Origin of the sequence: Roseovarius atlanticus, assembly GCF_001441615.1 — a bacterium.
In the GTDB taxonomy this organism is placed as follows: Bacteria; Pseudomonadota; Alphaproteobacteria; order Rhodobacterales; family Rhodobacteraceae; genus Roseovarius; species Roseovarius atlanticus.
Genome location: NZ_LAXJ01000006.1, coordinates 54,661 through 111,408, shown reverse-complemented (window position 1 = coordinate 111,408; position 56,748 = coordinate 54,661). Strand labels below are relative to the sequence as shown.

Annotated in this window: 52 protein-coding genes (2 of these 52 cut by a window edge); 23 read left to right on the top strand and 29 right to left on the bottom strand. The window is 65.1% G+C overall.

The annotated features are described in order from the left end of the window. Together lpdA and XM53_RS07345 are read left to right on the top strand one after the other, a co-directional pair. A protein-coding gene (gene lpdA / locus XM53_RS07350) for a dihydrolipoyl dehydrogenase (protein ID WP_057791832.1) crosses the window boundary here: on the top strand, positions 1–604 show its final stretch. Its footprint begins 785 nt before the window's first position; only the last 604 of its 1,389 coding nucleotides appear in the window; its start codon lies off the left edge, out of view; its stop codon occupies positions 602–604. Position 605: 1 nt separating this feature from the next. After that, positions 606–1,211, top strand: a complete 606-nt coding sequence (locus tag XM53_RS07345) for a DUF6892 domain-containing protein (RefSeq protein ID WP_057791830.1) — start codon at positions 606–608, stop codon at positions 1,209–1,211. A 198-nt stretch (positions 1,212–1,409) separates the two neighbouring features. Here the strand turns inward: XM53_RS07345 and XM53_RS07340 are convergent, their stop codons facing one another. The 4 genes from XM53_RS07340 to XM53_RS07325 are packed head-to-tail and all read right to left on the bottom strand — an operon-like array spanning position 1,410 to position 4,315. Further along, positions 1,410–2,012 carry a pyridoxamine 5'-phosphate oxidase family protein gene (locus XM53_RS07340; protein WP_057791828.1) on the bottom strand — a complete coding sequence of 201 codons (603 nt, stop codon included), beginning with the start codon at positions 2,010–2,012 and terminating at the stop codon, positions 1,410–1,412. Further along, a complete protein-coding gene (locus XM53_RS07335; RefSeq protein ID WP_057791827.1) occupies positions 1,999–2,739 on the bottom strand; it encodes a lysophospholipid acyltransferase family protein in 741 nt (246 codons plus the stop codon). The genes XM53_RS07340 and XM53_RS07335 overlap by 14 nt, the downstream gene beginning before the upstream one ends. Beyond that, positions 2,736–3,605 (bottom strand): cell division protein FtsX, encoded by an 870-nt coding sequence (locus XM53_RS07330; RefSeq protein ID WP_057791854.1) that lies wholly within the window; start codon positions 3,603–3,605, stop codon positions 2,736–2,738. Before XM53_RS07330 ends, XM53_RS07335 begins: the two co-directional genes overlap by 4 nt. Positions 3,606–3,637: 32 nt before the next feature. Then, entirely contained in the window at positions 3,638–4,315 is a 678-nt protein-coding gene (locus XM53_RS07325) for a cell division ATP-binding protein FtsE (RefSeq protein WP_057791852.1), read from the bottom strand. A gap of 132 nt (positions 4,316–4,447) precedes the next feature. On the opposite strand from XM53_RS07325, the gene XM53_RS07320 reads away from it, so the two are divergent. Further along, the gene (locus tag XM53_RS07320; protein ID WP_328586661.1) at positions 4,448–5,419 is read left to right on the top strand and encodes a zinc-ribbon domain-containing protein; all 972 of its coding nucleotides are present in this window, start codon (positions 4,448–4,450) and stop codon (positions 5,417–5,419) included. A 48-nt stretch (positions 5,420–5,467) separates the two neighbouring features. Here the strand turns inward: XM53_RS07320 and XM53_RS07315 are convergent, their stop codons facing one another. From XM53_RS07315 to argH, 5 genes are read right to left on the bottom strand one after another with little or no spacing between them, the layout of a single operon-like run. Next, on the bottom strand, positions 5,468–8,113 hold the full coding sequence (locus XM53_RS07315; RefSeq protein ID WP_057791823.1) for a TIGR02302 family protein: 2,646 nt from the start codon (positions 8,111–8,113) through the stop codon (positions 5,468–5,470). 37 nt (positions 8,114–8,150) lie between these two features. After that, the gene (gene lysA / locus XM53_RS07310; protein ID WP_057791821.1) at positions 8,151–9,416 is read right to left on the bottom strand and encodes a diaminopimelate decarboxylase; all 1,266 of its coding nucleotides are present in this window, start codon (positions 9,414–9,416) and stop codon (positions 8,151–8,153) included. Between the two features lie 42 nt (positions 9,417–9,458). Then, complete coding sequence (locus XM53_RS07305; RefSeq protein WP_057791819.1) at positions 9,459–9,764, bottom strand: DUF2834 domain-containing protein; 306 nt, start codon at positions 9,762–9,764, stop codon at positions 9,459–9,461. Next, on the bottom strand, positions 9,761–9,994 hold the full coding sequence (locus XM53_RS07300) for a hypothetical protein (RefSeq protein ID WP_057791817.1): 234 nt from the start codon (positions 9,992–9,994) through the stop codon (positions 9,761–9,763). Before XM53_RS07300 ends, XM53_RS07305 begins: the two co-directional genes overlap by 4 nt. Continuing rightward, a complete protein-coding gene (gene argH, locus XM53_RS07295) occupies positions 9,991–11,382 on the bottom strand; it encodes an argininosuccinate lyase (RefSeq protein ID WP_057791815.1) in 1,392 nt (463 codons plus the stop codon). The genes XM53_RS07300 and argH overlap by 4 nt, the downstream gene beginning before the upstream one ends. Positions 11,383–11,404: 22 nt before the next feature. Between argH and XM53_RS07290 the strand changes: the two genes are divergently transcribed. The 11 genes from XM53_RS07290 (at position 11,405) to XM53_RS07240 (ending at position 22,037) form a co-directional block, all read left to right on the top strand. Next, a complete protein-coding gene (locus XM53_RS07290; protein WP_057791813.1) occupies positions 11,405–11,965 on the top strand; it encodes a TlpA family protein disulfide reductase in 561 nt (186 codons plus the stop codon). 45 nt (positions 11,966–12,010) lie between these two features. Next, a complete protein-coding gene (gene ttcA / locus XM53_RS07285) occupies positions 12,011–12,907 on the top strand; it encodes a tRNA 2-thiocytidine(32) synthetase TtcA (RefSeq protein WP_057791811.1) in 897 nt (298 codons plus the stop codon). 61 nt (positions 12,908–12,968) lie between these two features. Then, positions 12,969–14,474: a putative bifunctional diguanylate cyclase/phosphodiesterase gene (locus tag XM53_RS07280; RefSeq protein WP_057791809.1), complete on the top strand. Its 1,506-nt coding sequence runs from the start codon at positions 12,969–12,971 to the stop codon at positions 14,472–14,474. A gap of 202 nt (positions 14,475–14,676) precedes the next feature. Beyond that, the gene (gene yidC, locus XM53_RS07275; RefSeq protein WP_057791807.1) at positions 14,677–16,515 is read left to right on the top strand and encodes a membrane protein insertase YidC; all 1,839 of its coding nucleotides are present in this window, start codon (positions 14,677–14,679) and stop codon (positions 16,513–16,515) included. Further along, the gene (locus XM53_RS07270) at positions 16,515–17,258 is read left to right on the top strand and encodes an MOSC domain-containing protein (protein WP_057791806.1); all 744 of its coding nucleotides are present in this window, start codon (positions 16,515–16,517) and stop codon (positions 17,256–17,258) included. The genes yidC and XM53_RS07270 overlap by 1 nt, the downstream gene beginning before the upstream one ends. Continuing rightward, positions 17,258–17,908 (top strand): ribosome biogenesis GTP-binding protein YihA/YsxC, encoded by a 651-nt coding sequence (gene yihA / locus XM53_RS07265; RefSeq protein WP_057791804.1) that lies wholly within the window; start codon positions 17,258–17,260, stop codon positions 17,906–17,908. The genes XM53_RS07270 and yihA overlap by 1 nt, the downstream gene beginning before the upstream one ends. 145 nt (positions 17,909–18,053) lie before the next feature. Beyond that, positions 18,054–18,917 carry an acetylglutamate kinase gene (argB, locus tag XM53_RS07260; protein WP_057791802.1) on the top strand — a complete coding sequence of 288 codons (864 nt, stop codon included), beginning with the start codon at positions 18,054–18,056 and terminating at the stop codon, positions 18,915–18,917. Positions 18,918–18,992: 75 nt separating this feature from the next. Then, a complete protein-coding gene (locus XM53_RS07255; RefSeq protein ID WP_057791800.1) occupies positions 18,993–19,787 on the top strand; it encodes a sterol desaturase family protein in 795 nt (264 codons plus the stop codon). Next, complete coding sequence (locus XM53_RS07250) at positions 19,787–20,422, top strand: ferredoxin (RefSeq protein WP_408006053.1); 636 nt, start codon at positions 19,787–19,789, stop codon at positions 20,420–20,422. Before XM53_RS07255 ends, XM53_RS07250 begins: the two co-directional genes overlap by 1 nt. Then, entirely contained in the window at positions 20,419–20,913 is a 495-nt protein-coding gene (locus XM53_RS07245) for a SixA phosphatase family protein (protein WP_057791796.1), read from the top strand. Before XM53_RS07250 ends, XM53_RS07245 begins: the two co-directional genes overlap by 4 nt. Then, positions 20,910–22,037 (top strand): acetoin utilization protein AcuC, encoded by a 1,128-nt coding sequence (locus XM53_RS07240; protein WP_236544436.1) that lies wholly within the window; start codon positions 20,910–20,912, stop codon positions 22,035–22,037. Before XM53_RS07245 ends, XM53_RS07240 begins: the two co-directional genes overlap by 4 nt. Before the next feature lie 18 nt (positions 22,038–22,055). Here the strand turns inward: XM53_RS07240 and XM53_RS07235 are convergent, their stop codons facing one another. The 8 genes from XM53_RS07235 to crcB form a co-directional block, all read right to left on the bottom strand. After that, positions 22,056–22,823, bottom strand: coding sequence for an amino acid ABC transporter ATP-binding protein (locus XM53_RS07235; protein WP_057791794.1), 768 nt, complete (start codon positions 22,821–22,823; stop codon positions 22,056–22,058). A gap of 14 nt (positions 22,824–22,837) precedes the next feature. Further along, the gene (locus XM53_RS07230; protein WP_057791792.1) at positions 22,838–24,130 is read right to left on the bottom strand and encodes an amino acid ABC transporter permease; all 1,293 of its coding nucleotides are present in this window, start codon (positions 24,128–24,130) and stop codon (positions 22,838–22,840) included. Position 24,131: 1 nt separating this feature from the next. Continuing rightward, positions 24,132–25,346 carry an amino acid ABC transporter permease gene (locus tag XM53_RS07225; RefSeq protein ID WP_057791790.1) on the bottom strand — a complete coding sequence of 405 codons (1,215 nt, stop codon included), beginning with the start codon at positions 25,344–25,346 and terminating at the stop codon, positions 24,132–24,134. A 117-nt stretch (positions 25,347–25,463) separates the two neighbouring features. Beyond that, on the bottom strand, positions 25,464–26,483 hold the full coding sequence (locus XM53_RS07220; protein WP_057791788.1) for an amino acid ABC transporter substrate-binding protein: 1,020 nt from the start codon (positions 26,481–26,483) through the stop codon (positions 25,464–25,466). 204 nt (positions 26,484–26,687) lie between these two features. Next, complete coding sequence (locus tag XM53_RS07215) at positions 26,688–27,401, bottom strand: ATP12 family chaperone protein (RefSeq protein WP_057791848.1); 714 nt, start codon at positions 27,399–27,401, stop codon at positions 26,688–26,690. Continuing rightward, the gene (locus tag XM53_RS07210) at positions 27,398–28,078 is read right to left on the bottom strand and encodes an HAD-IA family hydrolase (RefSeq protein WP_057791787.1); all 681 of its coding nucleotides are present in this window, start codon (positions 28,076–28,078) and stop codon (positions 27,398–27,400) included. Before XM53_RS07210 ends, XM53_RS07215 begins: the two co-directional genes overlap by 4 nt. Next, entirely contained in the window at positions 28,075–29,130 is a 1,056-nt protein-coding gene (locus XM53_RS07205; RefSeq protein WP_057791785.1) for an RluA family pseudouridine synthase, read from the bottom strand. Before XM53_RS07205 ends, XM53_RS07210 begins: the two co-directional genes overlap by 4 nt. Then, positions 29,127–29,504 carry a fluoride efflux transporter CrcB gene (gene crcB, locus XM53_RS07200; RefSeq protein WP_057791784.1) on the bottom strand — a complete coding sequence of 126 codons (378 nt, stop codon included), beginning with the start codon at positions 29,502–29,504 and terminating at the stop codon, positions 29,127–29,129. Before crcB ends, XM53_RS07205 begins: the two co-directional genes overlap by 4 nt. A gap of 108 nt (positions 29,505–29,612) precedes the next feature. Between crcB and XM53_RS07195 the strand changes: the two genes are divergently transcribed. Both XM53_RS07195 and XM53_RS07190 read left to right on the top strand, forming a co-directional pair. Beyond that, positions 29,613–30,848, top strand: coding sequence for a glycerate kinase type-2 family protein (locus XM53_RS07195; RefSeq protein ID WP_057791781.1), 1,236 nt, complete (start codon positions 29,613–29,615; stop codon positions 30,846–30,848). Then, on the top strand, positions 30,845–31,999 hold the full coding sequence (locus XM53_RS07190) for an amidohydrolase (RefSeq protein WP_057791779.1): 1,155 nt from the start codon (positions 30,845–30,847) through the stop codon (positions 31,997–31,999). The genes XM53_RS07195 and XM53_RS07190 overlap by 4 nt, the downstream gene beginning before the upstream one ends. Position 32,000: 1 nt before the next feature. Here the strand turns inward: XM53_RS07190 and XM53_RS07185 are convergent, their stop codons facing one another. Further along, the gene (locus XM53_RS07185) at positions 32,001–33,347 is read right to left on the bottom strand and encodes a UDP-glucose dehydrogenase family protein (RefSeq protein ID WP_057791777.1); all 1,347 of its coding nucleotides are present in this window, start codon (positions 33,345–33,347) and stop codon (positions 32,001–32,003) included. Between the two features lie 206 nt (positions 33,348–33,553). On the opposite strand from XM53_RS07185, the gene glmM reads away from it, so the two are divergent. Then, positions 33,554–34,897 carry a phosphoglucosamine mutase gene (gene glmM, locus XM53_RS07180; RefSeq protein ID WP_057791775.1) on the top strand — a complete coding sequence of 448 codons (1,344 nt, stop codon included), beginning with the start codon at positions 33,554–33,556 and terminating at the stop codon, positions 34,895–34,897. 207 nt (positions 34,898–35,104) lie between these two features. Here glmM and XM53_RS07175 read toward each other — a convergent pair whose 3' ends face one another. Then, positions 35,105–36,838: a hydantoinase B/oxoprolinase family protein gene (locus XM53_RS07175; RefSeq protein ID WP_057791773.1), complete on the bottom strand. Its 1,734-nt coding sequence runs from the start codon at positions 36,836–36,838 to the stop codon at positions 35,105–35,107. Next, positions 36,835–38,892 (bottom strand): hydantoinase/oxoprolinase family protein, encoded by a 2,058-nt coding sequence (locus tag XM53_RS07170; RefSeq protein WP_057791771.1) that lies wholly within the window; start codon positions 38,890–38,892, stop codon positions 36,835–36,837. Before XM53_RS07170 ends, XM53_RS07175 begins: the two co-directional genes overlap by 4 nt. 175 nt (positions 38,893–39,067) lie before the next feature. Between XM53_RS07170 and mscL the strand changes: the two genes are divergently transcribed. Both mscL and XM53_RS07160 read left to right on the top strand, forming a co-directional pair. Further along, positions 39,068–39,499 carry a large conductance mechanosensitive channel protein MscL gene (gene mscL, locus XM53_RS07165; RefSeq protein ID WP_057791769.1) on the top strand — a complete coding sequence of 144 codons (432 nt, stop codon included), beginning with the start codon at positions 39,068–39,070 and terminating at the stop codon, positions 39,497–39,499. Between the two features lie 161 nt (positions 39,500–39,660). Then, positions 39,661–41,445 carry an SLC13 family permease gene (locus tag XM53_RS07160; protein ID WP_057791767.1) on the top strand — a complete coding sequence of 595 codons (1,785 nt, stop codon included), beginning with the start codon at positions 39,661–39,663 and terminating at the stop codon, positions 41,443–41,445. 7 nt (positions 41,446–41,452) lie between these two features. On the opposite strand, the gene XM53_RS07155 is transcribed toward XM53_RS07160, so the two are convergent. From XM53_RS07155 to XM53_RS07130, 6 genes are all read right to left on the bottom strand, one after another. Further along, the gene (locus XM53_RS07155) at positions 41,453–43,546 is read right to left on the bottom strand and encodes a dipeptide ABC transporter ATP-binding protein (RefSeq protein WP_057791765.1); all 2,094 of its coding nucleotides are present in this window, start codon (positions 43,544–43,546) and stop codon (positions 41,453–41,455) included. Positions 43,547–43,549: 3 nt separating this feature from the next. Further along, positions 43,550–44,737, bottom strand: coding sequence for an ABC transporter permease (locus XM53_RS07150; RefSeq protein WP_057791763.1), 1,188 nt, complete (start codon positions 44,735–44,737; stop codon positions 43,550–43,552). A gap of 16 nt (positions 44,738–44,753) precedes the next feature. Next, a complete protein-coding gene (locus XM53_RS07145) occupies positions 44,754–45,800 on the bottom strand; it encodes an ABC transporter permease (RefSeq protein ID WP_057791761.1) in 1,047 nt (348 codons plus the stop codon). Positions 45,801–45,920: 120 nt separating this feature from the next. Continuing rightward, positions 45,921–46,607 (bottom strand): DNA helicase, encoded by a 687-nt coding sequence (locus XM53_RS07140; RefSeq protein ID WP_057791759.1) that lies wholly within the window; start codon positions 46,605–46,607, stop codon positions 45,921–45,923. A gap of 170 nt (positions 46,608–46,777) precedes the next feature. After that, entirely contained in the window at positions 46,778–48,094 is a 1,317-nt protein-coding gene (locus tag XM53_RS07135) for an NAD(P)/FAD-dependent oxidoreductase (RefSeq protein WP_057791757.1), read from the bottom strand. Positions 48,095–48,098: 4 nt separating this feature from the next. Further along, positions 48,099–48,452, bottom strand: coding sequence for an AraC family ligand binding domain-containing protein (locus XM53_RS07130; RefSeq protein WP_236544435.1), 354 nt, complete (start codon positions 48,450–48,452; stop codon positions 48,099–48,101). A gap of 72 nt (positions 48,453–48,524) precedes the next feature. Here XM53_RS07130 and XM53_RS07125 point away from each other — a divergent pair, with 72 nt between their 5' ends. Next, the gene (locus XM53_RS07125; RefSeq protein ID WP_160321373.1) at positions 48,525–49,166 is read left to right on the top strand and encodes a TetR/AcrR family transcriptional regulator; all 642 of its coding nucleotides are present in this window, start codon (positions 48,525–48,527) and stop codon (positions 49,164–49,166) included. Beyond that, positions 49,163–50,704: a trimethylamine methyltransferase family protein gene (locus XM53_RS07120; RefSeq protein WP_057791753.1), complete on the top strand. Its 1,542-nt coding sequence runs from the start codon at positions 49,163–49,165 to the stop codon at positions 50,702–50,704. The genes XM53_RS07125 and XM53_RS07120 overlap by 4 nt, the downstream gene beginning before the upstream one ends. A gap of 129 nt (positions 50,705–50,833) precedes the next feature. Here the strand turns inward: XM53_RS07120 and ald are convergent, their stop codons facing one another. Next, positions 50,834–51,952 (bottom strand): alanine dehydrogenase, encoded by a 1,119-nt coding sequence (gene ald, locus XM53_RS07115; RefSeq protein WP_057791751.1) that lies wholly within the window; start codon positions 51,950–51,952, stop codon positions 50,834–50,836. A gap of 135 nt (positions 51,953–52,087) precedes the next feature. Between ald and XM53_RS07110 the strand changes: the two genes are divergently transcribed. Together XM53_RS07110 and XM53_RS07105 are read left to right on the top strand one after the other, a co-directional pair. Then, complete coding sequence (locus tag XM53_RS07110) at positions 52,088–52,546, top strand: Lrp/AsnC family transcriptional regulator (RefSeq protein ID WP_057791749.1); 459 nt, start codon at positions 52,088–52,090, stop codon at positions 52,544–52,546. Positions 52,547–52,628: 82 nt separating this feature from the next. Then, positions 52,629–53,630 carry a Hint domain-containing protein gene (locus XM53_RS07105; protein WP_057791747.1) on the top strand — a complete coding sequence of 334 codons (1,002 nt, stop codon included), beginning with the start codon at positions 52,629–52,631 and terminating at the stop codon, positions 53,628–53,630. 257 nt (positions 53,631–53,887) lie between these two features. Here XM53_RS07105 and pnp read toward each other — a convergent pair whose 3' ends face one another. Together pnp and XM53_RS07095 are read right to left on the bottom strand one after the other, a co-directional pair. Beyond that, a complete protein-coding gene (gene pnp, locus XM53_RS07100) occupies positions 53,888–56,023 on the bottom strand; it encodes a polyribonucleotide nucleotidyltransferase (protein WP_057791745.1) in 2,136 nt (711 codons plus the stop codon). Between the two features lie 199 nt (positions 56,024–56,222). Beyond that, positions 56,223–56,748, bottom strand: the final stretch of a protein-coding gene (locus XM53_RS07095) for a cation:proton antiporter (protein ID WP_057791744.1). It continues 716 nt past the right edge of the window; 526 of the gene's 1,242 nt are visible here — the last part of the coding sequence; its start codon lies off the right edge, out of view; it ends in the stop codon at positions 56,223–56,225.

Here is a 56,748-nt window from a genome sequence, read left to right as displayed (position 1 = left end):
GGTGCTGGTCGCCACCGGCCGCAAACCGTTCACCGATGGGCTGGGGCTGGAGTCCTTGGGCGTCGAGATGACCGAGCGCGGCCAGATCAAGACCGACGACCACTGGCAGACCAACGTCAAGGGCGTCTACGCCATCGGCGACTGTATCTCCGGCCCGATGCTGGCCCACAAGGCCGAGGACGAAGGCATGGCCGCCGCGGCCGTCATCGCGGGCCAGCACGGGCACGTGAATTACGGCGTCATCCCCAGCGTGATCTACACCCATCCCGAGGTCGCCGCCGTCGGCAAGACCGAGGAGCAGTTGAAGGAAGAAGGCCGCGCCTACAAGGCCGGCAAGTTCTCCTTCATGGGCAATGGCCGGGCCAAGGCGAACTTCGCCTCAGACGGCTTCGTCAAGATCCTCGCCGACAAGGAAACCGACCGCATCCTGGGCGCGCATATCATCGGACCCATGGCGGGCGATCTCATCCACGAGATCTGCGTCGCCATGGAATTCGGCGCGGCGGCCGAGGACGTGGCCCTGACCTGCCACGCCCACCCGACTTATTCCGAAGCGGTGCGCGAAGCGGCCCTGGCCTGCGGCGATGGGCCGATCCACAGCTGACATGCGCGATTGGGTTCCCGTCCCAGATCTGCAAAAGGACCATGCGCCTTTTGCAGATCCCAATTTCAAGCTCACTGTGATCGACGCGCTGATGGCGAACGGCACGTTCGATCTGGGTGACGAGGCCGCGTTTCAGGATCGGCTCAGCAAGGGCCAATACGATTACGAACGCGACGGCTACACCCTGAACCGCTCGTTCCTCAGCTACTTCCGCCAGTACCCTCTGACCTCCGCGCATCTCGCCGCGGTCGAGGAACTCTGGTTCGACGGCGGCCTGGATATCTACGGCTGGATCTTCCCTTTCTGGGGCGGCGAGACCGAGGACTTCGACATCGCCAGCGTCGCCGACCTGTCGCTTCTGCCCAATCTGCGGGTGTTCGGATTTTCCGCGATGCACCACGCCAACGACCTGACCGCCTATCTCCGCGCCCCCAGGCTCGAAGTGCTGGAGCTAGGGTTAATCGGCAGCCCATGGCGCAATTGGCACGCACTTCTGCAACTGCCCAACCTTCAAGAGTTCCGGTACTTCACCTCGAACCACGCGCCAGAGGCGGACGCAGTCTTGGCCGAGTTGCGCAGGCGGGGCGTGGCGATCAACGAATACTAAGCCTGACCGCGCCACCTTAGACTCACCCGTCCCGGACCTGTTCCGGGACCTCGTAGGGTGGGTGAAAACCCACGCGCGCCCATTCCGATCACACGGCGCTTTAACCTTTGCCGCTCCGAATAAACACCGACGCGATGCCACCCGGATACCGACGCGATACCGACGTGGGTTTTCGCCCGTTAACCTTTCGCGCAAAACCTACCACATGGTCTTCGCTGCCCGGGCGCTCCAAGCGGCGTCATATTCCGCGCCGCCCTCGTCCCCGTCCGAGGCCTCGGCCAGCAACTCGCCCACTGTCGGCAGCCCGTCACTGTCGTCCCGGCTCCACAACCCGGCCCGGATCGTAGCCCGGGCGCATTGGCTGTAGATCTCGGAAATCGCGATCACGATCACCGTCGCCGGATGCTTGCCCGCCTGCTCGAACCGGGCGCGCAGCCCTTCGTCGTTGGTCAGCTTTGCAGCGCCGTTCACCCGCACCACCGTGTTCGATCCCGGCACCATGAACATGCAGGAAACACGCCCGTCCGACACGATATTCCTCAGCGAATCCAGACGGTTGTTGCCACGCCAATCGGGCATGGCCAATGTATGCTCGTCCAGTTCCAACACAACCGGGCCGTCATCCCCGCGCGGGCTACCATCGGTGCCGTCCGGCCCCACCGTGCTCAGCACGCAATAGCGTGACGCCATGATCCACTGCCGGTAAAGCGGCGTCAGCCGATGCACCACCTTGCGCGTACTGGCCGCGCCGGGCGTGCCGTAAAGCGCTTCCAGCGCCTTGATATCGTTAATGAACTCCATCCGGATCAAACCCCGCTTCGCGCATCAGGCGGTTGGAATTGGTCTCGATCGTGTCTTCCAGCCGCGCCATGAACTCTTCCTTCGGCAGCCCCGCCTCGATCGCCGGCAGAAACTCCACCACCCCCGTCCCGGGATGCCGCATGATGCCTTTGCGCGGCCAGACCAGACCGACATTCGTTGCCACCGGGATGCATTCCTGCGCCATCTCTTCATAGAGGATCGACGACCCCACCTTGTAGGGCGCCTTGACCCCCGGTGCGATCCGCGTGCCCTGCGGATAGATGATCAGCTGCCCGGGCCGCAGACGCCCACGGCCCACATCCGCGATCATCTTCTTGATCGCCTGGCTGCGCTTGCCCCGGTCCACGGGCACACAGCCCAGTTTCATGGCGTATTGGCCGATGATCGGGGCGTACATCAACTCGCGTTTCATGATGAACTTGCCCGACGGGACACTGGCAAAGATCAGGATAATATCCAGGAAAGACTGGTGCTTGGCGACGATCAGGCATTCGTGGCGCGGCGGCGTGCCGCGCACTTCGGTCCGGACCCCGACCATCCAGCGGGCGGTCCAGCGCACCCAGGCGCACCACGCCTTGCACGCCGCATTCGCGCCCCGCGACGAGACCAGCGCCCAAGGCAGGAACACGATCCCGATGGGCAGCATCATGAAATAGATCTGGCCCACGAACACCGCCGATCTGACCCATTGCAACGCGTATCTCATGGCGTATCCTTCAATGTCTTGCGCGCCGCCGCCTGTGTCGCCGCAAAGGCGACGGTCGCGGCCAGGGGCGGGATCACCAACAGCCACAGCCACTGCCAGCCGTGAAAACCGAGTCCCGTCAGAAACCCGCCATCCTCCTGCGCGGCGGGCAACAGGAACACCGCCACTCCGGCCGCCACCGTGCCCACGGCCCCCCCGGTCAGCGCGCGCAACGTGAACCGCCGAACAAAAGCCTGCGCGATATAGCTGTCGCGCGCGCCCACAAGGCGCAGCACGCCGATCACCTGCGTGTTCGCCGCCAGCGCCGCGTTGGCGGCCAGCGTGATCATTGCCGCCGTCGCCGCCCCGATCAGCAGGATCGAGATATAGCCCAGCATCCGCAGGCGCGTCGCGGCACTGACCAGCGGGCGGCGCCACCGGGTATGGTCATCCAGGATCGCCCCCGGCACCTCGGCCGACAGCCGCAGGCGCAGCCCGCCCGCGTCGAACCCCTCGCCTTCCTCGACGACCTCGATCAGTTGCGGGATCGGCAGGGTATCCACCGGCAGGTCGGGGCCGAACCATGGCTCCAGCAAGGCGCGCTGTTCGTCGGGGTCCAGCGCCCGGGCCGAGGCGACGCCCTTGGTTGTCTCGAGGATCTTCAGCGTGGCCGCGGTCTGCGCCGCTATCTGGCCCTCGGGCGCGGATATCCTGATGGTCGAGGACCGCGCCAGCTCCGACCCCCAGCGATCAGCCAGCCGCCCCGTCGCCATCGACAAGGCCAGCGCGAACACCGCCAGAAACGCCATCGCGCCCGCGCTGAACACCGTCAGCGAGGCCGTGAATCCTGTGGGCGGCACCACCCGGTCGGCCTGTGCATCGCCCATGACGAACTCGGTCACGCGGTTGAAATCCAGTTTCACAGGTCCGCCCCCGCAAGTTGCAGCCGCCGGTTCGAGATCCGCAGCACCCTAGCCTGAACATGGCTCTTCGCGGCCCGGATCAGGGCAAGGTCATGGGTCGCGACCATGATCGTCTTGCCCATGCGGTTCAGTTCGATCAATAGGCGCAGCAGGCGTTGCGACATCTCCCAATCGACGTTGCCCGTGGGTTCGTCGGCCAGAACCGCGTCAGGCGACATGATGATGGCTCGCGCCAGCGCCGCCCGCTGGCGTTCCCCGCCCGACAGTTCCGGCGGCAGCGCATCGGCCCGCGCCTTGAGCCCCACCCAGCCGATCAGCTCCTTCAGGTTCGCGGATTCGCCCAGAAGGTCACGCCCCGACACCATCAGCGGCAACGAGATATTGTCGGCGACAGTCAAGTGATCCAGAAACTGGCAATCCTGATGCACCACCCCGATCCGCCGCCTTGCATCCGCGATGTCGTCCCGCTCCATCGTGCGCACATCCGTGTCGAACAGCCGGACCTCGCCGGCCGTGGGCATCAACGCCCCGTAACACAGCTTCAGCAGCGTGGTCTTGCCCGACCCCGACGGGCCGGTCAGGAAATGAAACGACCCAGCCTGCAGCTTGAGCGAGATGTCACTCAGCAATTCCCCCCCGCCATAGCTGTAGGCGACATTTTCCAGCTCGATCACTTCGGCCCCCAATGCATTTTGCCCTTCATGCCCCACAGGACACACTTGTGCAACGACTACGGCGCTTGCGTGATTGCCCCCTTTCCCGGTCCGTTATTTGTGCGTAAGGTACGGCAAACATAAGGCTGGGATATGCCGGTCAGACGACAGGCAGCGGGTGGCAAGATGCGGTTGATATGCCCGAATTGCGGGGCACAATACGAAGTTCCTACAGAAGTCATTCCCGCAAGCGGGCGCGATGTGCAATGTTCAGATTGCGGAACGACGTGGTTTCAGCACCATCCCGATCATCCCGCCGAAGACCCTCCTCCCGAGGCACTCTCTGAGTCTGCCAGTCAGGCAGAATACGAGCCGGAAGATACGGTGTCGCGCCCCGAACCGGAGGCGGATTACGCTGCCGAAGAAGACGAGGACGACGCAGGTTGGACCGACGCCGCCGGCACACCCGATGAGACCCTCGCGCCGGCAGACGATGCACCCGAGGACGAGGTCATCGCCGAAGAGCACGCCGCCCCCGCATCCGAACCCAGGCGGCGCGAGATCGACCCCGCCGTGGCCGACGTGTTGCGGGAAGAAGCCGCGCGTGAATCCCGCGCGCGTGATCACGACAGGCGCGGCACCGTCGAGACTCAGCAAGAACTTGGCCTTCAGGACACCGACAACGACGCGCAACGGCGCTCGGAAGAGGCCCGCGCCCGCATGGCCCGCCTGCGCGGCGAACCCGAGGCGCAGAAATCAGATGCCGAGGTTGAAGAGATTGATCCCACGTCGCGCAGCAACCTGCTGCCCGATATAGACGAGATCAACTCATCGCTGGATTCCGACGGCAAAAAGGAACAGCCCCGTCCCGTGGCGGCGGCCTCCGAAACAACGGTTGCCCCACGCAAAGGCGGCTTCCGCTCCGGTTTCCGGCTTGCGGTCGTCCTGGCGGTTCTGGCGCTACTGCTTTACGTGTTCGCGCCGCAACTGTCCGGCGCGGTGCCCCAGCTGGCCGATCCCCTGACAGGCTATGTCGAGATGGTAAATTCCTGGCGCGCCGGTCTGAACGACCTCATTCAAGGCGTGGCAGCCTCGTTGTCCGAAAGCGGCGCCGCCGACACTTGATCGCGTGGCGCGGCCGGTAAGCCGCGCACACTGGCCTCTCGCCACGTCTCAGAACCGGTCCAGTAGCCGCCGCAGATAGTCAAGCTCGACATCGGGCCGCGCGGTGTCGCCCGACCGGCGGCGGATCTCGTCCAGCAATTCTCCGGCGCGGCGATAGACGTCTTCGCGCGCGGTGAACTCGCCCTGGTCCCCGGCCAGCCCGCGCTGTGACCGGCCAAGCGGGTCCTGTTCCCCGAACTGCCCCGGTGTCTGGCTTTGCGCCTGGCCCTGACCCGGCTGCGACTGGCTGTTCTCGGCCAGCGCCTCGCCCAAACTGCGCATCCCGTCGCGCAAGGCATCCATCGCCTCGGCCTGCCGGTCGATCGCCTCGGGCAGATCGTCGCCGCGCAGCGCTTCCTCGGCACCTTCCATGGCGCGCCCCGCCCGGTCCAGCGCCTCGCGGGCGTCCTCGCCGGCCTGACCGCCGACATTCGGCAGACCCTGCCGCTGACGCTCCAATTCACGGCGCAGCGCTTCTTGCCGCTCCGAAAGATTTCCGGCCTGGCCGCCTTGTTGCCCTTCGGCAGACTGATTGCCCTGGCCCTGGCCGGGTTGCTGACCCTGTTGCTGGCCCTGGCCCTGCCCTTGCTGCTGGCCCGGCTGTTGTCCCTGGCCTTGCTGCGAATGCTGCTGGCCCTGGCCCTGACCGCCGTTGCGGCCCTCGTTACCCTGTGATTCACCGGCCTGTGCGCCGGGATTGAACTGTTCCTGCAAGTCCCGGAAGGCCTCGTCCGACAGGCCCTGCTGATCACGCAGCGTTTCGGCCAGACCTTCCATCGCCTGCTGGCCGGGATTGTCGCCGCCCTGCCCCTGCTGGCCTTCGGTCACGCGCAGGTTCTCCATCATCTGCTGGAACTCTTCCAACGCCTGCTGCGCCTCGGCAAACCGGCCCTGCTCCATCAGTTCCTGGATGCGGTCCATCATGTCCTGCAAATCCTGGTCGGTCAGGGTCTGCATGTTCTCGGACTGGCCCCTGTCGGGCTCATCGGCCTGGTCGCCCTCGCGCTGCGCCATCTGCGATTTCTGGCGCAGGTAATCCTGCGTCGCGTCGCGCAATTCCTGCATCAGCCGCGCGATCTCTTCCTCGCTGGCGCCGTTGCGCATGGCCTCGCTCAGGCGTTCCTGCGCGGCCCGCATCCGCTCCAGCGCATCGCCGATATCGCCGTCTTCCAGCAGCACAGCCAGATCCCACAACGCCTGCGCCAGGTCTTCCTGCGTTTCGTCGGTCAGGCTGTCGTGGTCGATGAACGTCTCCAGCCGCCGCAGGATCACCCGCAGCTTCAGATAGGCCGTCTCGGACTTGAACAGCCCATCCTCGGGGTTGTGCGACACCGCGCGCAGCATCTGGCTGACACGTCTGGCGTTGGATTTCGCCCACAGCAAGTCACGCCGCTGTTCGATCACCGACGCGGCCATCGGATCAAAGAACCGCCGCGCGGGCAGGTCCATCACCACCGGCGCGCTTTGCCCTGTCTGGTCGCGCTCGTCCCGGACGGTCAGCGTCAGGCGCACCGGCAGATGCGCCCACGGATGCTCGGACAGGTTCTCGATCAACGTCTCAGTAAAGTCCGCGCGGTCCCCGGTGATCGGCAGCGGCAGGTCCAGCACGATCGGCTCGCGCGCATCGGGTTCCGCTGTCAGACCATGGCGCCGATCGACCTCGTCCAGCGCCAGTTCGAACGTCGCCGTGCCACCGGCCACGCCATGGTCGTCGCTGGCCGCGAACGGCTGGCTCATCTGCCCGTCGAACGTCACTTCCAGCCCTTCGGAAATCGATGCCTCGGGCGGCGCGTCGGGCAGGGCCGTGATCGTCCATTCCTCGCCGCCGGGGCCGTCGATGCGCAACGTCCCGTCCTGCGTGATCTCGAAACTCTGCTCGGTATCCGTGGCCGGCGGAACATCCTCGGTCCGGCCCGAGACCGTTTCCGTCATGCTCAACGCGCCCACCTCGCCGTAAAAGCGCAGCGTCACAAGGCTGCCCTCGGGGGCACTGAACGCCCCGTCCTGATCGTTCAGGTAAAGGCTCGGCAGCTCGGTGTAGGCGGGCGGCTCGATCCAGCCTTCCCAAGTCGGACCGCTGGCCAGCGCCGCACCGCTGCCGGGGGCCATCTGCGACACCGTACCGGCCCGCCAGACAGATCCGAACAGAACCGCCACCACCAGCGCCAGCAGGGCGACATAGCGCAACCCAAACGGATCCCGGCGCGACAGCCTCAGATCGGGCTCGACCGCTTTCGCACCGGCGGCGCGGGCTTCCATCCGCGCGATATGCGCCCGCCACAGGGCCTGCGACCCCGTGTCGCCGCCCCCGATGGCCTGCCTGTCGGCAAGTGTCGCCAGCGGATGCCCCGGCAGCACGCCATCCATCCGTCGAATCGCCTCTTCGCGCGACGGCCAGTCGAACCGGCGCGCCCCGTGCACCGCAAAGCCCAGCGCGGCCAGCCCCGAAACGATCGCCAGCGTCCAGACGATTTCCACCGGCGCAAGGTCGTGCAGACCAAGCATCAGGGCCGCGCACACCGCGATCACCACGCTCCAGAGCGGCCAGAAGGCCCGCACCAGACGCTCGGCGATCAGCCCGGCCCAGGTCAGCATCAAGGGCCGCTTCAGCCGCTGGATGACCTTGTTGAACGTGGTGTTGTCAGATTGTGCCATGCATCCCTGCGATTGGGCTGCCGACGCGCCCGTCGCGTCACAACCATGCGGGGATGGTATCGCGATTTATCATCTCGTCAAAGGTCGGTCGGGGCCGGATGACGGCAAATTGATGCTCATGCACCAGAACTTCGGGAACCAGCGGCCTTGTATTGTACTCGCTGCTCATCACCGCGCCATATGCACCCGCGCTGCGAAACGCCACAAGGTCGCCCTCGCCCACATGCGGCATCACCCGCCCCTTGGCGAAAGTGTCGCCCGATTCGCAAACCGGGCCGACGATGTCGTACTTGGCGGGCTCCGCGCCCGGCGCAGGCTCTCTTACCGGAACTATATCGTGATAGGCGTCATACATCGCGGGGCGAATCAGGTCGTTCATTGCGCCGTCGAGGATCAGGAAATCACGCCCTTCGCCCGATTTCACGTAAATCACCTTGCTGACGAGGATCCCGGCATTGCCGGCCACCAGCCGCCCCGGCTCGATCTCGATCTCGCAGCCCAGATGCCCCACCGTTTCGCGGATCAGCGCGCCATAATCCGTGGGCAGCGGCGGCGCAGCGTTCGACCGCTCGTAGGGGATGCCAAGCCCGCCGCCCAGATCGAGGCGCACAATTTCGTGCCCGTCCGCCCGCAGCACTTCGGTCAGCTCCGCCACCTTCTGATAGGCCAGGCGGAACGGTTCCAGATCGGTCAGTTGGCTGCCGATATGCACGTCGATGCCGATCACCTTTATCCCCGGCAGGCGTGCCGCCTCGGCATACACCTCTCGGGCGCGTGCTATAGGAATGCCGAACTTGTTCTCGCTCTTGCCGGTGGCGATCTTGGCATGGGTCTTCGCGTCCACGTCCGGGTTCACCCGCACGGTGATGGGCACTTCCACTCCCAGCGACACCGCCACCTCCGACAGCGCCGCCATCTCGGGCTCGCTCTCGACGTTGAACTGCCGCACGCCGCCTTCCAGCGCGATGCGCATTTCCTCGCGGGTCTTGCCGACACCAGAGAAGACAATCTTGTCACCCGGCACGCCCGCCGCCTTGGCCCGCATGTATTCCCCGGCCGAGACCACATCCATCCCCGCACCCAGGCCCGCCAGCGTCTTCAGGATCGCCTGGTTGCTGGCCGCCTTCATCGCGTAGCACACCAAGTGCGGCATCCCTTCCAGCGCCTCGTCGAACAGCCGGAAATGCCGCGTCAGCGTCGCGGTCGAGTAGCAATAGAACGGCGTGCCCACCTGCGCCGCGATCTCGGCCACGGGCACGTCCTCGGCATGAAGCTCGCCGTCATGGTAAAGAAAATGATCCATTCGCGCTTTTTCTTGCTGAAAATACTCGGATTCCCGCAGGTCTCACCCGCGCCGCATCCTCAGAAACAGATAAAGCGGCAAACCGCAACTGACCCCGATGCAGAAGGTCGCCGGTATCGCGATCAGGCGCAGCCAGTCCCGCGCCTGCGCTGTTTCCCATATCACCCACAGCGTCAGTGCGACGGCGGCAATCGTCAGATCCCAGACCAGACCGCTCGTCGCGGCATTGGCGTGCCAGGCCTCGACCATGCCCATCAGGCTGTACCCGTTCGCGTTGAACCACGTGATGAACCACGCCATCGGGTGGATCGCCCCCCAGACGGCCAAAGCCAGGAAAACGTACCTCAAAACACCGTGCCCACGTGAACCGACACGTTGCCTCTGACGATCGAGGTGCCCACGCTGGCCCGCGAGCCGTTGGTGCCCACGGTCAGCGACCCGTTCAGGTTGGGCCGCACCTGCGTCGGATCGTTTCGTGCGACCGTATCGTCCGGCTCGCTGCCGGGCGGAACGGGCTCACCGTCCACACCGCATCCCGCGACCAGTATCAGGCCCAGTACGGCAATCGCGCGTTTCATCCCAGGATCTCCTTCCAGCGGTTGACCTGCAAACGCACCTGCTCGGGCGCCGTCCCGCCATAGCTTGTGCGCGAGGCGACCGAGTTGTGCACACCCAGCACATCATAGACCGTTTTGTCGATATCGCCATGCACCGATTGCATCTCCTCAAGGCTCAGCTCCGGCAGGTCGCACCCCTTGGCCTCCGCCTTGGCGACCAGCGCGCCAGTCACGTGATGCGCGTCGCGGAAGGGCAGGCCCAGCACCCGCACCAGCCAGTCCGCCAGGTCCGTCGCGGTTGAGAATCCCGCGCCGGCCGCCGCCTCCAGTGCGCCCTGGTTGGCGGTCATGTCCCGCACCATTCCGTCCATCGCGGCCAGGGCCAGCATCAGGTTGTCGGCGGCGTCAAACACCTGCTCCTTGTCCTCCTGCATGTCCTTGGAATAGGCCAGCGGCAGGCCCTTCATCACCAACGTCAGCGCCACGTTCGCCCCGAAGATGCGCCCGATCTTGGCGCGGATCAGTTCCGCGGCATCGGGGTTCTTCTTCTGCGGCATGATGCTCGACCCGGTGGAAAACCGGTCGCTCAGCGTCACGAAACGGAACTGCGCCGAGGACCAGATCACCAGCTCTTCGGCCATGCGGCTGAGATGCATCGCGCAGATGCTGGCCACGGACAGAAACTCCAGCGCGAAATCCCGATCGCTCACCGCATCCAGGCTGTTGGCCGCGGGCCGGTCAAACCCAAGCTCTTTCGCCGTCATCTCCCGGTCGATGGGAAAGGACGTCCCGGCCAGGGCCGCCGCGCCCAGCGGGCATTCGTTCATCCGGGCTCGCGCGTCGCGCACCCGGCTCAGATCCCGACCGAACATCTCGACATAGGCCATCATGTGGTGGCCCCAGGTCACCGGCTGCGCCACCTGCAAATGCGTGAATCCTGGCATCACCCAATCCGCGCCGGCCTCGGCCTGCGCAAGGCACGCTTTCATCAGCGCCACCAACGCCGCGTCCGCCGCATCCAGCTGATCGCGCACCCACAGCTTGAAATCCGTCGCCACCTGGTCGTTCCGGCTGCGCCCGGTGTGCAAACGCCCCGCCGGCTCGCCGATCACCTCCTTCAGCCGCGCCTCGACATTCATGTGAATGTCCTCCAGCGCCTTCGAGAACGGAAACGCCCCGCTTTCGATCTCTGACAACACCGTGAGCAGGCCTTCACGCATCGCCTCGGCATCGCTATCACTGACGATACCTGTCGCGGCCAGCATGGCCGCATGGGCGCGCGACCCGGCGATATCCTGCGCCGCAAGGCGCTTGTCGAAATCTATCGAGGCATTAATTGCCTCCATGATCGCATCGGGCCCGGCGGCGAACCGGCCACCCCACATCTGGTTAGAGGTCTTGTCTGTCATGTCCCAACTCTTCGGAGGCGCTATGAATTCGCTGAAGTCCATCGTCCTTTATATGGCCCTCGCAGTCGGTGCAAACGCCGCAGCGGCGCAGACCGCGGATATTGCCGACCTGCGCGACGGCGACATGAAAAAGCTGGTGGTGCATTCCGAGGCCAAGCCGGTGCCTGCCGAGGCGTTCAAGTCCGAGGATGGCGGTGAGCTGACCCTGGCGGACTATGAGGGCAAGATCACCCTGGTCAACTTCTGGGCCACCTGGTGCGCCCCCTGCCGTCATGAGATGCCGATGCTTTCGGACCTTCAGGCCCAGCTGGGCGGCGACGATTTCGAGGTCGTCACCATCGCCTCGGGCCGCAACGCGCCCGAAGCGATGAAGAAATTCTTCGACGAGATCGGCGTGGACAACCTGCCGCTGCACGCCGACCCCAAAATGGGACTCTCGCGCCAGATGGGCGTTCTGGGCCTGCCCGTCACCGTCATCCTCGACCGCGAGGGCCGCGAGATCGCCCGCCTTCAGGGCGATGCCGACTGGAGCTCGGACAGCGCCAAGGCGATCCTGCAAGCGCTGATCGACGCCGGTGCCTGACGGCTGCGCTTGCCCGGTGGCGTGAATCGCTCTAAACGCGCAAACATGCTCGACGATGCCGACGATATTCACCCGCTCTTTGCCGGCGCTCCGAAAACCACGGAGTTCCGCAAGCTGCGCAAACGCGTCGTCCGCCAGACCCGCGAGGCGATCGAGCAATACGGCATGGTCGAGAAAGATGCGCGTCACGCCGAAGGCGGGCCACCTCCGAAATGGCTGGTCTGCCTTTCCGGCGGCAAGGACAGCTACACCCTGCTGGCCGTCCTGCACGAGCTGAAGTGGCGCGGCTTTCTGCCCGTCGATATCCTCGCCTGCAACCTCGACCAGGGCCAGCCTGGCTTTCCGGCGACCATCCTGCCCAAGTTCCTGAAAGACATGGGCGTGCCCCACCGGATCGAATACCAGGACACCTATTCGGTCGTCGTCGACAAGGTGCCCGCCGGGCGCACCTATTGCGCGCTCTGCTCACGCCTTCGCCGCGGCCATCTTTACCGCATCGCGCGCGAGGAAGGCTGTTCTGCAGTCGTGCTGGGTCATCACCGCGACGATATCCTCGAGACGTTCTTCATGAACCTCTTTCACGGCGGGCGTCTGGCCACGATGCCCCCCAAGCTGGTGAACGAGGAGGGCGATTTGTTCGTCTATCGCCCGCTGGCCCATATGGCCGAAGAAGACTGCGAGCGGTTTGCGCGCGCGATGAACTATCCCATCATCCCCTGCGATCTCTGCGGCTCTCAGGACGGGCTACAACGCCAGCAGGTCAAGCAGATCCTCGATCAATGGGAAAAGAACGCTCCCGGTCGGCGACAGGTGATGTTCCGCGCCCTCATGAACGCGCGGCCGTCGCACCTGCTCGACCCGAAACTCTTCGATTTCGAGGGGCTTACCCGCGGATCGCTAAAATTGGATCAAAAAGACGACGGTCTGCCGAAGTTGCGTTAAGGGGCTATTGAGCAACTGGAGATAGCGTGGGCGCGACCGCCCCGGATCCCGGACCAAGCTCTTGCGCCACAACGTGTCTTCCTTCCGTTTCTCCATCGCGACCGTTCTGACGGGCCCGCAAGCGCTGGCATTCCTGCCCGCGCTTGTCCTCGGCGGCTTCTGGCTCGGCGGGGAGCCCGTGCTGTTGGCCCTTGCGCTGGCCGTGCCGCTGGTGCTGGCCTGGGTGCGCACGACCGCACCGCCCTACAGCCCACCGGAGCGCGAGGATGACTTCGAACGAACCTTGCAGGAAACGCTCGATCTTGCGCGCAATTGCCTGCGCCGCACGGGCTGCGCCATCGTCGAGATCGACGATTATGAAACCCTGCTCGATCGACATGGCGCCGCGGCGGCGGAACGGGTCGGCGCTCGCGTGGCCGACCGGCTGAAATCCGTCCTGCGCGAGCAGGATACGCTGCTTGCCCTGTCCAACGGGCAATTCGGCATCGTCTTCGCCCCGGTCCGTCAGCTCGATTCCGAGGCGGGCCTGAAACTGGCCACGCGGTTGCAGGCCGCCGTAGAGGAACCGATTTCGCTCGATGCGGCCACGATCTATGTCTCCGCCTCGGTCGGGTTCTGCCTGGACAGCTTCGTGCGCGGCGGCACCGGGCGCGAGCTTTCCGACGCCGCCGCAATCGCTTTGATCGAGGCGCGTCGCCACGCACCTTCGGCCATCCGCGCCTACAGCCCCGAACTGCACCGTGCCTTGCCCATCGCCGGGCAGGCCGCGACAGAGATCCTGACCGCCCTGGCGGACGGCCAGATCCAGGCCTGGTTCCAGCCGCAGATCTCCACCGATACCGGCCACATCTCGGGATTCGAGGCGCTGGCGCGATGGGAACATCCCGAGCGGGGCCTGATCCCGCCCGCCGAGTTCCTGCCGCTTTTGCAAAAGCTGGGCAAGACGGACATTCTCGGCACCGAGATCCTGCGCGACGCGCTCGGCGCGCTCCAGTCCTGGGACGAGGCCGGGTTCGACATCCCGCAGATCGGCGTGAACTTTTCCGCCGACGAACTGCGCGACCCCAAGCTTGTCGATCGCCTCCAGTGGGAGCTTGACCGCTTTGATATCGCCCCGCCGCGGTTGGCGGTGGAAATACTGGAAAACGTTGTCGCCTACTCGCCCGAAGATACGATCGTGCGCAATATCCGGCGCATGGCCGACCTTGGCTGCCGCATCGACCTGGACGATTTCGGAACCGGCCACGCCTCGATCTCCTCGATCCGGCGATTTGCCGTCCATCGGCTCAAGATCGACCGCTCCTTCGTCAAGAAAGTCGATCGCGACGTCGAACAACAGCGCATGGTCAATGCGATTCAACTGATGGCCGAACAACTCGACCTCGACACGATTGCCGAAGGCGTGGAAACCGCGGGCGAGCACGCGATGCTGGCCCAGCTGGGGGTCGGCCACGTTCAGGGCTTCGGCATCGCCCGCCCCATGCCGGCCACCAAGACCTTTGAATGGATCACCGATCACATGACCCGTGTTCAGACGCCGCCGCGCATCGGCCACACCGCCGGCTAGGCGGACCGCCCGCCGCCATGCGATGGCGCAGCGATACCGCGACCGCGCCGTGACCCACTGCCGCAGACTGGCAAACAAAGCACAAAGCCAGCGGCGACAGCGCCTTGCACCGACGACGAATCTGCTCTGCCCCCTTGACCTTTGCCGCTGCACTCTGTTGAACCCCCCAAGCGATTGAAACTTGCACGGGTGGCCATCCACGATGGACGAACAGAACCGCAACCTCCTGCTGGCGACGGGCCTCAGCCTGTTGGTGATCCTCATCTGGTTCCTGCTTTTCCCGCCGCCCGAGCCGGAAGAGACGCCCGAGGCGACCACCACCAGCACATCCACGTCCGAGACCGGGACCGGAACCACACCGTCCCAGCCCGCGGGCGACACGGCCATCGTGCCCAGCACGGCGGGCGACACCGCCGCGACACCCCAGGCGCAACAGGCCGAAGCGGAAACCGACGACACGCCGCGCGTCGAGATCGACACCCCGACCCTGCAAGGCACGATCTCGCTGCGTGGCGGCCGCATCGACGACCTGCAACTCAAGAAATACCGTGAAACCCTCGAACCCGATGCCCCCATCGTCACGCTTTTGTCCCCGGTCGGCACGAACCGCGCCTATTACGCGCTGTTCGGCTGGGCGCCGGGCAGCGGCCTGACCCCCGATCAGGTGCCGGGCGCCAACACGGTATGGAACGTGGACTCGGAAGGCCCGCTCACGCCCGAAAACCCGCTGGTCCTCAGCTGGGGTAACGGCGCCGGCCTGACCTTCCGGCGCGAGATGACCGTCGATGACCGCTCGATGTTCACCGTCACCCAATCGGTGCAGAACACCGGCGACAGCCCGGCATCGGTCGCACCCTACGGCATCCTGGCCCGCCACGGCCTGCCCCCGGACCTCAAGAATTTCTTCATCCTGCACGAAGGCGGCATCAGCCTGACCGACGGCGAGCTGCGCGAGATCGACTATGACGATTTCGAACCCGCCGGCGCACATGAAAACATCGCCCTGCAAGAGGCCGGCTGGTCCGGTTTCACCGATCACTACTGGATGACCGCGCTGATCCCCGGCCAGGCCGAAGGCTCTACCTTCTCGACCTTCCAAGACACCAGCCGCAACATCTATCAGACCAATATCAAGCAGCGCACCGAAACCGTCGCGCCGGGACAGGAAGTGACAATCCAGACGCGCCTTTTCGCCGGCGCCAAGGAATGGGAAACCATCCGCAACTACCAGAACGAGGAAGGCGTGACCAAGTTCCTCGACTCGATCGACTGGGGCTGGTTCTTCTTCCTGACCAAGCCGATCTTCTGGCTGCTGCACAACCTCAACCAGCTGATCGGCAACATGGGCTGGGCCATCATCGCACTGACCCTGATCATCAAGGCCGTTCTGCTGCCGCTTGCGTACAAGTCCTACGTCTCCATGGCCAAGATGAAGGAACTTCAGCCGCAAATGGAGAAGATCAAGGAGAAGTCTGGCGACGACCGCCAGAAACTCCAGAAAGAGATGATGGAGCTTTACAAGAAGGAAAAGGTCAACCCGGCCTCGGGCTGTCTGCCCATCCTGCTTCAGATCCCGATCTTCTTCTCGCTCTACAAGGTGATCTTCGTCACGCTGGAGCTGCGTCACGCGCCCTGGATCGGCTGGATCGACGACCTGTCCGCCCCCGATCCGTCATCGCTCTATAACCTCTGGGGCATCCTGCCCTGGGCCGCGCCCGAGCCGGGCTCGATCCTGGCGCTGATTTTCATCGGCATCCTGCCGCTCTGCCTTGGCGTGTCCATGTGGCTGCAACAAAAGCTCAACCCGGCCCCCACCGACCCCACGCAACAGATGATCTTCGCGTGGATGCCGTGGGTCTTCATGTTCATGCTGGGCAGCTTCGCGTCGGGCCTCGTGGTCTACTGGATCGCCAACAACGTGATCACCTTCAGCCAGCAATACCTGATCATGCGCAGCCAAGGGTACAAGCCGGACGTCTTCGGCAACATCAAGTCCAGCTTCAAGAAAAAGGCCAAGACCCCGCCGCCGGAGGACAAGTGATGGCAACCGTGGCCGCGCTCTGGCGCCACCCGATCAAGGGGCACGGCCGCGAAGCGCTGGACACGGTCACCCTGACCGAGGGCCAGACCATGCCGTGGGACCGTCGCTGGGCCGTGGCGCACGAGATGTCCAAGGCCGACGGCACCGAATGGGTGCCCTGCGCCAATTTCTCGCGCGGCGCCAAGACCGGCACGCTCATGGCCATATCCGCGCAGGTGGACGAGGCGTCGGGCACCGTCACGCTCACGCATCCCGACCGGCCAGACCTGACCTTTGACCCCGAACGCGAACAGGACGCCTTTCTCGACTGGGTGCGCCCTCTTATGCCCGCCGACCGCGCGCAATCGGCCCGCCTCGTGCGCGTGCCCGGGCGCGGCATGACCGACACCGATTATCCGTCGATCAGCCTGATCAACTTGGCCTCCAACGACGCCATGACCGAGGCCATGCAGCAGGACATCTCGCCCCTGCGCTGGCGCGGCAACATCCACCTGTCGGGACTGGACGCCTGGGCCGAGTTCGACTGGGTCGGCCACACCCTGCGCATCGGCGAGGTCGAGCTGAGCGTGCAGGAACCGATCAAACGCTGTCTTGCCACCACCGCAAACCCGCAAACCGGTGAACGTGACGCCGACACGCTGGCCACGTTGAACAATCGTTTCGGCCACCAGGATTTCGGCATCTACGCCACCGTCACGCGCTCGGGCGACATCCGCGTCGGCGACACGGTCGAGCCCGTCTGATGGCGCTGCCCTTCCCCCTGGCCGAGCCCCCCAGCGACGCAGCGGTCGAATCCGGCCGAAAGCTCTTCGCCGGCGAGGTCACCTTCGTCAAAGGCGTTGTCGCCATGTCCGGCCTGCCTGACGCCGACCGTCCCGAAGTCTGCTTCGCCGGGCGCTCCAACGTGGGAAAATCCAGCCTGATCAACGCGCTGACGGGGCGGAAGGCACTGGCCCGCGCCTCCAACACGCCCGGCCGCACGCAGGAAATCAACTATTTCGACCTCGGCGGCCAGACGTTCCTCGTGGACCTGCCCGGCTACGGCTACGCCAACGCACCTCTCCCGAAGGTCGAGAAATGGCAGGCGCTTCTGAAACAGTACCTTTCCGGGCGCGCCACCTTGCGCCGCGCCTTCGTGCTGATCGACGCGCGACACGGGATCAAGCCCGTGGACGAAGAGATCATGGCCCTGCTCGACAGCTCCGCCGTGACGTTCCAATGCGTTCTGACCAAGGCCGACAAGGTCAAGGCCGCCGAACGCGACAAGATGCTGGCACAGGTGCGCACCCGCCTTGCCACCCATGCCGCCGCCTTCCCGGAAATCGTCCTGACCTCCTCGGAAAAGGGCGACGGCATTGCCACCCTGCGCGCCATCATCGCCACGCTGGAATAGCCATTTCGTCTCCGCCGCTCCCGCAGCGGGGTCGGCCAGATTTCCCGCTTCCCTCCCCCGAGGGGAGGGCCAGGGTGGGGGTCACCTAAAGTCTTGCGCGTCAGCGCCCGTCCGGTGATAACGCCTTCGAAGAAGGACCCCACCCATGAAGACCCGAGACATGACCCGCGACAACCTCACAACCGCCCGCACTCTCAGCGAGGCCCTGCCGTACCTTCAGCGCTACGACGACGCCATCGTCGTGATCAAGCTGGGCGGCCACGCCATGGGCAGCGACGAGGCGATGGCCACCTTCGCCCGCGACATGGTGTTGATGCGGCAGGTCGGCGTGAACCCGGTGATCGTCCATGGCGGCGGGCCGATGATCAACCAGATGCTGGAAAAGCTGAACATCAAGTCCGACTTCGTGAACGGCAAGCGGGTCACCGACGAGGCCACGATGGAAGTGGTCGAGATGGTCCTCTCGGGCCGCGTCAACAAGCGCATCGTGCAGGCCATCAACGCCCAGGGCGGCAAGGCCGTGGGCCTGTCAGGCAAGGATGCGGGCCTCATCACCTGCGTGCCCACCGACCCCAAGCTCGGTTTCGTCGGCACGCCCGACAAGGTCGACCCGTCGATCCTGCACACGCTCTTTCATGACGATGCCATTCCCGTGATCGCCCCGCTCGGCGCGGGCCACAATGGCGAGACCTTCAACATCAACGGCGACACCGCCGCCGGCGCCATCGCCTCTGCACTTCGGGCCGATCGCCTGCTCTTGCTGACGGACGTGGACGGCGTGCGCGATGGCGAGGGCAATATCCTGACCGAACTCACCGCATCGCAGATCAAGTCCCTGACCGACCAGGGCATCATCTCGGGCGGCATGATCCCCAAGACGGAAACCGCGCTCGACGCGCTCTCTTACGGCGTGCGCGGCGTGGTTATCCTTGATGGACGGCTGGACAACGCCGTGCTGCTGGAGCTTTACACCGAACACGGTTCCGGCTCGCTGATCCGGGCAGGGTAAGGACCGCACTCCGCGTCACCGCGTTGTGACCCTTCGTCTCTTTGCGGACACATGCGGATGCAATAAATATACCCCATGGAAAACGAGTTGCTGATCCGCCTGTCCGTCTTCATCGGGCTTTTCGCGGTCCTGGCCCTGATCGAGGCCAGGGCGCCGCGACGCGTGCGCACCCAGCCCCGCAACACGCGCTGGATCACCAACTGGGCCATAGTCCTTCTCGACACGCTGACCCTAAGGGCCCTGGCGCTGGCCCTGCCCCTGCTGGCCGTCGGCGCCGCCGTGGATGCCGAGGCCAACGGCTGGGGCCTGATGAACGCCATCGACCTGCCCGGGTGGCTTGCCGTCGTCCTGACCGTGCTGATCTTCGACCTTGCCATATGGGCGCAACATCTGGTGACCCACAAGGTGCCGCTCCTGTGGCGCATCCACCGGGTCCATCACGCCGACCGCGATATCGACGTGACCACCGCTATCCGCTTCCACCCGGTGGAAATCGCGCTGTCGATGCTGCTCAAGATCGGGCTTGTCTACCTGCTCGGTCCGCCAGCGCTGGGGATTATCCTGTTCGAGATCATCCTGAACGGCACCGCCATGTTCAACCACGCCAATATCAAGCTGCCCCTGGGGCTGGACGCCGCCCTGCGCAAGGTGCTGGTGACCCCCGACATGCACCGCGTGCACCATTCCGACCAGCGCCACGAACATGACAGCAATTACGGCTTCGCCCTGTCGATCTGGGATCGTATGTTCGGCACCTACATCGCCCAGCCGGCAAAGGGGCACCACGACATGACCGTCGGTCTTCAGTGGCAGGATGACCGCCCCACGCGCCTTGGCTGGTCGCTGGGCCTGCCGTTCTTCCGCGAATGATGACGCTCGACACCATCGCACGGGCCGCGGCCGCGCATCAGCTTGCCGTCTTCGGCACGGTGACCGGGCCAGAGACGCCCGAGGGCATCGGCACCCTCGTCCTGCTCGGCCCTCGCGAGCCCGGCTTCTGGCCCGCCTTCACCACATCGCCGGAATATGCCGACAGGGCGCCGGACCCGATGGACCGCTGGTCGTCCCGCGTGATCGGCGACCTTGCGCAGGCGCTTCGGGCGACCGCATTCTTTCCCTTCGGCGGCCCGCCGTTCCAGCCGTTCATCGCCTGGGCCAAGGCCAGCGGGCGGGCCCATTCCTCTCCGGTGGGCCTGTTGGTGCATGACACCGCCGGGCTGATGATCTCGTATCGCGGGGCGCTCGGGTTCGCCGACAGGCTCGCAACACCCGCGCCTCCGCCCAATCCCTGCGACAGCTGTGTCGCCCGCCCTTGCCTGACCGCCTGTCCCGTCGATGCCTTTGCCACCGGCACCTACGACATCGCCGCCTGCAAGGCAGATCTGGACAGACCGGAAAATGATTGTATGTCAAAAGGATGCGCCGTGCGCCGGGCCTGCCCGGTCAGTCTGTCCTACGGGCGGCTGGAAGACCAGTCCGCCTTCCACATGAGGGCCTTCAAATGAGACGTCTCGTCCTGATGCGTCACGCCAAATCAAGCTGGGGCGACCCCGGCCTCGACGACCATGACCGCCCGCTCAACAAGCGCGGCAAACGCTCTGCCGACGCCTTAGGCGACTGGTTGCGCAAGCAAACCATCGTGGTGGACGAGGCGTTGGTGTCGTCCTCGGCGCGCACGGTCGAAACCCTGCAAAGGCTCGGGATCGACTGCGACCGACAGGTGCTGGATCAGCTCTACCACGCCGGTTCCGGCGACATGCTCAAGGCGCTCAAGACCCGCGCCACCGGCCAGACCATCCTGATGCTGGGCCACAACCCCGGCATCGCCTGGTTCGCCCGCGATCTGATGCTGGCACAGCCCGACCACCCCCGTTTCGAGGATTACCCAACCGGCGCAACCCTCGTGGCGCGGTTCGACATCGACGACTGGAATGCGCTGCAACCGGGCACCGGCCGTTTCGAGGCCTTCGTGACGCCGCGCGACCTCATCGAGTGACCGCCGCCGCGTTGCATCCGATCTTCATCGGGTCCGAGATCTATCGCGGCTCCAGCTATGGCGCACGGCATCCGCTCAGCATCCCCCGCGTGCCCACGGTGATGGACCTGTGCCGCGCGATGGGCTGGCTGCCCCGCACCCAGTTCCGCGTCAGCCCGCGCGCCAAGCCTGCCGCGCTGACCCGGTTTCACACGCCTGCCTATATCACCGCCCTGCAACAGGCCGAGGCGGCCCGCACTGTCGACGAGACAACGCGACAACGCCACCAGATCGGAACCCTCTCCAACCCGATCTTCCCCGAGATCTATCGCCGCCCGGCCACCGCCGCCGGCGGGTCGCTGCTGGCGGCGGACCTGCTGGCACAGGGCGGCATCGTCTACAACCCGGGCGGCGGCACGCATCACGGCATGGCCGACCATGCCGCCGGCTTCTGCTATCTCAACGACCCGGTGCTGGCGATCAAGGCATTCCTCGCGCAGGGGCTGACCCGCATCGCCTATGTCGATATCGACGCGCATCATTGCGACGGCGTCGCGGCGGCGTTTCACGGCGATCCGCGCGTTCTGATGATCTCGACCCACGAAGAGGCCCGCTGGCCCTTCACCGGCGCGCTCGACGACCGCGCGGGCAGCCACGCCATCAACCTGCCCCTGCCGCGCGGCACCCATGACGACGATTTCGCCTTGCTGCGCGACGCAATACTGCTGCCTGCCGTGCAGGACTGGCAACCACAAGTGATCGTCCTGCAATGCGGGGCTGACGCCGTGCTGGAAGATCCGCTGGCCCGGCTCGCCCTGTCGAACAACGCCCACTGGCAAGTCGTCACTGCCCTGAAACAGATGGCCCCGCGCCTGCTGGTCCTCGGAGGGGGCGGATACAACCCGTGGACCGTGGGCCGGCTCTGGTCCGGCGTCTGGGCCACGCTCAACGGTTTCGAGATTCCCGACCGCCTGCCGGAACGGGCCCGGTCTGTCCTCGCCGCCCTCAGCTGGACCCGCCAGCGTGGCGACCGGCCCGATCACCTCGTGGAAACGCTCCGCGACACGCCCCGCCACGGCCCCGTGCAAAACGAAATACGCCGCCGGGTGCAGGTCTTGCAGGCCCGGCGGCGCGTTTGGGTGTAAGGCCCCGAAGGCCCCCGATCAGTGTCCGAGGATCTGGCTGAGGAACAGCTTGGTCCGGTCGCTCTTCGGGTTATTGAAGAACTCTTCCGGCTCGTTCTGCTCCACGATCTGGCCCTGGTCCATGAAGATCACCCGGTTCGCGACCTGCCGGGCAAAGCCCATCTCGTGGGTCACACACAGCATCGTCATGCCTTCCTCGGCAAGGCTGACCATGGTGTCCAGAACTTCCTTGATCATCTCGGGGTCCAGCGCCGACGTGGGCTCGTCGAACAGCATGATCCGCGGCTTCATGCACAGCGACCGCGCGATGGCGACCCGCTGCTGCTGACCGCCCGACAGCTGCCCGGGGTACTTGTCGGCCTGTTCGGGGATCTTCACCTTTTCAAGGAAATGCATCGCCGTTTCCTCGGCCTGCCGCTTGGGCGTCTTGCGCACCCAAATCGGCGCCAGCGTGCAGTTCTCAAGGATGGTCAGGTGCGGGAACAGGTTGAAGTGCTGGAACACCATCCCGACCTCGGACCGGATCTTGTCGATGTTCTTGATGTCCGAGGACAGCACCGTCCCGTCCACCTCGATCCGGCCTTTCTGGTGCTCTTCCAGCGCGTTGATGCACCGGATCAGCGTCGACTTGCCCGACCCGGACGGCCCGGCGATGACGATGCGCTCGCCCCGGTGGACCGCAAGGTCGATATCGCGCAGCACGTGGAACGTGCCGTACCACTTGTTCATGTTCTCGATCCGGATCGCGATTTCGTCCGAGACCTGCATTTGAGCGGTTTCCGCCATGGATAACCCTCCCCTTACCTGTGATCAGTGTTGAGCTCGCGCTCAAGCCACTGCGAATATTGAGACACGCCATAACAGACGACGAAGAACAGAAGCGCGGCAAACCCGAACAGCTCCCAATAGACCCCGTTCCAGTCGGTCGAGGCCAGGATCGGACCCCGGATCATGCCGACCAGATCGAACATCGAGATGACCGAGACCAGCGTGGTGTCCTTGAACAGGCCCACCGCCACGTTCACGATGCCCGGGATCGAGATCTTCAGCGCCTGCGGCAGGATGATCAGCCGCATGGCCTGGGCATAATCCAGCCCCAGACTGTCGGCGGCCTCGTACTGCCCGCGCGGCAGCGCGGCAAGCCCACCCCGGATCACCTCGGCGATATAGGCCGAGGCGAAGGCGGTGATCATGATGATCACCCGCACGATCAGGTCGAATGTCGTGCCCGGCGGCAGGAAATAGGCCAGCACCACGTTCGCCACGAACAAAAGCGTGATCAACGGCACACCCCGGATGAACTCGATGAACACGACGCAGATCCACTTGATGATCGGCATGTCCGATTGCCGCCCCAGCGCCAGCGCGATGCCGATCGGGATCGACAGTGACACGCAGACCGTGCCGAGGATCATGTTCAGCAAAAAGCCCCCCATGTCCCGCGATTGCACCTGCTCAAGCCGCAGCACCTCGATCTTGCCGATGCTCCCGGCCAGGATGATCGCGACGACAAGCACCCCAAGGCCCCCCAGCACCGCGACGCCGAAGCCCCTCTTTTCCAGCGCCTTGAAGGCGACATAGGCCGCAACGAACCCAAGCAGCAGCAACAGCGGCGGCACGATGGACCCGCCCCAGATCAGCCAGAATGCCAGGAACGGATAGACCCCGGTGAACAGCAGCATCTGCCGCGGCAGGTACTTGAAGAACATCACCGGCGCCGCCGCCACGAACAGCAGCAGGAAGGCCAGCGCCGGGCGCCAGTATTCCGTGCTGGGATACTTGAACCCGAACAAAAGCTGGTTCCAGCGGTCGCTCAGCACCGCGAAACAGCCCCCGGTCGCACCGTCGAGAATCTCGCGGCATTCCCGGATCGACGTTGCGTTCCAGATCCCGTTCAGGATCCAGGGCAGTGTCGCGGCCAACAGGAAGTAGATCACGAGGATCGCCGCCAAGGTCAGCACCGAGTTGGGGATCGTCGCGAACAGGTTCTTCTTCATCCACTTTGTAACACCCGTTTCCGCCGCAGGGGGCGGCGATTCCGGCAGCATGGTGTCGCGGACATAAGCGACCGATTCTGCATGTGTGTCAGACATCTCAGCGCTCCTTCAGCCGGACGGCGTTGTTGTAGACGTTCATCACCGCCGAGATCCCGAGCGAGATCAGCAGGTAGAACAGCATCAACAAGAGCACGCACTCGATGGCGCGGCCCGTCTGGTTCAGCGTGATCCCCCCCAGTGTCGCGGTGATGTCGGCATAGCCCACGGCAATCGCCAGCGACGAGTTCTTGGTGATGTTCAGATACTGCGAAATCAGCGGCGGGATGATCACCCGCAGCGCCTGCGGCAGGATCACCAGATTCATGATCCGGCGCGGACGCAGGCCTAGGCTCGCCGCGGCTTCCGTCTGGCCTTTGCTGACGGCCAAAATACCCGCGCGGACGTTCTCGGCGATGAAGGCGCCGGTATAGATCGACAGCGCGAACCACAGTGCAATCAGCGGTGCCCCGATCTGAAGGCCGCCGCGAAAGTTGAAGCCGCCCAGTTCGGGGAAATCGAGCGAGATCGGCTGCCCCATGACGAAGAACATCAGGATCGACGGCACGAACAGTATCGCCAGCGACGGCCAGCCCGTCGGCAACAGCCTGCCCGTCGCATAAAGCAGCTTCTTGGCATAGCGGCGATAGGCGAAGACCCCGATGACCGACAGGATGAACGTCACCACGACCACCATCGACCCCTCACCCCAGATCGGCATCGGCACATAGACGCCGCGGTTGGTAAAGGCGACCGAGCCCAGGATCATCGACGCGTCTGGGTCATCGCCTCGGAATGCGCTTGGCGCGGGCAGGACCGCGGTCATGATCGTGAAGATGATGATGATCCAGATCAGCACCGGCACGTTGCGGAACGCCTCGACATAGCCCGACATCAGCTTGCGGATCAGCCAGTTGTTCGACAGGCGCAGCACACCCGCGATCACGCCGAATATCGTCGCCGTGGCACAGGCCAGGAACGCCACCAAGAGCGTGTTCAGAATGCCGACGATGGCCGCCGTCAGGTGCGAACTGCGGCTGGTGTACTCCACCAGCGTCTGGTTGATGTCATAGCCCGCCGGCTCACCCAGGAATTCGTAGCTGATGTTCAGCCCCGCGGCCCGCAGGTTGAGAACCAGGTTGTAGCCCAGGTAGGCGATGATTCCGATCAGCACCATCAGGGCGATGAACTGGAATGTGTAGGAACGATAGCGCGTATCGTTCAACAGCATAGACGGTCGAAACGACTCCTGTTGAGGGTCGGTCATTATTGTCATCTGAAGAGTCCCCGTTGGCGGCCCGGATTATTGTGTACGCTTTGCTGCGCGGATGGGCCTGTCCTTGGTTAGATGCGCGAAGGGCGCGGAGTGATCCGCGCCCTTCGACTTGGTATCTTAGCGGAACGGCGGCGAGTAGAGCAGGCCACCATCCGTCCACTGCGCGTTCAGGCCGCGCGCCAGACCGATCGGCGTGGTCTCACCGATGTTCTTCTCGAAAAGCTCACCATAGTTGCCGCCGGCCGAGATGGCCTTCACGGCCCAGTCGGCCTCGAGGCCCAGCATCTCGCCAAGGTTGCCCTCGGTGCCGAGCAGACGGTTGATCTCCGGGCTGTCGCCGGCGGCCGAGGCCATGTCGGCGATGTTGGCGCTCGTGACGCCCAGCTCTTCTGCCGCGATCAGCGCGTTCAGGGTCCAGCGAACTACGTCGCCCCACTCGTTGTCACCGTGACGGACCAGCGGGCCCAGCGGCTCTTTCGAGACGATCTCGGGCAGCAGGACGTGCTCCGACGGATTTTCGAACGCGGCGCGCGTTGCAGCCAGGCCCGAGGCGTCGGTGGTGTAGACGTCACATGCGCCAGCCAGGTACTGCTGTTGCGCTTCGGCGTTGGTTTCGATCGGAACCGGCTCGTAGTTCATGCTGTTCTTGCGGAAATAATCCGCCAGGTTCAGCTCGGTCGTGGTGCCGGTCTGGATGCAGACGGTCGCACCGTCCAGATCCTTGGCCGAGGACACGCCCAGCTCCTTGGGAACCATGAAGCCCTGACCGTCGTAATAGTTCACGCCGACGAATTCGAACTTCAGGTCGACGTCGCGCGAAAAGGTCCAGGTGGTGTTCCGGGCCAGCATGTCGATCTCGCCCGAAGCGAGCGCCGTAAAGCGCGTCTTGCCAGTGGTGGGCACGAATTCGACTGCTTGCGGGTCACCCAGCACGGCGGCGGCGACAGCACGGCAAACGCCGACGTCAAAGCCATCCCAATTGCCGTTGTTATCCGGGGCGGCAAAGCCGACCAGGCCGGTGGTCACGCCGCAGTTCAGCGTGCCGCGTGCCTTGACATCGTCAAGCGTCGCGGCCGCAGCTGCGCCAGCCGTAAGGCCGGCCACCGTCAGCGCGCCTAGAAATACGGATTTTTTCATGTTTACCTCTTCCTGATGTATCCGCCCGATGCAGGGCGGTTTGGTCGGCCCTAGAGGACCGGAGCGATACTGTGAAAGGGGTTCCCCCCACGTCAGTGTGCATAAGTGTGTGTGGATTCATTCCTGAACGTCAAGACCCGTGTCACGAAAAACGATGGTCCTTAGTCAATGTTTCCGTTTGGGAAACCACCGTATGCGCGCGTATCAGGCCGCCTTGGTCAAGTCGCCGAACCGCTTGGCATGAAGGAATTCTTCACGTTTGACCGCCTCGACCGCGCGCGCTTCCTCGTCCGCGCCCCATTGTTCTTCCTGCCAGCGCTCGTCGATCCGCGACAGATCCCAAAGCTCTGTGGCGGGCCGCGCATCCTCCAGCGCCGCAAGCCCGAGGACCAGCGATCCCGACAACCCCACAAGATCGTGAAAGGCCGTGAGGGTAAAATCGTCCATCGCGTGCACATGCGCTGAAAAAAGCGCCAGTGCCTTGGCGTTCTGCGGTCTGTGCATGACCCCCGCGACGGGAACCAGCTGCGCGCCGAACCGGGCTTTCGCCCAATTCAGCATCGGATCCCAGGCCTCTGCCTGCCGCTGCACCAGGCTGTCCGGGCTGTCCGCGCGATAGCACAAAAGGTCCGCATCGCCGTAGGCCGCCAGCATATCGGCAACTTCGGCGTGCTGGTGATGCACCTTGTCGATGGCGGCATTGGCCGAGCGGGTGTTCGGCATCGTCTCGGGCCGGATCAGCTCGTCCTGCGCATCCCATTCCCGGGCAATCGCTTCGGCCAGCGGCCGCGACGGCACCACCAGCGCGGCCTTGGCAGGGGTCTTGACCGGCCGGCCGTCCAGGCGAATACCAAATCCGCCTTGGTCCTCAACGACTGTGGCCTCTTTCCAGAATCGCTTGGCCTTCCATTCGCTCATGCCGCCGTCTCCCATATCTGCTGCAACAGGGGCGGCAGGGCGTCAAAGCTGTCGATCACGTGCCGCGCCGCGCCCAGCGCCGCGCGCGGGTGATACCCCCAGCCGACCCCGATGCCCGCAACGCCCGCGGCGGCGGCCATCTCCATGTCGAAACTCGTGTCGCCGATCATCACCGCTTGATGCGGCTCCAGCCCGGTCTCGGAAAGGGCCGCGCGAATCATCGACGGGTGTGGTTTCGACGGATGATGGTCGCTGACCTGCTGGGTGATGAACATGCCTTCCAGCCCATGCCCCTCCAGCAGCTTGTCCAGCCCCCGCCGCGACTTGCCCGTCGCCACGCCCAGCAATGTCTCGGGCTGAGCGTTGAGCGCCTCCAGAACCTCCCGCGCCCCGGGATAGAGCGGCGAGGACTCCGCCGCGCCGATCTTGGCTCGCAGGGCAATGTAGGCTTCCTTGTACCACTCCACCATGCGGCCTTGCGTGCCGGCATCCACGTCCGGTGCCAGCAACGCGATGGCCCGGTCCAGCGACAGCCCGACAATCGACAGGATCGCCTCGCGCGTCGGTGCGTCCCGCTCGGCCCGCGCAAAGGCATGGCTCATCGCCGCGACGATATCCGCCTGGCTGTCCACCAGCGTGCCGTCCACGTCGAAGATCACCAGCCGCAGCGCGCTCATCGCAGCGCCTCGAACGGGTCGTCAGCGGCCAGGTCGGGCGTCCAGCCCAGCGTCTCGAACGTATTCGCCATGTGTTCGGGCAACTCCGCGTCGATCACAACCGGCTTTTTCGTCACCGGATGCTCAAACGCCATGGTCCGCGCGTGCAGGTGCAGCTTGTTCGAGATGATCCCGCCCAGTTTCGCCCCCCATCCGTCGCCCAGGTTCTCCTGGCTCGACCCGCCATACTTGCCATCGCCCACAATCGGATGCCCGATCTCGGCCATATGCGCGCGCAGCTGGTGCGTTCGGCCGGTAATGGGCTCCATCGCCACCCAGGACGCCCGGCTCGCCACGCGGTAAAGCGTGGCATATTGCGTGATCGCCCGCTTCGCCCCTTTGGTGCGGTCCACTTCACCGGGGTGGATACAGACCATCTTTTCGCCTTCGCCGCGGGCGCCATGCCCCCCGGCCTTGACCAGCCCGTACTTGATCTCGCCCAGATAGGGCGTCGGCACGCCGGCCACCACGGCCCAGTAGATCTTGCGCGTCTCGCGGTGCCGGATCGCCTGCGTCATCGCCGCCGCCATCGCCCTTGTCCGCGCCAGGATCAGGACACCGGACGTATCCTTGTCCAGGCGGTGCACCAGCCTCGGCGCATCCTCGAACCCGAACCGCAGCGCATCGGCCAACCCGTCCACGTGCCTGATCAGCTTGCTGCCTCCCTGCACCGGCAGGCCCGGCGGCTTGTTCAGCGCGATGATATGGTCGTCGCGATAAATCACCGCGTCCTGAATCATCTTCGCGTCGGCGTCCGAAATCTTGGCTTTCTGCTTCTCCACCGGCGCGCTTTCCACCTCGCCCGGCTCCGGCAGCGGCGGAACGCGCACCTGCTGGCCCTCTTCCAACCGCATGTTTGCCTTCACCCGCGCGCCATCGACGCGCAGTTCGCCCTTGCGGCACATCTTCTCGATCCGGCCCTGCGCCACGTGCGGAAACCGCCGCCGCAGCCAGCGGTCCAGCCGCTGATCGCCCTCGCCGGGCTCGACCGTCAATGTCTGCACACCGCTCATGCCCAGATCCCCCGCGCCAGCCAGACGCCCAGTGCCAGGCCGATAATCGACAACCCCACCGACAAAATCACGTAAAGCGCCGCCGTCCCCACCGCGCCGCGCTCATACAAGGTGAACGCCTCCAACGAGAAGGCCGAAAAGGTCGTGAACCCGCCCAGCACACCGGCCATCAGGAACGGGTTCAGATGCGTGAGGTCCTTGTGAAACGTGTAAACCACCACCATCCCCATCAGGAACGACCCCACGATGTTCACCGGCAGCACGCCCATGGGAAAGCCGCCGCCGACGTGACGCGCCACGGCCTGCCCCACGCCGAAGCGCAGCATCGAGCCTATGGCCCCGCCAAGGCCAACCTGGAGAAAGGTCATCCACATGGCCGCGTCTGTCGCCTCTGACCCCGGTTTTGTCAAGCTGGGCAGGCTGTGCTTGCACGCGCCGCACACCGCGCTACGCTGCGTCAACCACAAGACCCGGAGCGCCTCATGCAAGACCCCGACAGCTTCCTGCGCCGCCTCTTTGATCGCGCCGTGGAGGTGGCCGACCCGATGCAAAGCCTCGCCGCGCACCTTCCAGCCCGTCCCGAGGGTCGACTGGTGGTGATCGGCGCCGGCAAGGCCAGCGCCCGCATGGCCGAGGCGGTCGAGGCCGCCTATGGCCCCTGCGAGGGCCTGGTGATCACCCGCTACGGCTATGCCCGCCCCTGCGAACGCATCGAGATTGTCGAGGCCGCGCATCCCGTGCCGGATCAGGCCGGTGTCGACGCCACCCGCCGGATGCTGGCCCTGCTGGACACCTGCGGCGAAGGCGACACCGTGCTGGCCCTCATCTCCGGCGGCGGCTCCGCGCTCCTCTGTGCGCCCGCCAAGGGGATCACGCTCAACGAGAAACAGGCGCTGACCGACGCGCTGCTGGCCTCCGGCGCGCCCATCGGCGCCATCAACGGCATCCGCAAACAGATCTCGGCGGTCAAGGGCGGCAAACTGGCCGCCGCCGCCTACCCGGCCAGGATGCTGGCCCTGCTGATATCGGACGTGCCCGGCGACAACCCAAGCGACATCGCCAGCGGCCCCACCGTGGGCGACACCGGCACCCCGGCCCGCGCGCTGGAAACCCTCAACCGCTGGAACGTCACGCCGTCGCCGTCCATCACCGACTACCTGACCGCGGGCGGCAACCCCCTGCCCCCCGACGATCCGCGCCTGTCGACCGTGGAAAACGTGATCTACGCCGCCCCCTCGCAATCGCTCGCCGCCGCCGCCGAAATCGCCGAAGCGGAAGGCATCGAGGTGCAAATCCTCGGAGACGCCCTCGAAGGCGAGGCCCGCGACGTCGCCGCCGACCATGCCGCCCTCGCGCGCAAGGCTCAGGGCGACAAACCCGTCCTCCTCCTGTCGGGCGGCGAACTCACCGTCACCCGCCGCGGCAACGGCATCGGCGGCCCCAACGCCGAATATTGCCTCGCCCTCGCCCTCGCCCTCGACCGCGCGCCCGGCATCCACGCGCTGGCCTGCGACACCGACGGCGTCGACGGCGCGGCAGAGGTCGCAGGCGCGGTCATCTCACCCGAAACGCTATCCAAGGCCCCCGACGCCGCCGATGCGCTCGCCATCAACGACGCGCACGGCTTCTTCGGGCGCATCGGAGACCAGGTCGTGACCGGCCCCACGCTCACCAACGTGAACGACTTCCGCGCCATCCTCGTCCTGCCAGGGTCATGACCTTCCCGCCCGACCTCTCCGCGCAGATGACCGAATGGCGCCATGCCTTTCACCGGATGCCGGAACTGGGCTTCGACCTGCCCCGCACCAGCGCCCGCGTGGCCGACCTTCTGCGCGGCTTCGGGCTGAAGGTTCACACCGGGATCGGCCAGTCCGGCGTCGTCGGCATCCTGCAAAAGGGCAACGGCACCCGCACCATCGCCATCCGCGCCGACATGGACGCGCTGCCCATCACCGAGCAGAACGGTTTTGCCCACCGCTCGGAGGTGCCCGGCCAGATGCACGCCTGCGGCCATGACGGTCACACCACCATGGCCCTCGGCGCGGCAAAAGCCCTGGCCGAAGCGGGCGACCTTTCCGGCCGCATCGTCTTCCTCTTCCAGCCGAACGAGGAGCACGGCCAAGGCGCCGCCGCCATGATCGCCGATGGCGTATTCGACCGTTTCGACGTCGAGGCCGTCTATGGGATGCACAACATTCCCGGAATGCCCGTGGGCCACTTCGCCACTCGCGCGGGGCCAATCACCGCCAGCGAAGCACTCTTCGAAATTACCGTCGAAGCCCGCGGCGGCCACGCCGCCCTGCCCCACATGGGCGCCGACGCCATCACCATAGGGGCCGAGATCGTCGGCACCTTGCAAACCATCGTCTCGCGCAAGCTCGACCCGGCGCAGAACGGCGTCGTCTCGGTCACCGGGTTCGAGACCGACGGCAAGCGCAACGTCCTGCCTGGCCGCGCCACCCTCACCGGCGACGCCCGCGCCCTCACGCCCGAGGTCAACGCCCGGATCGAGACCGCGATGCGCCGCATCGTCGATGGTATCTGCGCCGCCCATGACGTCAGCGGCCATGTCGCCTACCACACGATCTTCCGCCCCACCATCAACGCGCCCCAACCCGTCGCCACCGCCACCGCCGCCGCGCAGGCCATCGGCGCACCAATGGACAGCGCCTGCCCGCCGAAACTCTTTTCCGAGGATTTCGCCGAGATGGCCGCCACGCGCCCGGGCTGCTTCGTGCTGATGGGCAACGGCACCGAAGGGCCGCACGCCCGCCCGCTCCATTCGGCGGATTACGACTTTAACGACGCGGCCCTCGCCCACGGCGCGGCCTTCTGGGTCGCCGTGGCGCGGGCCGAGCTGGGCGCCTGACCTACTCGGCGGCTTCTTCCGCCTCGGGCTTGCGCTCGAACGCCGTGCGTCCCACGCTGTCATAGGCGACAAAGCCGGCCCGCTTGGCGTCCTTGACCGAATAGATGTTCCGCAGATCCGCCATCCGGGCGACGTTCATCCGCCGCGCGATCCGCTTCAGGTCCAGCGCCCGGAACTCGTTCCATTCCGTCAGGATCACCACAAGATCGGCATTGCCCACCGCCTTGTAGGCGTTCTCGACCCATTGCACGCCCGGCAGGCGCTCGGTGCCTTCACGCTCGCCCTGCGGGTCGCAGATCCGCACCTTCGCCCCGCCGCCCACCAGCGCCGGCACGATGGTCAGCGACGGCGCCTCGCGCATGTCGTCGGTGTTGGGCTTGAACGTTGCCCCCAGAACCGCGATGGTCTTGCCGTTGAAGCTGCCCTCGCAAAGATCCAGCAGCTTGTCGATCATCCGCCGCTTCATCTCTTCGTTGACGGCGATCACCGCCTCGGTGATGTGCAGCGGCACGCCGTATTCCTGCCCCGTCCGCGCCAGCGCGCGCGTGTCCTTGGGAAAGCAGCTGCCGCCATAGCCCGGCCCGGCGTGCAGGAACTTGTTGCCGATCCGCCCGTCCAGGCCCATGCCCCGGCTCACCTGCTTGACGTCCGCGCCGGTGCGTTCGCACAGTGCAGCGATCTCGTTGATGAAGGTGATCTTGGTCGCCAGAAAGGCGTTCGCCGCGTATTTGATCATCTCGGCGCTTTCCAAGTCCGTGACCAGGATCGGAAACTCGCGCAGGTAAAGCGGGCGATAGATGTCCTCCATCACCTCCGCCGCGCGCTGCGACTGTACCCCCACGACCACGCGGTCGGGTTTCATGAAATCCTCGATCGCCGCGCCTTCGCGCAGGAATTCCGGGTTCGAGGCGACGTCGAAATCCAGATCCGGATTGGCCTTGCGCACCGCTTGTTTCAGCTGCCGGTTGGTGCCCACGGGCACCGTCGACTTGGTGACGATCACGATATAATCCTTTGCCAGCTTCGCCACTTCCTGCGCCGCGGCCATCACATAGGTCAGGTCGGCATGTCCGTCCCCGCGCCGCGTCGGCGTGCCAACGGCGATGAACACGGCCTCCGCCCCGTCCAGCGCCTGCGGCAGGTCCTGAGTGAACGACAGCCGCCCGGCCTCGACGTTCTTCTGCATCAGAACATCCAGCCCCGGCTCGTAGATCGGCACCTCGCCGCGGTTCAGCTTTTCGACCTTGGCGGCGTCCTTGTCCACGCACACGACGTCATGCCCGAAATCCGAGAAACAGACCCCGGACACAAGCCCGACATAGCCGGTTCCAATCATCGCAATCTTCATCGGGTCTCGCCCCTGATCTGCCTGTCGCCCCCGCCTTCTTATGCGGTCCCGCTTCGTGCGCCGTCAACGCGCATCTGCGACAGGCGCGCGGCACTATGCGGTCTATGCCACAAATGGCTCATGCCCGCGCGCACCATTGGACAGCGTGCCGCCGCGCTTGTATGAGAATGGTCATAAAAACGTCACGGGGCAAAAGGTGCGGGTGCATGGCTGACAAACTCTTCGGAACCGATGGCGTCCGGGGCGAGGCCAATACATGGCCGATGACCGCCGAACTCGCCCTGAAACTGGGCGCCGCCGCCGGGCGTCATTTCCGCCGCGACAATCAGGAACACCGCGTGGTGATCGGCAAGGACACGCGCCTGTCGGGCTACATGATCGAATACGCCCTCACCGCCGGCTTCGCCTCGACCGGCATGGACGTGTTCCTGCTGGGCCCCGTGCCCACGCCCGCCGTCGGCTACCTCACGCACTCGCTGCGCGCCGATGTCGGCGTGATGATCTCGGCCAGCCACAACCCCGCCAGCGACAACGGGATCAAGCTTTTCGGCCCCGACGGCTTCAAGCTGTCAGACGAGTCCGAGGCCGGCATCGAACAACTGCTGCAAGACGGCGCCCGCCTCGCCAAGCCGGAGAACATCGGCCGCGCCAAGCGGTTCGAGGACGCCCGCGGCCGCTATGTCGAGTATGCCAAGACCACCTTCCCCTATCGCGGCCGGCTTGAGGGTCTGCGCATCGTGGTCGACTGCGCCAACGGGGCCGCCTACAAGACCGCGCCCGCCGTGCTCTGGGAACTGGGCGCGGACGTGATCCCGATGGGGATCGAACCCGACGGCACCAACATCAACTTCGAATGCGGCTCCACCCACCCGGATGCGGCGGCGCGCAAGGTGCTGGAAACCCGCGCCGATCTTGGCATCTGCCTCGACGGCGATGCCGACCGCGTCGTGCTGATCGATGAGACCGGGCATATCGCCGACGGGGACCAGATCATGGCCCTCATCGCCACCCGCTGGGCCGCCGAGGGCCGGCTGAAGGGCGATGCGCTGGTCGCCACCGTCATGTCTAATCTCGGGCTGGAACGGCATCTGGAATCCAGGGGCATCGGCCTCAAGCGCACCAAGGTTGGCGACCGCTACGTGGTCGAGGAGATGCGCGCCAGCGGCCACAACCTGGGCGGCGAGCAATCCGGCCATATCGTCATGACCGATTATGCCACCACCGGCGACGGGCTGATCGGCGCGCTGCAATTCCTCGCCTCGATGGTCGAAACCGGCCAGAAGGCCAGCGAACTGGCGCGCGTCTTCACTCCCATCCCGCAAAAGCTGGTCAATGTCCGCTACCAGTCCGGCCAGACCCCGCTAGAGGCCGACAGGGTGCAACAGGCCATCGCCGACGGCGAGAAGAAGCTGGGCAGCGACGGCCGCCTGCTGATCCGCAAGTCAGGCACAGAGCCCCTGATCCGCGTCATGGGCGAATCTCTGGACCCCGCCCTTTTGGACACGGTGCTGGACGATGTGGTCGGCGCGGTGAAACAGGCGACCGTCTGACGTCCTCACCAAGCTGCCGATTTACGCCCCGCGCGGAATCAAGGCGCGGCCCTGCCGCGCCGCCGCGCATCGCCGGGCCGCCCCCCGGCACGGCGATCTGGCTGGGCTGGGTGCCTCGCTCGAAACTCTGGCGGATCCGGCTGACATAAAGCGCGACAGAAAAACACTTGGTTCGCCGCACCGCGGCCCGTCGATCCGCGACCAGCCTCACCCCAACCGCCGCTGCGTGGTCGCCACGTCGTCCACCGCGCCCTCCTCGATCACCACGCCAAAGAGCCGCTCCGCCTCGTCGACCGAGTAGCGCCCCAGCCGCACATCCTCGGCCACCAGCCCCGGATCCCGCTGCATCGGGTCGCCATAGCCGCCGCCACCGGGCGTCTTCACGCGCACGCGGTCTCCGGGACCCAGCGGAATGTCCTGCTCTTTCGACAGATGCACCGGCGTATAGGGCATACCCCCCCGCCACACCGTCACCTCGTTGGGCGCGCCGTCGCCGCCGCCCAGCGCCCCTTGCGGCCCGAACCGCCCGTGATCCATGACAAAGCTCGCCTTGGCCTGCCCGCGCCGCAGCTCCAGCTCGTAATCAAGGCCGAAACCGCCGCGCATACGGCCCGCACCGCCCGACCCTTCGCGCAGCGCGTAACGGTGGTAGAGCACCGGATATGCCTGCTCCATGATCTCCACCGGCGGCGCCTTGGAAATGCCGATGGTGGAACAGCCGTTGCTCAGCCCGTCGCCGTCCGCCCAGCCGCCATAGCCGCCGCCCGACAGCTGGTACATCACGAAATCGCGCCCCTTCGCCGGATCGTGCCCGCCCAGCGCGAAGTTCCCGCTCGTCCCCGCCGGGGCCGCCGTCACCCGGTCGGGCAGCGCCTGCACCAGCGCGGCAAACACCGCCTCCGCGATCCGCTGGCTGACCTCGGCGGCACAGCCCGACACCGGGCGCGGATACTGCGCATCCAGGAACGTGCCCTCGATCCCCGTCACCTCCAACGGCTCGAACGCCCCCGCGCTGATCGGCACGTCGGGAAAGATATGCCGCATCGCCAGGTAGACCGAACTGAGCGTCGTCGCCCGGACCGAGTTCATCGGCCCCAGGCACGGTGGCGCCGACCCGGTGAAATCAAAAACCAGCCGCTCCGCCTCCCGCGTGACTTTCAGGCGGATCGCCAAAGGCGCATCGACCACGCCATCGCTGTCGATCCACGCAACCGAGCCGTATTCTCCGCCCGGTATCTCCTGGATGAACCGCCGCATCTGCTGCGCCGCGCGCTCCCGCAGCTCGGCAATCGCGGCCTCGACCACGTCATCGCCATAACGGTCCATCAGCGCCCCCAGACGCTCGGCCCCCAGGTCCAGCGCCGCCGCCTGCGCCCGCACGTCGCCGATCCGCTGGTCCGCCACGCGGATGTTGGAATAGATGATGCTGTATATCTCATCATCCATCCGCCCCCGCTTGAACAGTTTCACCGGCGGCAGGCGCAGCCCCTCCTGCTCCACTGCCGTCGCACTGGCGGAAAAGCCACCCGGCACCGCCCCGCCGGTATCGGGCCAATGCCCGGTATTCGACAGCCAGCAGAACAGGCGGTCTCCCCTATAAAAGGGCCGCGCAAAGCGCACATCCATCAGGTGCGTGCCGCCCAGGTAAGGATCGTTGACAATATAGATGTCCCCCGGCTCGGGCGCCCCCACGCGCCCCTCGCCGATCATCCCGATCAAGGTCGCCGTTGAATACTGCATCGTACCCACGAACACCGGCAGACCGCCCGCCCCCTGCGCGATCAGCGCGCCGTCCTCGGCGGCATATATCCCGTCTGACCGGTCATTCGCCTCGGCAATCACGGGCGAGAACGCGGCGCGGGAAAACGCCAGGTCCATCTCGTCGCAGACCTGCTGCAACCCGGCCTGGATGACCGACAGGGTGATCGGATCAATCGTCATGGCACCTCTCCCACCGCGATCAGGATATTGCCATGCGCGTCCCCGGTCGCCACGCAGCCCGGCTCGATCAGCACGGTCGTGTCCATCTGCGCCACGATCGCGGGCCCTTCCAGACGGAACTCCAATGGCAGGTGATCGCGCCAGTAGACCGGCGTCTCCAACCAGCCGTCCTCGAACCGCACCCGCCGCGCCCCGGTCTGCGCCTCCTCCAGCGTTGCCTTGCGCCCCGCCGGGTCCACCAGCACCGACAGATCCAGCGGCGCCCGTTCCCCAACGACCGAGCAGTTTGCCGTCACCACCTGCGCCCGGATTTCGGGCAGCCTCACCTTGAAACGGGCGTAATAAACGTCCTCGAACAGCGCCTGCAGCTCCTCCGGCGTGACGTCCGGCCGCTCCAGCGGCACGCGCAACAGGTGGGTCTGCCCGACAAACTGCATATCCACGCTGTAGACATGCCGCACACCTGTCATCGCCACCCGCTCGCGGTCCAGCATCGCCTTGCCCGCTGCCGCCTGCTCTGCGAACACCCCGGCCAACGCGCCCTTCTCCAGCGCATGGACAGGCCGGTTCACCGTCTGCACGAAATCATGCCGCAGGTCCGCCACCACGCAGCCCAGCGCGTTGGTGATCCCGGGCCGCGCCGGCACCAGCACGCGCGGCACGCCCAACTCCCGCGCCAGCGCGCAGGCGTGCAGCGGCCCAGCCCCGCCAAAGGCAAAGAGCGCGAAATCCCGCGGATCGGCCCCCAGCGAAAGTGACACCATGCGAATGGCCCCCGCCATCTTGGTGTTCGCCATGCGGATCACCGCCAGCGCCGCCTCGGTCACGTCCAGCCCCAGCGGCTCGGCCAGGTCCCGGGCAAAGGCCTGCGCCACGTCGCCAGCGCTCACCGCTCCGGTCTTGGCCAGTCTGGCCGCGTCCAGCCGCCCCAGGATCAGGTTGGCATCCGAAATCGTCGGCCGCGTCCCGCCCCGCCCGTAACAGATCGGCCCCGGATCGGCCCCGGCACTCTCCGGCCCCACATCCAAAAGCCCCGCCGCGTTCACCTTCGCGATGGACCCGCCGCCCGCGCCCACCGTGCGCACGTCCACCATCGGCACGTGGATGGGCATCGCGTACTCGATCTCGATCTCGTGAGACACCGGCGGCTCGGCCCCCCGGATCAGCGCCACGTCGGTCGAGGTGCCGCCCATGTCATAGGTGATCAGGTTTACCAGCCCGGCCTGTCGCCCGGTATAGGCCGCCGCCATCACGCCCGAGGCCGGCCCCGACATCACAGTCTTGGCCGCCTCCCGCGCCACCAGCCGCGCCGACACCATGCCGCCATTGCCGTTCATCACCAGCACATCGCGGTCATAGCCGCCCTCCGACAGACTGTCCGTCAAACGCTTCAGGTAACGGTCGAGGATCGGCTGCACGCTGGCATTCACCGCCGCCGTCACGCCGCGCTCGTATTCCCGGCTCTCCTGCAAGATCGCGTGTCCAAGCGTGATGTGATCGTTGGGCCAGACCTCAGCCAATATCTCCCCGGCGCGCAGTTCATGCCCCGGGTTGGCATAGGCGTGCAGGAAGTGCACCACCACCGCCTCGCATCCCTCCGCCAGCAGGCGTTCCGCCGCCGCGCGCACCGCATCCTCATCCAGCGGCACCACCACGTCTCCGGCCGCATCCACCCGTTCCGGCACCTCGATCCGCAGATCGCGCGGAATGATCGGCGTGAAGTTCCCCGTCATGCCATAGGCGTGCGGCCGTGTCCGCCGGCCCAGTTCCAGCACGTCACGAAAGCCTTGCGTGGTGATCAGGCCCGTCCGGCTCAGCTTGCGTTCCAGCACCGCGTTGGTCGTCGTCGTGGTGCCATGCACGATCAGGTCGATCGCCGCCAGCTCCGCCTCGGCGGCATCAAGCGCGTTCATCACACCGAAGGCCTGGTTTTCCACCGTGGTCGGCACCTTGGCCAACCGCACCTTGCCGCTGGCCGGATCAAGCTGCACGAGGTCGGTGAACGTACCGCCCACGTCGATCCCCACGATCGTGCCATTCTGCCGGTCTGTCATCGCCGTCCCTTGCCTGCACCCAAAGGGACCGTCCGCGAGGGGTCGGCAAAAGTCAATCTCGCGAAGGGACCCCGCACCTTTCCCCAAACAAATCGTCACACGTTTTCATTAACCTGTGCTAATGGAAGCTCCGGCAGGGGCGAAAACAGCCTCGCCACGGAAAGAGGACATATAAATGCTAAGCGAATTCAAAGACTTCATTGCCCGCGGTAACGTCATGGACATGGCCGTCGGCATCATCATCGGGGCTGCCTTCACAGCCATCGTTTCTTCGATGGTGGCAGACCTGATCAACCCGATCATCGGTCTTTTCACCGGCGGGCTCGATTTCACCAACAACTACATCGTCCTGTCCGGCGACGTGGCCGAGGGCGCCTCGCTCGAGGCCGCGCGCGAGGCCGGCGCCGCCGTCTTCGCCTGGGGCGCGTTCGTCATGGCCGTTATCAACTTCCTGATCATCGCCTTCGTCGTCTTCATGCTGGTGCGCTACGTGAACAAGGTGAAGGACGCCGCCTTCAAGAAAAAGGAAGAAGCCCCCGAAGAGGCCCCCGGCCCCAACGAGATCGACCTGCTCGTGGAAATCCGCGACGCGCTCAAGGCGCGCTAAAGCCACACCATCAAGACACCGTGCCAGGCGGGCCTTTGTAAGAGCGCCCGCCCGACGCACCGGCATTTCGGCACCCTGCCGCTGCCCTCTCAGATCGCTCTGGTCATTGCCACGAACAGACCTATGCTCCGCCGCAAGGTATCTCGTTCCAGGTTGTGGAAATGTACGACATCATCGGGGCCAACGCCCCTGTCATCGCGCTTGTCATCCTCGCGCTTCTCTTCGTCGCCTTCACGCTTGAAAAATACCCGCCCGAAGTCACCGCCACCGGGGCGGCCGCGCTCTTCATCATCCTCGGGCTCGTGCCCACGGACGAGGTGATGGATGTCTTTTCCAGCTCCGCCCCCATCACCATTGCCGCCATGTTCGTGGTCTCCGGCGCTCTGGTCCGCACCGGCGTGCTGGATGCCATCGCCGGGCTGGTCATAGGCCGCGCCAAGGACCGCCCGCTTCTGGCCATTGGCATCTTCATCTTCGCCACCATCGCCGCCTCGGCCTTCATCAACAACACGCCTGTCGTGCTGGTGCTGATCCCGGTGGTCATGCGCCTGGCCAGCAGTCTCGACATCGCCGCGACGCGCCTGCTGATCCCGCTCTCCTACGCCGCCGTTCTGGGCGGCACCTGCACGCTCATCGGCACCTCGACCAACCTGCTGGTCGACGGCGTCGCGCGCGAGTCCGGTCTGGAGCCCTTCTCGATCTTCGAAATCGCCCCCGTCGGCATCACCGTCGCTATTGTCGGCGGGGCCGCGATGCTGCTCTTGGGGCGGTTCCTGCTGCCGGACCGCAGATCGCAGAACGACGAGGCCGAGACATCCGAGACGCCGTTTCTGTCCGAGGTCACGATACTCGCGGACTCCCCCATGATCGGAATGCCCCTGTCCGAGATCGCCGACTTTCAGCGCAACAGCATCCGCGTCACCGGCCTGCGCCGGGGCAGCCAGATCGAGCGCAAGAACCTGGCCGACCAGATCATTTCCAAGGGCGACGCCGTCATCCTGCTTGCCCCCACCTCCGAGCTTCTGACCTTTTCCGAAACGCCCGGCCTGCGCGTCGGCCTGCGCCGCACGATCGAGCTTGACCCCGAGGCCGAGGTCCGCGTGGCCGAGGCCATCGTCACCCCCTCGCGCCGCAGCACCGGCGTCCGCATCGCCGACCTGGCCTTAGGGCGCCGCGCCGGGATGCGCGTGCTGGGCGCCTTCCGTGCCGGTCACATCGCCGGCGCCGACCTGTCCGGCGTGCGCCTGCGCCCCGCCGACAAGCTCCTGCTCGAAGGCACCGCCGAAGGCTTCGATGAGCTGCGCAAATCCGGCGATGTCGTCTCGGTCAGCGAACCGGGCGGGCGCGCCTTTCGCCGCAAACAGGCCCCGGTCGCGATCCTCACGCTTCTGGGCATCGTCGGCCTCGCGGCGTTCGACGTCATGCCCATCGGCATCCTCGCCCTCGTCGGCGTCGCCGCCATCCTGGTGCTGCGCTGCATCGACAATGACGAAGCATGGTCTTCGATCGACGGCTCGATCCTGGTGCTGATCTTCGCCATGCTGATCGTCGGCGCGGGGCTGGAACACACCGGCGCGGTGGAACTGCTCGTCGCCGCGCTCACGCCCTGGCTCGAAGGCTTGCCGCCGTTCCTGACCCTGCTGGCGATCTACGCGGTCGGCTCGATCCTCACCGAGGTGGTCACCAACAACGCCGTCGCCGTCATCTTCACGCCCATCGTCGTGGCGCTTGCCAGCCAGCTGGGCGTCGATCCCCGCGCCTTCGTCGTCGCCGTCATGTTCTCCGCCAGCGCCAGCTTCGCCACACCCATCGGCTATCAGACCAACACGCTGGTCTATGGTGCCGGGAACTACCGCTTCACCGATTTTCTCAAGGTCGGCGTGCCGATGAACATCATCGTCGGTGTGACCGCGACGCTCGCGATCAGCTATTTCTTCCCGCTCTGACGCGATCCTACTCCGCCGCGACCTTGATCACCGGCTCCATCTCGGCCAGCTTCACCTCGGCCAGGTGACATTTCAGCTGATGCCCGTCATCCAGCGTCCGCATCGGCGGCACCTCGATTTCGCAAAGACCCGCCGGCACCTGCGATTTCCACCGGCACCGCGTCTGGAACGGACAGCCCGAGGGCGGGTTCATCGCCGACGGCACGTCGCCTTCCAGCACGATGTGCTTTTTCTCGACGCTGGTATCGGCAATCGGCACCGCCGACAGCAACGCCTCGGTATAGGGGTGATAGGGCGGCGCAAAGACCTGCTCGGTCGTGCCCAGCTCCACCACGTGGCCCAGATACATCACCATCACCCGGTCGCTCAGATAGCGCACGATGCTCAGGTCGTGGCTGATGAACAGCAGCGTCGTCTTCTTCTCGCGCTGGATCTCCATCAGCAGGTCCGTCACCGCCGCCTGCACGCTCACATCCAGTGCCGACACCGGCTCGTCCGCCACCACGATCCGCGCGCCCCCGGCAAAGGCCCGCGCGATCCCCACGCGCTGCTTCTGCCCGCCAGACAGTTGCCGCGGCATCCGATCGGCAAATTCGCGCGGCAGCTTCACCAGGTCCAGCAGGCGCATCAGTTCCGCCCGCCGCTCTGCATCGTTCTTGCCCACGCCAAACACTTCCAGCGCACGGGTGATCTGCCGCCCCACGGTCATCGACGGGTTCAGCGTGTCGAACGGGTTCTGAAACACCATCTGGACATCGGCCACCGTCTTGGTGTCCCGCTTCTCGATCCGCGTGCCCTCGATGTTGCGGTTGTCCAGCAGGATCTGCCCGTCCGTCGCCGTCTCCAGCCCCATCAGCACCTTGGCAAAGGTCGACTTGCCACAGCCCGACTCCCCCACGATGGCCAGCGTCTCGCTCTCCCGCGCCTCGAAGCTCAGCGTCTCGTTGGCCTTCACCACCTTGGTGTCGCCGCCTTTGCCGAACAGCGCATTCGCCGCCACCTCGTAGTATTTCTTGAGGTTGTCGATCTTCAGGACGACCTCGCCTTTCTCGGGCGCCTCGGTCGTCACGCTGGCCTTGATCGGCGCGTTCCAATCGATTTCCTCGAACCGCAAACAGCGCGAGGCATGGCGCTCATTCCCGAGCACCGGTTCCATCGGTATCCCCTCCGCCCGGTTGCAACGCCCCTCTTCGAAGTAATCGCAACGCGGCCCGAAATTGCAGCCCTGAGGCCGCTCATGCGGCAAGGGGAAGTTCCCCGGAATCGCCACCAGCGGCCGCGCGTTCTTGTTCGCCCCCGGCAGCGGGATCGACCGGAACAGCGCCTGCGTATAGGGATGCCGCATCTTGTCAAAGACATCGCGGATGCTGCCCGTCTCCACCGCCTCGCCGGAATACATCACGCAGATCCGGTCGCAGGTTTCCAGCACCAGCCCCAGGTTGTGGCTGATGAACAGCATCGAGGTGCCGTATTTCTTGCCCAGGTCCTTGACCAGTTCCACGACCGCAGCCTCGACCGTCACATCCAGCGCCGTGGTCGGCTCGTCGAGGATCAGCAAGGACGGCTTCGACATCAGCGCCATCGCGATCACGATCCGCTGCTGCTGCCCACCCGACAACTGGTGCGGAAAGGATTTCAGGATGCGCTCGGGATCGGGCAGCTTCACGTCCCGCACGACGTCCAGCGCACGCTGCCACGCTTCCTTCTCGCCGATGCCTTCATGGATCATCGGCACCTCGATCAGTTGCTTGCCGATCTTCATCGCCGGGTTCAGGCTCGCCATCGGCTCCTGGTAGATCATGGCGATCTCGTTGCCACGGATGTCGCGCAATTCCTCGGCGCTCATCTGGCTCAGGTCGCGGCCCTTGAACCTGATCGTGCCGCCCACCACTCGGCCATTGACGCCCAGATCCTGCATCACCCCCAGCGCGACCGTGGACTTGCCGCAGCCAGATTCTCCCACCAGCCCCACCGCCTCGCCCGGCTGGACCGACACCGAGAAATCCATCACCGCCGGGATCTCCCGCAACCGCGTGAAGAAGGAAATCGACAGGTTGTCGATCTCCAGGATGGGCCCGTCATGCGCTTGCAATTTCGACATGGATCAATCCCTCAAGCTCTCTTCCCGCAGCCCGTCCGCCAGAAAGTTCAGCCCCAGAACCAGGCTGAGCAGCGCCAGCGCGGGCGGAATGGCGATATGCAGGATGTTGGCCGACAACAGCCGCCGCCCGTCGATAATCATCTTGCCCCAGTCGGCGCTCTCGCTTTCCAGCCCCAGACCGAAGAAACCAAGCGTCCCCAGAAGGATCGTGGTGTACCCAATCCGCAGGCAGAAATCGACCAGCAGAGGCCCGCGCGCATTGGGCAGGATCTCCCACAGCATGATGTACCACGGCCCCTCGCCCCGCGTCTGGGCGGCGGCCACGTAATCCCGCGTCTTGATGTCCAGCGCCAGCCCCCGCACGATCCGAAAGACCGTGGGCGCGTTGACGAACACCACCGACACGAACACCACCAGCAGGTTCGGCGGAAAGCTGATGATCCCCGTCGGGTCCGCATCCCACGCGATGCCCAGGTACACCCATGTTCCCACGACCAAGGTGATGCCCACGTACAGGTTCCGCTTCGCCGCCTGCGTCCGGAACCGCGAATTCCACAGCACCGTCAGGAACACGATGGGGAACAGGAACAGCGTCCCCGCCATGATCCGCGGTATCAGTGTCTCCTTTATCTCCGGCGTCACCAGCAGGTAGAACAGCAGGATCACCGGAAAGGCCAGCACGAGGTTCGCCAGAAAGCTCAGCACCGTATCGAACCGCCCGCCGTAATACCCCGCCGGCAGGCCCAGCGTGATCCCCACCATGAAGGCGAAGATCGTCGCGAAGGGCGCGATCAGCATCACCTTGATGCTGCCATCCACCACTCGGCTGAACACGTCCCGGCCCAGGTTGTCGCCGCCCAGCAGGTAATGCGCCCCCGCATCCGGGTCCGGCTCGCCAATGAGCTTGGTATAGGGCTCGCCCGGCAGCGCCTTTTTCATCATCGCCGACTGGTCCAGCGGGTCATGCGTGCCCACCATGTCCAGCGCCCCGGCAAAGAACGCCGTGAACACCCAGAACAGCACCAGCGCCAGCCCGATCATCCCGATCACGCTGTCGAACAGCTTGCCGTAAAGGCCCAGCCTGCGCTTGAACACTATGGAGATTGCAAAGGTCACCGCCACCGCGATCAGCGGCGCCGCGAATTGCTGCACCATCTGCAAGAAGATCCCGCTCCAGCTCAAGGGGTCCATGTCCGCGCTCCTCCCCTCAGCTGACCGAAATACGCGGGTTCAGATAGACATAGCCGATATCGGAGATCAGCTGCGTCACCAGCACCACGACCACCGAAACCACCGAAATTCCCAGCAACAGCTCGATGTCGTTGTTCCCCGCCGCCAGCACCAGCGCCCAGCCGAAGCCCTTGTAGTTGAACAGCGTCTCGACGATCACCACACCGTTCAACAGCCACGGAAACTGCAGCATGATCACCGTGAAGGGCGCGATCAGCGCGTTGCGCAGCGCGTGCTTCATCACGATATTGGGAAAGCTCACCCCTTTCAGCCGCGCCGTGCGGATATATTGCGAGGTCATGACCTCGGCCATGCTGGCCCGCGTCATCCGCGCGATATACCCCATGCCGTAAACCGCGATGGTCAGCACCGGCAGAAAGAAATTCTCGAACGTGATATTGTCCATCGCACTGGTCGCCGTGCCCTTGAACCACTTCAGCCCCACGGCGGAGCTGGCGAAGACGGCGATGAACAGAACCCCCGACACGTATTCCGGCGTCGCCGTCGTGCCGATGGAAAAGGTCGACAGCGTCCGGTCCAGTTTCGACCCCTCGCGCATTCCCGCCAACACGCCAAGGATCAGCGCCGAGGGCACCATCAACAGCATCACCCAGAACATCAGCATCCCGGTCAAGGCCAGCTTCTCGCCGATCACCTCGTCCACGTCTTTCTTCAAACGGTTGGAATAGCCCCAGTTGCCCTGCAACACCCCGCAAAAGGCCGGTGCCTCCTCGATGGGCACATCCGACGCCGCGCATTTCGCCCGGACCTTGCCGTCCGTCCCCTCGATCACGTACCCCGGCAGCACGCCCAGCCACTGCCCGTACTTCACCAGCACCGGCTGCAAATACCCGTTGTTGTTCAGATAGCTTTCGACCTCGGCATCCGACATCCGCATGTTGCCCTCGGTCTTCGCCATCTTTTCCAGGTTCGGATAAAGATTGGTCAGGAAAAAGACGATGAACGTCAGGCAAAGCGCCGTCAGAAGCATCACTCCGACACGGCGCAGGATGAATCGGCCCATATGGCGATGTCCCCGGCTGGCTCTATGGTTCTTGTTATTTGTAAGACCATAGAGCCGCACCGGTCCAGTCACGTATTCCAAATGCGACCCCGGAAAGGTCGCAAAACGACATTAATCCGTTTACAGCACCCGCGCCTCGCCGCCATGCAGGAAACAGCCCCGGTCGAACAACGACAGGTCCACCGGGTTCGGCATCCGCAGGTCGTCAAAGCCGGGCACGTCCCCGGTCTCGGCATCGAACATCCGGTCCACTTGGGAAATCGCGACAACGATGGCCCCGGTCCTTTGCGCATGACCCTTCAGGTCTTCCAGTTGGTCTTGTAGCGGCGGATGCACCCGCTTCTGGTCCAGCAATTGCAGGTAGTCGATCACGATCACGTCGCCCGATCCCGCATCCCGCGTGGACGCCAGAATAAGCGCCGCACAAATCTCGTCCGACGTATCCAAGATACACTCCGGTGTCTCGCCCTCATCAAGAAGCATGGCCACATCCCGTCGCGTGTAGTCCAGCGTGAAGAACCATCCCTGCTGTCCGGCCCGCGCCGCCTCCTGCGCCAGTTCAAGGCCCAGCCGCGTCTTGCCGTGTCCGGGCCGTGCCGCCAGCACGACCAGCGAGCCGGGCGCGATCCCGGCCCGCACCTGCGCAGCCAGCGTCGCCACGGGCCGCGCCGCCATCATGTGGCTCCAGTTGCGGAACCCTTCGCGCACCGCAACCTCGTCCAGCACCATGTGCAACGGCACGGATCGCTCCCGCGCCAGCTTCTTCGCATCTCTCTTAAGTCTGAAAACAGGGGCACTCAGCCGCATGTCGTCTCTCCTCGCGGATGCGCGCCGTGCAGCCCCTCCTCATGCGCAAACGCATCCCGAAAAGTGTCGAAATTCAGCGGCCCTGCACCAAACATGCTGCCCCGATCGGAGGGAGGAGGCCCGGACCCGGCCCTGTTCCCACCTTACGCAGCCATGTGCCGCCGATCAACTCACGCTTCGTGCCGGTTGCTGAAAAGCTCCCACTGGAACCGCGCCCGCACGCCAAGATCCAGGAACGGCCTTGGCGGCAGCATCTCTGGCTCCCCCAGGCTCTCCATATCCGCGATCATCGAGTTGTCGCGCCCGGTCGCCAGGTCCGCCGCCAGGATGCCGCCAAAGGTGCCCTTGGTCACGCCCACCGCGTTCTGGCACACAGCCGACCACACGTTCGGCGCGATCCGCCCGAAGGCCGGCGCCCCGTTGCGCGACAGGCAGACAAAGCCCGACCACGTATGCTCCATCTCCACCTGCTCCAGACCCGGAAAGCGCTGGTCGAACAGCCGCTTGTGCGTGCGCTTCACCCGCTCGTGCTCGCCGAGCTTCAGCCGCTGGCTGGGCCGGTAGCTCAGCCCGTGGCGGATCAGGATCCGGTGATCGTTGGTATAGCGCATGGTGATCCCGGCAAACGCGTTCACCGGCGTCAGCCCCCATGCCGCCTGCACGCCATACACCGCCCGCTCTTTCTCGGTCAGGGGACGGGTCAGGCTGGCATGGGCCACCAGGTGCAAAAATTTCTGCCGGTGAAACCCGAACTGCTCGGAAAAACCGTTCGCCGCCATGATCATCCTGGGCGCGCGCACCGATCCCTTGGGCGTCTTCAGCATCACGCCGTTCTGAAATTCCGCCTCCACCACGGGCGAATTCTCATGCACTGTCACATTACCGGGCAGCGTATCGGCCAACCCCCGCGTCAGCGCGGCGGGGTTCATCAACACACATCCCGGCGTATAGACGGCAGCCGTGAAATGCGGACTACCCAGCTTGGCCCGCAGCGCCTCACCCTCGATCCACTCGTAAGGCTCGCCCAGCGCCTCCAGCTCCTTTCTGAACGGCTCCAGCACGTCGCGCGTGCCGCGAGGGCTGACGGCGGTGTGATACTTGCCCGCGCGCGCCCAGTCGCACTCCACCCCATGCGTCGTCACCACGTCTTCCAGGTGATCTATCGCCATCCGCGCCAGCCGCATGAACCGATGACTGCCCTCCAACTCGTCCAGCGAAGACCCCACGTTATGCGGCAGGTCGATCCCGAACCCGCTGTTGCGCCCCGACGCGTTCTCGCCCGCCTCCCCGGCCTCGACCACGACGATCTTTTCGCCCGGGCAGTTCTCGGCCAGCCGCCGCGCCGCGGCCAACCCGGCATAGCCCGCGCCCAGCACGACCCAATCGGCGTTGATATCCCCCTCGAGCGGCGCATGGGCGGTACGGTCCGGCAGGATCGCGCTCCATCCATTTGTCTTGTCGTCCTGCGGCAGGCGGTTGATCTTCATCGCGTCACCCTTTCTCGGCCCAGTTCGCCGGCTCGATCGCATAAAACACCAAGGCGCTCTCAGCGATATAGGTCAGCTCCGTCCCCGCCGGCAGCCAGATGCAGTCGCGCGGCCCCGCCGTATGCTCGCCGTTCCCGGTGCGCACCGTCAATTGTCCCTCCAGCACCAGCAGAACCTCGTCATACTGAACCGTCCACGGGATTTCCGCGTCCGTGAACCGCCCGAACCCGGTGCCCAGCCTTGTCCCCATGCCGGTGCCCGTGACTTCGGTCACCTGCGCCATCTCGCCATACGCGAAGCGGGGGCTGAACTCTTGGCCAGCGAACGTCATGACCTGTGCGTCGGCTTTCCGCGGCATCGTCTTCTCCCTGACATTGACGGAAACCATACAACCCTGTATCTATCCATGCAACCCTGTATGGAGAATCCGATGCAAGCGACGCAGACAGAGGATCGGCAAACCCGTCTTACCCGTGACGACTGGATCGACGCGGCCCTGCGCCTGCTGATCGACAGTGGTGTCGACGCGGTGCAGATCACCGTCCTGTCCCGCAACCTGGGCGTCACGCGGGGCAGCTTCTACTGGCACTTCGACTCGCGCGAATCGCTGCTCGACGCGCTGGTTCATCAATGGCGCTCCCGCAATACCGGCGTGATCGTCGACGCGGTCTCCAAGGCCAATACGCTCGACGACGGCATCCTCGCGCTTTTCGCCGTCTGGACCGATCACCGCCGTTTCGACCCCGCGCTCGACCAGGCGATCCGCAACTGGGCCCGTTACGACGATGCCCTGCGCGCGCGCCTCAAATCCGAGGATGACGCCCGCATAAACGCCGTCGCCGCCATGTTCCAACGCTTCGGCTATCCCCAGCCCGAGGCGTTCATCCGCGCCCGCGTGATCTGCTTCACCCAGATCACCTATTACGCGCTCGACATCGCGGCGGACGAAACCGACGCCCAGCGGATGAGCTATCTGGAGGCTTATTTCCGCTGCTTCACCGGGCGCGACATCAACCCCGGCACAGCCAGCGCCTACCGAAACATCCTGATGCGCGGGGCGCGAAACTCATGACCCTGCAACGCTCCGGCGGCCGCCGCGGCCGCGCCGCCAAACGCGCCAGCTCCGCCGAACAGACCTTCGACGCCGCCTGGCGCCAATGGAAACGCCCCTATCCCCCGGTAGAACAGTTCAGCGCCGACGAGATCGAGTCCATCCACGAAACCTCGCTCAGGGTCCTGCGCGATATCGGCATCAAGGTCCTGAATGACGAGGCGCGCGGGCTCTACCGTTCCGCTGGCATGACCGAGGTGGACGACAAGATCATCCGCTTCGACCCGGACGCGCTGATGGCGCTCATGGCCCACGCACCCGCCGACGTCACCCTGCACAGCCGCAACCCCACCCGCACGCAAACCCTCGGCGGGCCGAACGTCGGCATCACCACCTCCGCCGGCTCGCCCAACTGTTCCGACCTGCAGGGCGGGCGCCGCCCCGGCACGCACGCGGATTACGACAATTTCTGCAAGGTCGCCCAGGCTTTCGACGTGATCCACTTCATCGGCCCGGTGGTCGAGCCGCAGGATGTGCCCCTCGGCCTGCGCCACCTGCACATGACCCGCTCCATCGCCGCGCTGACCGAAAAGATCCCCTTCGTCTATTTCCGCGGACGTCAAGCCATCGCCGACAGCTACGAGATCCTGCGCCTCGCGCACGGCCTCGGCGAAGACGAGTTCCCGAACACCTGCGTCAGCTATTCCGTCGCCAACTCCAACTCACCGCTGCAACTCGACGGCCTGATGTGCCGCGGCATCATCGACGCCGCCCGCGCGGGCCAGATGATGATCCTAACGCCCTTCACCCTGGCCGGCGCCATGGCCCCGGTCACCATCCCCGGCGCGCTCGTGATGCAGAATGCCGAGGCGCTCGCTGGCCTTTGCCTGTCCCAGATCGTCCGCCCCGGCTCGCCCGTCTGCTATGGCAGCTTTACCTCCAACGTCGACATGCGCACCGGCGCACCCGCCTTCGGCACGCCGGAATACGTCAAGGCAGCCTTCGCCTCGGGTCAGCTTGCACGCCGCTACAACGTTCCCCTGCGCTCGTCCGCGCCGACCGCCTCGAACGCGCCGGACGCCCAGGCGGCTTACGAATCCCAAATGTCGCTCTGGGGCGCATTGATGGGCGGCGCCAACCTCATCCTGCACGGCGCGGGCTGGCTCGAGGGCGGGCTGACCATCTCAGCCGAGAAGTTCATCATCGATGTCGAAGTGCTGCAAATGTTCGCCGAGATCTTCAAACCGGTCGAGGTCACCGAGGCGACGCTCGCCTATGACGCCATCGCCGACGTGCGCCACGGCGGGCACTTCTTCGGCACCCAGCACACGCTGGACCGGTTCGAGACGGCGTTCTACTCGCCGCTTCTCTCCGACTGGTCCAACTTCGAAAACTACCGCGATCGCGGCGCAATGGACACGACCCAACGCGCCAACCGCATTTTCTTCGACACGCTCGCCGCGCACGAAGACCCCGCCATGCCCCAAGACCGGCTGGAGGCCATCGACGCCTTCATCGCCAAACGCACCCAAGAAGGCGGCGCGGATATCGAGCAATGAAGCTGATTTCGCGCGGGATCAAGGCGCAGCTAGCTGCGCCGCCGCGCGATCGCCAGCCCGCGGTCTGGCAATCGCGCGGCTCCACGGGACCTTACGTCCCGGGCGTGACCCGGGACCTCGGCGGCGATCTTACCCCTTCAACACCAATTGCGGCGACACCACGTCGATGCCCAGCGCCTTGCCCACGGCGAAATATGTCAACTGCCCGGCATGGACGTTCAGACCGTTCAACAAGTGCGGATCGTCGGCGCAGGCCTGTTTCCACCCCTTGTCGGCCAGCGCCAGCATGAACGGCATCGTCGCGTTGCCCAGCGCGATGGTCGAGGTCCGCGCCACGGCACCCGGCATGTTTGCCACGCAATAATGCATGATCCCGTCCACGTCATAGATCGGGTCGGCATGGGTGGTGGCCTTCGAAGTCTCGAAACACCCGCCCTGGTCGATCGCCACGTCCACCAGCACCGCGCCCGGCTTCATGTCCGCGAATTGCGCGCGGCGCACCAGCTTGGGCGCCTCGGCGCCGGGGATCAGCACCGCGCCGATCACCATGTCGGCTTGCGTCAGATGCTCGGCCAGCAGGCCCTGCGACGAATACCCGGTGTTGAACGTCCCGCCGAACACGTCATCGAGGTACCGCAGACGCGGCAGCGACCGGTCCAGCACCGTCACGTCCGCGCCCATGCCGGCGGCGATCTTGGCGGCATGAGTGCCCACGACACCGCCACCGATCACCAGAACCTTCGCGGGACCCACACCGGGCACGCCGCCCATCAGCACGCCACGCCCGCCATTGGCTTTCTGCAACGTATAGGCACCGACCTGCGGTGCCAGACGCCCCGCAACCTCGGACATCGGCGCCAGCAGCGGCAGCCCGCCGCGTTCGTCCGTCACGGTCTCATAGGCAATCGCGGTACAGCCGCTTTCCATCAGGTCCTTCGTCTGCTCCGGGTCCGGCGCCAGGTGCAGGTAGGTGAACAGCAGCTGCCCTTCGCGCAGCATCTTGCGCTCGCCGGCCTGCGGTTCCTTGACCTTCACGATCATGTCGGCGGTGGCAAACACCTCCTCCGCCGTGTCGATGATCGCAGCGCCGGCGGCGACGTAATCCGCATCCTCGAACCCCGCGCCCTTCCCGGCGCCGGACTGGATGATGACCTCGTGACCATGGGCCACGGCCTCTCCGGCGGCGTTGGGCGTCATCCCCACGCGAAATTCCTGCGGTTTGATCTCTGTCGGGCATCCGATTTTCATGTCGCACTCCTCTTTGCGTTATACACTAGAATACAGCAGTCCCATTGAAAGGGGTTTGAAATTTTGCCCAGCTCTGCGGTAGAACTCCGAAGAATATTCGAACAAACATGCTGAGCCTCACAGGATCTACCTTAAATGACCCTCGACACGATGGATCGTCGCCTGCTTAGTGTCCTGCAAAAGCGCGGGCGCATCTCCAATGCGGACTTGGCCGAGGCGGTGAACCTCTCGCCGTCGGCCTGTCATCGCCGCGTCCAACGGCTGGAGACCGAAGGCCACATAAAGGGGTACGTCGCCCTTCTGGATCCGCGCCGCATGGGCGTGCCCACCACCGTGTTCGTCGAGATCACGCTCACGACGCAGGCCGACGACGTGCTCGACGCGTTCGAGATCGCCGTCGCCCGCATTCCCAACGTGCTGGAATGCCACCTGACCGCGGGCACCGCCGACTACATTCTCAAGCTGGTAGTCGAGGAGACCGAGGATTTCGCACGCATCCACCGCCAGTACCTCACCCGCCTTCCCGGCGTGGCCACCATGCAATCCAGCTTTGCGCTGCGCACCGTGTTGCAAACGACGGCTCTGCCAGTTTGACTCAAATCCACCGTATTTTTCTTTCGGTAATCAACATCCCATTAGACACTTGACGTGATGCTCGCCTCTCGGAGTGGCGGGCATGACCAAGACGTTTTACAGTATAGACAACGAATTCGCGGTCGCGACGGGGTCGAACGTCAACGACTCGCCCGGGCAGTCCTCCTTCGACTATCCGCCCACCAGCTCGCGTGACCTGATCATCACCTCGAACGCGGGCGACAGCGACCCCAACCTGTTCGAACTGGGCGAGACATACGATGTCCAGTATTCCGGCCCCGGCGGCACGCATCTGCTCGACGACGCGGTCGTGATCCGCAGCGACCCGGCCCCGGCGGATGGCGGCCTGATCGTGTTCGAAGGCACGGATGGCAACGGTGACCCGGCCCAGGTGATCTGGACCCCCGGCTTCGATCTGGAAACCTGGTATTTCAATAATTTTAACAGCGGCCAGCCGCCCAGGTTCTACACCTCCGACCAGAACACCAGCTATACCCACACGGTCAATTGCTTCGCCGCCAGCACCTTGCTCGAAACACCGTCCGGCCCCCGCCCTGTCGAGCATCTGCGCCTAAATGATCGGGTCCTGACCCGCAACGACGGGGCTCGGCGCATTCTCTGGACAGGCGCGCGCACCATGCCCGGCGACGGGCCCGCCTGTCCGGTCCGGTTCGCCCCCGGCACGCTTGGCAACATGCGCCCCCTGCGGCTCTCCCAGCAGCATCGCGTCGCGATCCGATCCTGGAAGGCCGAACTGCTCTTCGGCACGCCCGAGGTGCTGGTCCCCGCCAAGGCGCTGGTGGGCCAGCCCGGCATCACCTATGAACCGTGCCGCTCCGTAACCTATGTCCACCTGCTGCTCGAAGATCATCAGCTAATACTGGCCGAGGGGGGCGCGCCATGCGAAACCATCCTGCCCGGCGTGATGACCGAGCAATGGCTGATCGAGGAAGCCGCTGCAATCCATCGCGCCGCGGGCACCGCGACCTATCGCGCGGCGCTGCCCATCCTGACCTACCGCGAGGCGCGCTGCGTCGTGGGCACGCGCGGTGTCATCCGCCCGCCCGCCGCCGTGCTGTTCTGAACGCTGCATACATTGTAAGGACCCCGGCACATTTGCCGGGGTCCTTTCCGGCGCGCCTGATCCGTGAGTGACAGCGTCGCCAGATACCCATCCGGGTCCCCCCTTGTTGCGGTCGGGAGGTTGCGCGGTATATGCGCAAAAACCCCGGCATTGGCCCGTATGGAAAACCTTACCTTTGGTTATGACGTTACGTCATTTTCCCACGAAAAAACCCCGGTGTCGCCACCGGGGTTCTCGATGTTGCGAAACCGGCGGATTTACTCTTCCGCTGGTTCTTCTTTCTTGGCTTCCTCGCCGGTCTCCTGATCGACGACCTTCATCGACAGGCGCACCTTGCCGCGATCGTCAAAGCCCAGCAGCTTGACCCACACATCCTGGCCTTCCTTCAGAACGTCCGACGGATGGTTCAGGCGGCGGTTCTCGATCTGGCTGACATGCACCAGCCCGTCGCGCTTGCCGAAGAAGTTCACGAAGGCGCCGAAATCGACGATCTTGACGACCGTACCCTTGTAGACCTTGCCTTCTTCCGGCTCCGCCACGATCGAGTGGATCATGTCGTATGCCTTCTGGATGGCCTCGCCGTTGGGCGACGCGATCTTGATGACACCCTCGTCGTTGATGTCGACCTTGGCGCCCGACACCTCGACGATCTCGCGGATCACCTTGCCGCCAGACCCGATCACTTCGCGGATCTTGTCGGTCGGGATCTGCATCGTCTCGATGCGCGGGGCGTGAACCGAGAAATCACCGGCTTCTGACAGGGCCTTGCCCATCTCGCCCAAGATGTGCAACCGACCGGCTTTCGCCTGTTCCAGCGCCTTTTCCATGATCTCCGGCGTGATGCCCGCGACCTTGATGTCCATCTGCAGCGACGTGATACCGGCTTCGGTTCCCGCCACCTTGAAGTCCATGTCGCCCAGGTGATCCTCGTCCCCCAGGATGTCGGTCAGGATGCCGTAGGACCCGTCGTCTTCCAGCACCAGGCCCATGGCCACACCCGCGACCGGCGCCTTCAGCGGCACGCCCGCGTCCATCATGGACAAGGAGCCGCCGCACACCGACGCCATCGAGCTTGATCCGTTGGACTCGGTGATCTCGCTGACGACCCTGATCGTATAGGGGAAATCCGTCGCCGCCGGCAGCACCGCCTGCAACGCACGCCACGCCAGCTTGCCGTGACCGATCTCGCGCCGTCCCGGAGGGCCCACGCGACCGGCTTCACCGACCGAATAGGGCGGGAAGTTGTAGTGCAGCAGGAAGTTCGAGCGGAAGTTGCCGTGCAGCGCGTCGATGATCTGCTCATCGTCGCCCGTGCCCAGCGTCGTGACAACCAAACCTTGGGTCTCGCCGCGCGTGAACAGGGCCGAGCCATGCGTCCGCGGCAGCAGTCCGGTTTCGCACACGATCGGGCGCACCTCGTCCAGGCTGCGGCCGTCGATCCGCTTGCCCGACTTCACGATGTCACCGCGCAGGATCGACGCCTCCAGCTTCTTCAGAGCGGAGCCAAGGTTTGCATCCTCAAGCTGCTCTTCGGACAGCGACGCCTTGATCTCTTCCTTGGCGGCCGAAACGGCACTCGTGCGTTCCTGCTTGTCCTGGATCTTGTAGGCCGCGGCCAGCTTGTCTTCGCCCGCCGCCTTCACGGCCTCGTAGAGGTCGCCGTAATCCGGCGGCTGAAAGTCGAACGGTTCCTTGGCGGCGTCTTCGGCCAGGTCGATGATCATGTCGATCACCGGCTGGATCTGCTCATGCGCAAAGTTCACCGCGCCCAGCATTTCCTCTTCGGTCAGCTCGTAAGCTTCCGATTCCACCATCATCACGGCACCCTTCGTGCCCGCAACCACCAGATCGAGCCGCTGCTCGGGGTTGTTGCGCAGGTCGTGCATGTCGTCGACCTCGGGGTTCAGCACGTACTCGCCATCGGTGAAGCCCACACGACAGCCCGCGATCGGCCCCATGAAGGGCGCGCCCGAAATGGTCAGCGCGGCACTGGCCGCGATCATCGCCACCATGTCCGGGTCGTTGACCAGGTCATGGCTCAGCACGGTGCACATCACCAGCACTTCGTTCTTGAACCCGTCGACGAATAGCGGGCGGATCGGACGGTCGATCAGACGCGCAGTCAGGGTTTCCTTTTCCGTGGGACGTGCCTCACGCTTGAAAAAGCCGCCGGGCACCTTGCCCGCGGAATAGTATTTCTCTTGGTAGTGGACGGTCAGCGGAAAGAAATCCTGACCTTCACGCGGGGCTTTTGCAAAGGTCACGTTCGCCATGACCGATGTTTCCCCGTAGGTGGCGATGACCGAGCCATCCGCCTGGCGGGCAACCTTGCCCGTTTCCAGTGTCAGCGTATCCTCGCCCCACTGGATCGATTTTTTCACTTCTTTGAACATCTATCGTTTCCTAGCTGGAGGCCCTCCCGGGCGTATCCCGGGTCCTCCGTTACATTGGTGGCCCCATTGCCACCGACCCCTCCATCATCTCATGCGCCGGGGTCTAAGGCGTCACGTTTCAGATACGTGCGCGCATACAGCAGTTTGGTGCGAATTGAAAGCCGCGATGTCCCGGCCCGATCGTTCACCGCCTGGGCCGTCAATCCTCGATCCTCCGCATCGCCCAGTTCACGCTGAAACCGTGCAGGATCGTGGACAGCAGGATGACCAGCCCGACCAGCGACCAAAGCTCGCGCTCGTTCACAAAGTCCATGTGGGTCATCGCGTAGCACAGGTAATAGATCGAGCCGATCCCGCGCACCCCGTAGACGGCCACCACCGCCCGGTCCCGGTGCGGCATATGCGACCCTATCAGGCTCAGCCACCCCGACACGGGCCGGATGATCAGGATCAGGACCAGCGCGATGACCACATGGCGCCACGTCAGGTCGGCCAGCACCAGCGGCAGGACCGACCCCAGCGCGACCAGCAACAGGGCGGTCAGCGCGTGTTCGATCGATTCCGTGAAATCATGCAGGCGCCGGTGAAACCGGTGGTCCTTTTCCTCTCGCCGCAGGGTCAGCCCCATCGCGGCGACGGCGATGAACCCGTAACCTTCCAGCAATTCCGTCGACCCATAGCACAGCAGCACCCCGGCCAGCGCCAGCACCCCCGATCCCGTGTCG

Excerpts from the sequence above, each read along its gene's own strand:
- XM53_RS07250 (WP_408006053.1), top strand. The coding sequence starts at position 19,787 with ATGACGCTCGACACCATCGCACGGGCCGCGGCCGCGCATCAGCTTGCC.
- argB (WP_057791802.1), top strand. The coding sequence starts at position 18,054 with ATGAAGACCCGAGACATGACCCGCGACAACCTCACAACCGCCCGCACT.
- XM53_RS07335 (WP_057791827.1), bottom strand. The coding sequence starts at position 2,739 with ATGAGATACGCGTTGCAATGGGTCAGATCGGCGGTGTTCGTGGGCCAG.
- XM53_RS07330 (WP_057791854.1), bottom strand. The coding sequence starts at position 3,605 with ATGGGCGATGCACAGGCCGACCGGGTGGTGCCGCCCACAGGATTCACG.
- XM53_RS07190 (WP_057791779.1), top strand. The coding sequence starts at position 30,845 with ATGACCTTCCCGCCCGACCTCTCCGCGCAGATGACCGAATGGCGCCAT.
- XM53_RS07290 (WP_057791813.1), top strand. The coding sequence starts at position 11,405 with ATGAATTCGCTGAAGTCCATCGTCCTTTATATGGCCCTCGCAGTCGGT.
- XM53_RS07210 (WP_057791787.1), bottom strand. The coding sequence starts at position 28,078 with ATGAGCGCGCTGCGGCTGGTGATCTTCGACGTGGACGGCACGCTGGTG.
- XM53_RS07205 (WP_057791785.1), bottom strand. The coding sequence starts at position 29,130 with ATGAGCGGTGTGCAGACATTGACGGTCGAGCCCGGCGAGGGCGATCAG.
- XM53_RS07145 (WP_057791761.1), bottom strand. The coding sequence starts at position 45,800 with ATGGGCCGATTCATCCTGCGCCGTGTCGGAGTGATGCTTCTGACGGCG.
- XM53_RS07340 (WP_057791828.1), bottom strand. The coding sequence starts at position 2,012 with ATGGAGTTCATTAACGATATCAAGGCGCTGGAAGCGCTTTACGGCACG.
- crcB (WP_057791784.1), bottom strand. The coding sequence starts at position 29,504 with ATGTGGATGACCTTTCTCCAGGTTGGCCTTGGCGGGGCCATAGGCTCG.
- argH (WP_057791815.1), bottom strand. The coding sequence starts at position 11,382 with ATGACAGACAAGACCTCTAACCAGATGTGGGGTGGCCGGTTCGCCGCC.
- XM53_RS07155 (WP_057791765.1), bottom strand. The coding sequence starts at position 43,546 with ATGTCGAAATTGCAAGCGCATGACGGGCCCATCCTGGAGATCGACAAC.
- XM53_RS07345 (WP_057791830.1), top strand. The coding sequence starts at position 606 with ATGCGCGATTGGGTTCCCGTCCCAGATCTGCAAAAGGACCATGCGCCT.
- XM53_RS07120 (WP_057791753.1), top strand. The coding sequence starts at position 49,163 with ATGACCCTGCAACGCTCCGGCGGCCGCCGCGGCCGCGCCGCCAAACGC.
- XM53_RS07150 (WP_057791763.1), bottom strand. The coding sequence starts at position 44,737 with ATGGACCCCTTGAGCTGGAGCGGGATCTTCTTGCAGATGGTGCAGCAA.
- XM53_RS07270 (WP_057791806.1), top strand. The coding sequence starts at position 16,515 with ATGGCAACCGTGGCCGCGCTCTGGCGCCACCCGATCAAGGGGCACGGC.
- XM53_RS07130 (WP_236544435.1), bottom strand. The coding sequence starts at position 48,452 with ATGCCGCGGAAAGCCGACGCACAGGTCATGACGTTCGCTGGCCAAGAG.
- XM53_RS07105 (WP_057791747.1), top strand. The coding sequence starts at position 52,629 with ATGACCAAGACGTTTTACAGTATAGACAACGAATTCGCGGTCGCGACG.
- XM53_RS07175 (WP_057791773.1), bottom strand. The coding sequence starts at position 36,838 with ATGACGATTGATCCGATCACCCTGTCGGTCATCCAGGCCGGGTTGCAG.
- XM53_RS07185 (WP_057791777.1), bottom strand. The coding sequence starts at position 33,347 with ATGAAGATTGCGATGATTGGAACCGGCTATGTCGGGCTTGTGTCCGGG.
- XM53_RS07170 (WP_057791771.1), bottom strand. The coding sequence starts at position 38,892 with ATGACAGACCGGCAGAATGGCACGATCGTGGGGATCGACGTGGGCGGT.
- XM53_RS07245 (WP_057791796.1), top strand. The coding sequence starts at position 20,419 with ATGAGACGTCTCGTCCTGATGCGTCACGCCAAATCAAGCTGGGGCGAC.
- XM53_RS07195 (WP_057791781.1), top strand. The coding sequence starts at position 29,613 with ATGCAAGACCCCGACAGCTTCCTGCGCCGCCTCTTTGATCGCGCCGTG.
- XM53_RS07135 (WP_057791757.1), bottom strand. The coding sequence starts at position 48,094 with ATGAAGATCAACCGCCTGCCGCAGGACGACAAGACAAATGGATGGAGC.
- XM53_RS07230 (WP_057791792.1), bottom strand. The coding sequence starts at position 24,130 with ATGTCTGACACACATGCAGAATCGGTCGCTTATGTCCGCGACACCATG.
- ttcA (WP_057791811.1), top strand. The coding sequence starts at position 12,011 with ATGCTCGACGATGCCGACGATATTCACCCGCTCTTTGCCGGCGCTCCG.
- XM53_RS07140 (WP_057791759.1), bottom strand. The coding sequence starts at position 46,607 with ATGCGGCTGAGTGCCCCTGTTTTCAGACTTAAGAGAGATGCGAAGAAG.
- glmM (WP_057791775.1), top strand. The coding sequence starts at position 33,554 with ATGGCTGACAAACTCTTCGGAACCGATGGCGTCCGGGGCGAGGCCAAT.
- XM53_RS07315 (WP_057791823.1), bottom strand. The coding sequence starts at position 8,113 with ATGGCACAATCTGACAACACCACGTTCAACAAGGTCATCCAGCGGCTG.
- XM53_RS07220 (WP_057791788.1), bottom strand. The coding sequence starts at position 26,483 with ATGAAAAAATCCGTATTTCTAGGCGCGCTGACGGTGGCCGGCCTTACG.
- XM53_RS07215 (WP_057791848.1), bottom strand. The coding sequence starts at position 27,401 with ATGAGCGAATGGAAGGCCAAGCGATTCTGGAAAGAGGCCACAGTCGTT.
- ald (WP_057791751.1), bottom strand. The coding sequence starts at position 51,952 with ATGAAAATCGGATGCCCGACAGAGATCAAACCGCAGGAATTTCGCGTG.
- yihA (WP_057791804.1), top strand. The coding sequence starts at position 17,258 with ATGGCGCTGCCCTTCCCCCTGGCCGAGCCCCCCAGCGACGCAGCGGTC.
- XM53_RS07235 (WP_057791794.1), bottom strand. The coding sequence starts at position 22,823 with ATGGCGGAAACCGCTCAAATGCAGGTCTCGGACGAAATCGCGATCCGG.
- XM53_RS07160 (WP_057791767.1), top strand. The coding sequence starts at position 39,661 with ATGTACGACATCATCGGGGCCAACGCCCCTGTCATCGCGCTTGTCATC.
- XM53_RS07255 (WP_057791800.1), top strand. The coding sequence starts at position 18,993 with ATGGAAAACGAGTTGCTGATCCGCCTGTCCGTCTTCATCGGGCTTTTC.
- pnp (WP_057791745.1), bottom strand. The coding sequence starts at position 56,023 with ATGTTCAAAGAAGTGAAAAAATCGATCCAGTGGGGCGAGGATACGCTG.
- XM53_RS07320 (WP_328586661.1), top strand. The coding sequence starts at position 4,448 with ATGCCGGTCAGACGACAGGCAGCGGGTGGCAAGATGCGGTTGATATGC.
- mscL (WP_057791769.1), top strand. The coding sequence starts at position 39,068 with ATGCTAAGCGAATTCAAAGACTTCATTGCCCGCGGTAACGTCATGGAC.
- lysA (WP_057791821.1), bottom strand. The coding sequence starts at position 9,416 with ATGGATCATTTTCTTTACCATGACGGCGAGCTTCATGCCGAGGACGTG.
- yidC (WP_057791807.1), top strand. The coding sequence starts at position 14,677 with ATGGACGAACAGAACCGCAACCTCCTGCTGGCGACGGGCCTCAGCCTG.
- XM53_RS07110 (WP_057791749.1), top strand. The coding sequence starts at position 52,088 with ATGACCCTCGACACGATGGATCGTCGCCTGCTTAGTGTCCTGCAAAAG.
- XM53_RS07300 (WP_057791817.1), bottom strand. The coding sequence starts at position 9,994 with ATGAAACGCGCGATTGCCGTACTGGGCCTGATACTGGTCGCGGGATGC.
- XM53_RS07125 (WP_160321373.1), top strand. The coding sequence starts at position 48,525 with ATGCAAGCGACGCAGACAGAGGATCGGCAAACCCGTCTTACCCGTGAC.
- XM53_RS07225 (WP_057791790.1), bottom strand. The coding sequence starts at position 25,346 with ATGACAATAATGACCGACCCTCAACAGGAGTCGTTTCGACCGTCTATG.